The sequence below is a fragment of the Pseudomonas sp. FP1740 genome, from assembly GCF_030687165.1.
Lineage (GTDB): Bacteria > Pseudomonadota > Gammaproteobacteria > Pseudomonadales > Pseudomonadaceae > Aquipseudomonas.
Genome location: NZ_CP117461.1, coordinates 57672 through 113283, shown reverse-complemented (window position 1 = coordinate 113283; position 55612 = coordinate 57672). Strand labels below are relative to the sequence as shown.

60 protein-coding genes (2 of these 60 only partly in view) are annotated in these 55612 nt (G+C 59.0%); 38 read left to right on the top strand and 22 right to left on the bottom strand.

Features of this window, described 5'->3' with window-relative positions; genetic code table 11:
* The 8 genes from PSH69_RS00555 to PSH69_RS00520 all read left to right on the top strand — a co-directional run.
* Positions 1-252 carry the 3' portion of an NAD(P) transhydrogenase subunit alpha gene (locus PSH69_RS00555; RefSeq protein WP_003187010.1) on the top strand. Its footprint begins 72 nt before the window's first position, so 252 of the gene's 324 nt are visible here — the last part of the coding sequence; its start codon lies beyond the left edge, outside the window; it ends in the stop codon at positions 250-252.
* Positions 252-1700, top strand: coding sequence for an NAD(P)(+) transhydrogenase (Re/Si-specific) subunit beta (locus PSH69_RS00550; protein ID WP_018927229.1), 1449 nt, complete (start codon positions 252-254; stop codon positions 1698-1700). Before PSH69_RS00555 ends, PSH69_RS00550 begins: the two co-directional genes overlap by 1 nt.
* A 188-nt stretch (positions 1701-1888) precedes the next feature.
* Complete coding sequence (locus PSH69_RS00545; protein ID WP_019580272.1) at positions 1889-3382, top strand: acetyl-CoA hydrolase/transferase family protein; 1494 nt, start codon at positions 1889-1891, stop codon at positions 3380-3382.
* A gap of 325 nt (positions 3383-3707) precedes the next feature.
* Positions 3708-3923, top strand: a complete 216-nt coding sequence (locus tag PSH69_RS00540; RefSeq protein ID WP_018927231.1) for a DUF1127 domain-containing protein — start codon at positions 3708-3710, stop codon at positions 3921-3923.
* Positions 3924-4263: 340 nt separating this feature from the next.
* The gene (locus PSH69_RS00535) at positions 4264-4581 is read left to right on the top strand and encodes a DUF2388 domain-containing protein (protein WP_305410709.1); all 318 of its coding nucleotides are present in this window, start codon (positions 4264-4266) and stop codon (positions 4579-4581) included.
* A gap of 107 nt (positions 4582-4688) precedes the next feature.
* Positions 4689-5006, top strand: coding sequence for a DUF2388 domain-containing protein (locus PSH69_RS00530; RefSeq protein WP_018927233.1), 318 nt, complete (start codon positions 4689-4691; stop codon positions 5004-5006).
* 27 nt (positions 5007-5033) lie between these two features.
* On the top strand, positions 5034-5354 hold the full coding sequence (locus PSH69_RS00525) for a DUF2388 domain-containing protein (protein ID WP_018927234.1): 321 nt from the start codon (positions 5034-5036) through the stop codon (positions 5352-5354).
* Entirely contained in the window at positions 5351-7312 is a 1962-nt protein-coding gene (locus PSH69_RS00520) for a DUF4105 domain-containing protein (protein ID WP_305410708.1), read from the top strand. The genes PSH69_RS00525 and PSH69_RS00520 overlap by 4 nt, the downstream gene beginning before the upstream one ends.
* 84 nt (positions 7313-7396) lie before the next feature.
* Here PSH69_RS00520 and trpA read toward each other — a convergent pair whose 3' ends face one another.
* Both trpA and trpB read right to left on the bottom strand, forming a co-directional pair.
* A complete protein-coding gene (trpA, locus tag PSH69_RS00515) occupies positions 7397-8209 on the bottom strand; it encodes a tryptophan synthase subunit alpha (protein ID WP_305410707.1) in 813 nt (270 codons plus the stop codon).
* Complete coding sequence (gene trpB, locus PSH69_RS00510; RefSeq protein ID WP_018927237.1) at positions 8209-9444, bottom strand: tryptophan synthase subunit beta; 1236 nt, start codon at positions 9442-9444, stop codon at positions 8209-8211. The genes trpA and trpB overlap by 1 nt, the downstream gene beginning before the upstream one ends.
* 112 nt (positions 9445-9556) lie before the next feature.
* Here trpB and PSH69_RS00505 point away from each other — a divergent pair, with 112 nt between their 5' ends.
* Positions 9557-10450 (top strand): LysR family transcriptional regulator, encoded by an 894-nt coding sequence (locus PSH69_RS00505; protein ID WP_018927238.1) that lies wholly within the window; start codon positions 9557-9559, stop codon positions 10448-10450.
* Here the strand turns inward: PSH69_RS00505 and PSH69_RS00500 are convergent.
* Positions 10447-10773, bottom strand: a complete 327-nt coding sequence (locus tag PSH69_RS00500) for a YqjD family protein (protein WP_018927239.1) — start codon at positions 10771-10773, stop codon at positions 10447-10449. The two genes, PSH69_RS00505 and PSH69_RS00500, sit on opposite strands and share 4 nt — an antisense overlap.
* A 156-nt stretch (positions 10774-10929) precedes the next feature.
* Here PSH69_RS00500 and PSH69_RS00495 point away from each other — a divergent pair, with 156 nt between their 5' ends.
* Together PSH69_RS00495 and PSH69_RS00490 are read left to right on the top strand one after the other, a co-directional pair.
* Complete coding sequence (locus PSH69_RS00495) at positions 10930-11145, top strand: dodecin (protein ID WP_007940746.1); 216 nt, start codon at positions 10930-10932, stop codon at positions 11143-11145.
* 126 nt (positions 11146-11271) lie between these two features.
* Complete coding sequence (locus tag PSH69_RS00490) at positions 11272-11496, top strand: DUF1161 domain-containing protein (protein WP_018927241.1); 225 nt, start codon at positions 11272-11274, stop codon at positions 11494-11496.
* A gap of 64 nt (positions 11497-11560) precedes the next feature.
* On the opposite strand, the gene PSH69_RS00485 is transcribed toward PSH69_RS00490, so the two are convergent.
* Complete coding sequence (locus tag PSH69_RS00485; protein WP_064615703.1) at positions 11561-12562, bottom strand: LLM class flavin-dependent oxidoreductase; 1002 nt, start codon at positions 12560-12562, stop codon at positions 11561-11563.
* A gap of 236 nt (positions 12563-12798) precedes the next feature.
* Here PSH69_RS00485 and PSH69_RS00480 point away from each other — a divergent pair, with 236 nt between their 5' ends.
* Together PSH69_RS00480 and PSH69_RS00475 are read left to right on the top strand one after the other, a co-directional pair.
* Positions 12799-13230: an OsmC family protein gene (locus PSH69_RS00480; RefSeq protein WP_007940742.1), complete on the top strand. Its 432-nt coding sequence runs from the start codon at positions 12799-12801 to the stop codon at positions 13228-13230.
* Between the two features lie 177 nt (positions 13231-13407).
* Complete coding sequence (locus PSH69_RS00475; protein ID WP_305410706.1) at positions 13408-13641, top strand: DUF1161 domain-containing protein; 234 nt, start codon at positions 13408-13410, stop codon at positions 13639-13641.
* Between the two features lie 6 nt (positions 13642-13647).
* Here the strand turns inward: PSH69_RS00475 and PSH69_RS00470 are convergent, their stop codons facing one another.
* Positions 13648-14067 (bottom strand): hypothetical protein, encoded by a 420-nt coding sequence (locus tag PSH69_RS00470; RefSeq protein ID WP_018927244.1) that lies wholly within the window; start codon positions 14065-14067, stop codon positions 13648-13650.
* A gap of 40 nt (positions 14068-14107) precedes the next feature.
* On the bottom strand, positions 14108-14524 hold the full coding sequence (locus PSH69_RS00465) for a hypothetical protein (RefSeq protein WP_305410705.1): 417 nt from the start codon (positions 14522-14524) through the stop codon (positions 14108-14110).
* A 59-nt stretch (positions 14525-14583) separates the two neighbouring features.
* Between PSH69_RS00465 and PSH69_RS00460 the strand changes: the two genes are divergently transcribed.
* On the top strand, positions 14584-15675 hold the full coding sequence (locus PSH69_RS00460; RefSeq protein WP_305410704.1) for an aminopeptidase: 1092 nt from the start codon (positions 14584-14586) through the stop codon (positions 15673-15675).
* A 38-nt stretch (positions 15676-15713) separates the two neighbouring features.
* Here PSH69_RS00460 and PSH69_RS00455 read toward each other — a convergent pair whose 3' ends face one another.
* Both PSH69_RS00455 and PSH69_RS00450 read right to left on the bottom strand, forming a co-directional pair.
* Complete coding sequence (locus PSH69_RS00455) at positions 15714-16364, bottom strand: HAD family hydrolase (RefSeq protein ID WP_305410703.1); 651 nt, start codon at positions 16362-16364, stop codon at positions 15714-15716.
* Positions 16365-16409: 45 nt separating this feature from the next.
* Positions 16410-16955 carry a gamma carbonic anhydrase family protein gene (locus PSH69_RS00450; RefSeq protein ID WP_007940736.1) on the bottom strand — a complete coding sequence of 182 codons (546 nt, stop codon included), beginning with the start codon at positions 16953-16955 and terminating at the stop codon, positions 16410-16412.
* 62 nt (positions 16956-17017) lie between these two features.
* On the opposite strand from PSH69_RS00450, the gene prlC reads away from it, so the two are divergent.
* The 3 genes from prlC to PSH69_RS00435 all read left to right on the top strand — a co-directional run bounded on the left by prlC (position 17018) and on the right by PSH69_RS00435 (position 21554).
* Positions 17018-19108 (top strand): oligopeptidase A, encoded by a 2091-nt coding sequence (prlC, locus tag PSH69_RS00445; RefSeq protein ID WP_305410702.1) that lies wholly within the window; start codon positions 17018-17020, stop codon positions 19106-19108.
* On the top strand, positions 19105-19392 hold the full coding sequence (locus PSH69_RS00440; protein ID WP_018927249.1) for a YheV family putative zinc ribbon protein: 288 nt from the start codon (positions 19105-19107) through the stop codon (positions 19390-19392). Before prlC ends, PSH69_RS00440 begins: the two co-directional genes overlap by 4 nt.
* A 185-nt stretch (positions 19393-19577) precedes the next feature.
* Entirely contained in the window at positions 19578-21554 is a 1977-nt protein-coding gene (locus PSH69_RS00435) for a M3 family metallopeptidase (RefSeq protein ID WP_370695224.1), read from the top strand.
* Here the strand turns inward: PSH69_RS00435 and PSH69_RS00430 are convergent.
* Both PSH69_RS00430 and PSH69_RS00425 read right to left on the bottom strand, forming a co-directional pair.
* Positions 21532-22179 (bottom strand): dual specificity protein phosphatase family protein, encoded by a 648-nt coding sequence (locus PSH69_RS00430; RefSeq protein WP_305410700.1) that lies wholly within the window; start codon positions 22177-22179, stop codon positions 21532-21534. The genes PSH69_RS00435 and PSH69_RS00430 overlap by 23 nt on opposite strands.
* 255 nt (positions 22180-22434) lie before the next feature.
* A complete protein-coding gene (locus tag PSH69_RS00425) occupies positions 22435-22740 on the bottom strand; it encodes a hypothetical protein (RefSeq protein ID WP_305410699.1) in 306 nt (101 codons plus the stop codon).
* A gap of 242 nt (positions 22741-22982) precedes the next feature.
* Here PSH69_RS00425 and PSH69_RS00420 point away from each other — a divergent pair, with 242 nt between their 5' ends.
* The 3 genes from PSH69_RS00420 to PSH69_RS00410 all read left to right on the top strand — a co-directional run bounded on the left by PSH69_RS00420 (position 22983) and on the right by PSH69_RS00410 (position 26673).
* Entirely contained in the window at positions 22983-24041 is a 1059-nt protein-coding gene (locus PSH69_RS00420; protein WP_305410698.1) for a PA0069 family radical SAM protein, read from the top strand.
* Between the two features lie 243 nt (positions 24042-24284).
* Positions 24285-25016 (top strand): carbonic anhydrase, encoded by a 732-nt coding sequence (locus PSH69_RS00415; protein ID WP_018927254.1) that lies wholly within the window; start codon positions 24285-24287, stop codon positions 25014-25016.
* 130 nt (positions 25017-25146) lie between these two features.
* Positions 25147-26673 (top strand): SulP family inorganic anion transporter, encoded by a 1527-nt coding sequence (locus PSH69_RS00410; protein WP_138866583.1) that lies wholly within the window; start codon positions 25147-25149, stop codon positions 26671-26673.
* Between the two features lie 58 nt (positions 26674-26731).
* Here the strand turns inward: PSH69_RS00410 and PSH69_RS00405 are convergent, their stop codons facing one another.
* Positions 26732-27382, bottom strand: coding sequence for a hypothetical protein (locus tag PSH69_RS00405; protein WP_018927256.1), 651 nt, complete (start codon positions 27380-27382; stop codon positions 26732-26734).
* 372 nt (positions 27383-27754) lie between these two features.
* Between PSH69_RS00405 and coxB the strand changes: the two genes are divergently transcribed.
* The 4 genes from coxB (at position 27755) to PSH69_RS00385 (ending at position 32201) form a co-directional block, all read left to right on the top strand.
* Entirely contained in the window at positions 27755-28882 is a 1128-nt protein-coding gene (gene coxB, locus PSH69_RS00400; protein WP_305410697.1) for a cytochrome c oxidase subunit II, read from the top strand.
* Between the two features lie 82 nt (positions 28883-28964).
* Positions 28965-30557: a cytochrome c oxidase subunit I gene (ctaD, locus tag PSH69_RS00395; RefSeq protein ID WP_305410696.1), complete on the top strand. Its 1593-nt coding sequence runs from the start codon at positions 28965-28967 to the stop codon at positions 30555-30557.
* A 165-nt stretch (positions 30558-30722) separates the two neighbouring features.
* A complete protein-coding gene (locus PSH69_RS00390) occupies positions 30723-31280 on the top strand; it encodes a cytochrome c oxidase assembly protein (RefSeq protein WP_018927259.1) in 558 nt (185 codons plus the stop codon).
* 33 nt (positions 31281-31313) lie between these two features.
* Entirely contained in the window at positions 31314-32201 is an 888-nt protein-coding gene (locus tag PSH69_RS00385) for a cytochrome c oxidase subunit 3 (RefSeq protein WP_019580291.1), read from the top strand.
* 15 nt (positions 32202-32216) lie between these two features.
* Here the strand turns inward: PSH69_RS00385 and PSH69_RS00380 are convergent, their stop codons facing one another.
* Positions 32217-32420, bottom strand: a complete 204-nt coding sequence (locus PSH69_RS00380; protein WP_018927261.1) for a twin transmembrane helix small protein — start codon at positions 32418-32420, stop codon at positions 32217-32219.
* Positions 32421-32490: 70 nt separating this feature from the next.
* Between PSH69_RS00380 and PSH69_RS00375 the strand changes: the two genes are divergently transcribed.
* The 5 genes from PSH69_RS00375 to PSH69_RS00355 are packed head-to-tail and all read left to right on the top strand — an operon-like array spanning position 32491 to position 36399.
* On the top strand, positions 32491-33231 hold the full coding sequence (locus PSH69_RS00375) for an SURF1 family protein (RefSeq protein ID WP_305410695.1): 741 nt from the start codon (positions 32491-32493) through the stop codon (positions 33229-33231).
* Positions 33197-33790, top strand: coding sequence for a hypothetical protein (locus PSH69_RS00370; protein ID WP_305410694.1), 594 nt, complete (start codon positions 33197-33199; stop codon positions 33788-33790). Before PSH69_RS00375 ends, PSH69_RS00370 begins: the two co-directional genes overlap by 35 nt.
* Positions 33791-33800: 10 nt before the next feature.
* On the top strand, positions 33801-34880 hold the full coding sequence (locus PSH69_RS00365) for a heme A synthase (protein ID WP_305410692.1): 1080 nt from the start codon (positions 33801-33803) through the stop codon (positions 34878-34880).
* Complete coding sequence (gene cyoE / locus PSH69_RS00360) at positions 34868-35767, top strand: heme o synthase (RefSeq protein ID WP_018927265.1); 900 nt, start codon at positions 34868-34870, stop codon at positions 35765-35767. The genes PSH69_RS00365 and cyoE overlap by 13 nt, the downstream gene beginning before the upstream one ends.
* Positions 35764-36399, top strand: a complete 636-nt coding sequence (locus PSH69_RS00355) for an SCO family protein (RefSeq protein ID WP_019651205.1) — start codon at positions 35764-35766, stop codon at positions 36397-36399. Before cyoE ends, PSH69_RS00355 begins: the two co-directional genes overlap by 4 nt.
* 77 nt (positions 36400-36476) lie before the next feature.
* On the opposite strand, the gene PSH69_RS00350 is transcribed toward PSH69_RS00355, so the two are convergent.
* The 3 genes from PSH69_RS00350 to PSH69_RS00340 form a co-directional block, all read right to left on the bottom strand.
* Positions 36477-37250 carry a MetQ/NlpA family ABC transporter substrate-binding protein gene (locus tag PSH69_RS00350; protein ID WP_204125570.1) on the bottom strand — a complete coding sequence of 258 codons (774 nt, stop codon included), beginning with the start codon at positions 37248-37250 and terminating at the stop codon, positions 36477-36479.
* A gap of 79 nt (positions 37251-37329) precedes the next feature.
* Positions 37330-38004, bottom strand: coding sequence for a methionine ABC transporter permease (locus PSH69_RS00345; RefSeq protein ID WP_018927268.1), 675 nt, complete (start codon positions 38002-38004; stop codon positions 37330-37332).
* Positions 38004-39011, bottom strand: a complete 1008-nt coding sequence (locus PSH69_RS00340; RefSeq protein ID WP_305410691.1) for a methionine ABC transporter ATP-binding protein — start codon at positions 39009-39011, stop codon at positions 38004-38006. The genes PSH69_RS00345 and PSH69_RS00340 overlap by 1 nt, the downstream gene beginning before the upstream one ends.
* A gap of 251 nt (positions 39012-39262) precedes the next feature.
* Here PSH69_RS00340 and katE point away from each other — a divergent pair, with 251 nt between their 5' ends.
* Positions 39263-41398: a catalase HPII gene (gene katE, locus PSH69_RS00335; protein ID WP_305410690.1), complete on the top strand. Its 2136-nt coding sequence runs from the start codon at positions 39263-39265 to the stop codon at positions 41396-41398.
* Positions 41399-41517: 119 nt separating this feature from the next.
* On the opposite strand, the gene PSH69_RS00330 is transcribed toward katE, so the two are convergent.
* The 4 genes from PSH69_RS00330 to zur are packed head-to-tail and all read right to left on the bottom strand — an operon-like array spanning position 41518 to position 44320.
* The gene (locus tag PSH69_RS00330) at positions 41518-42234 is read right to left on the bottom strand and encodes a PA5502 family lipoprotein (RefSeq protein ID WP_018927269.1); all 717 of its coding nucleotides are present in this window, start codon (positions 42232-42234) and stop codon (positions 41518-41520) included.
* A gap of 37 nt (positions 42235-42271) precedes the next feature.
* Positions 42272-43060, bottom strand: coding sequence for a zinc ABC transporter permease subunit ZnuB (gene znuB, locus PSH69_RS00325; protein ID WP_019580298.1), 789 nt, complete (start codon positions 43058-43060; stop codon positions 42272-42274).
* Positions 43053-43838, bottom strand: a complete 786-nt coding sequence (znuC, locus tag PSH69_RS00320; protein WP_305410689.1) for a zinc ABC transporter ATP-binding protein ZnuC — start codon at positions 43836-43838, stop codon at positions 43053-43055. Before znuC ends, znuB begins: the two co-directional genes overlap by 8 nt.
* Positions 43838-44320 carry a zinc uptake transcriptional repressor Zur gene (gene zur, locus PSH69_RS00315; RefSeq protein WP_026286509.1) on the bottom strand — a complete coding sequence of 161 codons (483 nt, stop codon included), beginning with the start codon at positions 44318-44320 and terminating at the stop codon, positions 43838-43840. The genes znuC and zur overlap by 1 nt, the downstream gene beginning before the upstream one ends.
* Positions 44321-44386: 66 nt before the next feature.
* On the opposite strand from zur, the gene PSH69_RS00310 reads away from it, so the two are divergent.
* Entirely contained in the window at positions 44387-45307 is a 921-nt protein-coding gene (locus PSH69_RS00310; protein ID WP_305410687.1) for a zinc ABC transporter substrate-binding protein, read from the top strand.
* Between the two features lie 47 nt (positions 45308-45354).
* On the opposite strand, the gene PSH69_RS00305 is transcribed toward PSH69_RS00310, so the two are convergent.
* Together PSH69_RS00305 and PSH69_RS00300 are read right to left on the bottom strand one after the other, a co-directional pair.
* Complete coding sequence (locus PSH69_RS00305; RefSeq protein WP_305410686.1) at positions 45355-46305, bottom strand: homoserine kinase; 951 nt, start codon at positions 46303-46305, stop codon at positions 45355-45357.
* 61 nt (positions 46306-46366) lie between these two features.
* A complete protein-coding gene (locus PSH69_RS00300; protein ID WP_105342669.1) occupies positions 46367-46654 on the bottom strand; it encodes a DUF2782 domain-containing protein in 288 nt (95 codons plus the stop codon).
* A 74-nt stretch (positions 46655-46728) separates the two neighbouring features.
* Here PSH69_RS00300 and polA point away from each other — a divergent pair, with 74 nt between their 5' ends.
* Positions 46729-49497 carry a DNA polymerase I gene (gene polA, locus PSH69_RS00295; protein ID WP_305410685.1) on the top strand — a complete coding sequence of 923 codons (2769 nt, stop codon included), beginning with the start codon at positions 46729-46731 and terminating at the stop codon, positions 49495-49497.
* Between the two features lie 298 nt (positions 49498-49795).
* Here the strand turns inward: polA and yihA are convergent, their stop codons facing one another.
* A complete protein-coding gene (gene yihA / locus PSH69_RS00290; protein ID WP_007940707.1) occupies positions 49796-50437 on the bottom strand; it encodes a ribosome biogenesis GTP-binding protein YihA/YsxC in 642 nt (213 codons plus the stop codon).
* Positions 50438-50628: 191 nt separating this feature from the next.
* On the opposite strand from yihA, the gene PSH69_RS00285 reads away from it, so the two are divergent.
* From PSH69_RS00285 to PSH69_RS00260, 6 genes are all read left to right on the top strand, one after another.
* Entirely contained in the window at positions 50629-50919 is a 291-nt protein-coding gene (locus tag PSH69_RS00285) for a cytochrome c5 family protein (protein WP_019020904.1), read from the top strand.
* A gap of 46 nt (positions 50920-50965) precedes the next feature.
* A complete protein-coding gene (locus PSH69_RS00280) occupies positions 50966-51577 on the top strand; it encodes a cytochrome c4 (RefSeq protein WP_007940706.1) in 612 nt (203 codons plus the stop codon).
* A gap of 198 nt (positions 51578-51775) precedes the next feature.
* Positions 51776-52417: a thiol:disulfide interchange protein DsbA gene (gene dsbA, locus PSH69_RS00275; protein WP_305410684.1), complete on the top strand. Its 642-nt coding sequence runs from the start codon at positions 51776-51778 to the stop codon at positions 52415-52417.
* Positions 52418-52431: 14 nt separating this feature from the next.
* Positions 52432-53292, top strand: coding sequence for an endonuclease/exonuclease/phosphatase family protein (locus PSH69_RS00270; RefSeq protein ID WP_064615668.1), 861 nt, complete (start codon positions 52432-52434; stop codon positions 53290-53292).
* The gene (locus tag PSH69_RS00265; protein ID WP_305410683.1) at positions 53293-55332 is read left to right on the top strand and encodes a GGDEF domain-containing protein; all 2040 of its coding nucleotides are present in this window, start codon (positions 53293-53295) and stop codon (positions 55330-55332) included. It begins immediately after the preceding gene.
* A gap of 102 nt (positions 55333-55434) precedes the next feature.
* Positions 55435-55612: the 5' portion of an N-acetylmuramoyl-L-alanine amidase gene (locus PSH69_RS00260; protein ID WP_026346032.1), read on the top strand. 602 nt of this gene lie beyond the right edge of the window; 178 of the gene's 780 nt are visible here — the first part of the coding sequence; its start codon is at positions 55435-55437; its stop codon lies beyond the right edge, outside the window.

Here is a 55612-nt window from a genome sequence, read left to right as displayed (position 1 = left end):
GTGGTCTGGAACGTTACACCTGCACTGCACACGCCATTGATGGCGGTGACCAACGCCATTTCGGCGATTGTGATCGTCGGCGCGATGCTGGCGGCCGCTTTGACCGTAACACCATTGGGCAAAACCATGGGCACCCTGGCGGTGGCTCTGGCGGCCGTGAACGTGTTCGGTGGTTTCCTGGTCACCCGTCGCATGCTTGAGATGTTCAAGAAAAAAGCCCCGAAAGCCGTAAAAGAAGAGGCGCCCAAGTAATGAGCATGAACCTGGTAACGACGCTGTACCTGATCGCGTCGATCTGCTTCATCCAGGCCCTCAAAGGCCTGTCGCACCCGACCACGTCGCGGCGCGGCAACGTGTACGGCATGCTCGGCATGGCCTTGGCGATCCTCACCACCATCGGTCTCATCTATAAGTTGGCGGCGCTCTCCATTGAGCAAGGCGGTGCTACCGCCGGCATCGGCTACGTCATCGTCGGTCTGCTGGCCGGCGGTACCGCCGGTTCGATCATGGCCAAGCGCGTTGAAATGACCAAAATGCCGGAGCTGGTCGCCTTCATGCACAGCATGATCGGTCTGGCGGCGGTGTTCATCGCCATTGCAGCCGTCGTCGAGCCGCAATCGTTGGGCATTGTTAAACATCTGGGCGATTCGATTCCGGCGGGTAACCGTCTGGAGCTGTTCCTCGGCGCGGCCATCGGTGCAATCACCTTCTCCGGTTCGGTGATCGCGTTTGGCAAGCTGTCGGGCAAGTACAAGTTCCGCCTGTTCCAGGGCGCACCAGTACAGTTCAGCGGTCAGCACAAACTGAACCTGCTGCTGGGTCTGGCGACGCTGGCACTGGGCGTCACGTTCATGCTGACCGGCAACTTCAGCGCCTTTGCCCTGATGCTGATCCTGGCCTTCGTGATGGGCGTGCTGATCATCATCCCGATCGGCGGCGCCGACATGCCCGTCGTGGTGTCGATGCTCAACAGCTACTCCGGCTGGGCTGCAGCGGGTATCGGCTTCTCGCTGAACAACTCGATGCTGATCATTGCCGGCTCGCTGGTGGGCTCAAGCGGTGCGATCCTCTCGTACATCATGTGCAAGGCGATGAACCGTTCGTTCTTCAACGTACTGCTCGGCGGCTTCGGCAACACCGCGGATGCTGGCCCGGCGGGCTCCAAGGAAGCCCGTCCGGTGAAATCCGGTTCGGCTGATGACGCCACCTTCCTGCTGACCAACGCCGACACCGTGATCATCGTTCCAGGCTATGGCCTGGCGGTAGCACGGGCGCAGCACGCCTTGAAAGAGCTGACCGAGAAACTGAGCCACCGTGGCGTGACCGTGAAGTATGCGATTCACCCGGTTGCCGGCCGGATGCCTGGCCACATGAACGTATTGCTGGCCGAGGCCGAAGTGCCTTACGACCAGGTGTTCGAGATGGAAGACATCAACTCCGAGTTCGGCCAGGCCGACGTGGTGCTGGTGCTCGGCGCCAACGACGTGGTGAACCCGGCAGCCAAGAACGACCCGAAATCCCCGATTGCCGGCATGCCGATTCTCGAAGCGTTCAAGGCCAAGACCATCATCGTCAACAAGCGCTCGATGGCCAGCGGCTATGCCGGTCTGGACAACGAGTTGTTCTATCTGGACAAGACCATGATGGTTTTCGGCGACGCCAAGAAAGTCATCGAAGACATGGTTAAAGCCGTCGAGTAAACCCCTTCGGCAACCTGAACGCCCCGACTCGTCGGGGCGTTTTTGTTTGCGTCTGTTACCGATCCTGTAAAGGTGTTTTGCCTGAAAGCACCGGAATAGACGCCCCGAATGCGACCTTGGTAGCGGGACGGGCACCGCTCGAATTCACTAGACTGCGCACCTTGCTTCCGTTGCCCGAGATAACAATCATGTACCGTGACCGTATTCGCTTGCCTTCATTGTTGGACAAGGTAATGAGCGCCGCCGACGCTGCCGCTCTGATTCAGGACGGCATGACCGTCGGCATGAGCGGCTTTACCCGAGCCGGCGAAGCCAAGGCCGTGCCTCATGCACTGGCCGAGCGCGCCAAGGTCACGCCGCTGAAAATAAGCTTGATGACCGGCGCCAGTCTGGGCAACGACCTCGACAAACAGCTGACTGAAGCCGGCGTACTGTCGCGACGCATGCCGTTCCAGGTGGACAGCACTCTGCGCAAGGCGATCAATGCCGGCGAAGTCATGTTCATCGACCAGCACCTGTCGGAAACCGTAGAGCAGCTGCGTAACCAGCAACTCAAGCTGCCGGACATCGCGGTTATCGAAGCCGTGGCGATCACCGAGCAGGGCCATATCGTGCCGACCACCTCGGTGGGCAACTCGGCCAGCTTCGCGATTTTCGCCAAACACGTGATCGTCGAGATCAATCTGGCGCACAACCCGAATCTCGAAGGCTTGCACGACATCTATATCCCTACCTACCGGCCTACCCGCACGCCTATTCCACTGGTGAAGGTCGATGACCGTATCGGCAGCACTGCCATCCCGATACCGCCGGAAAAAATCGTCGCGATCGTGATCACTAATCAATCCGACTCGCCCTCTACTGTGCTGCCGCCGGATGTGGACACCCAGGCCATCGCCGACCACCTGATCGACTTCTTCAAGCAAGAAGTGGCTGCCGGTCGCATGACCAACAAACTCGGCCCGCTGCAAGCCGGTATTGGCAGTATCGCCAACGCGGTGATGTGCGGCTTGATCGACTCGCCATTCGAAGACCTGACCATGTACTCCGAAGTGCTGCAGGATTCGACTTTCGATTTGATCGACGCTGGCAAGTTGAGCTTCGCTTCGGGCAGTTCGATCACCCTGTCGAGCCGGCGCAATGCCGATGTATTCGGGAATCTGGAGCACTATAAGGACAAGCTGGTGCTGCGCCCCCAGGAAATCTCCAATCACCCCGAAGTGGTGCGGCGCCTGGGCATCATCGGCATCAACACCGCGCTGGAGTTCGACCTGTACGGCAACGTCAACTCCACTCACGTCTGCGGCACGCGGATGATGAATGGCATCGGCGGCTCGGGCGACTTCGCGCGCAATGCGCACCTGGCGATTTTTGTCACCAAGTCGATCGCCAAGGGCGGGGCGATTTCCAGCGTGGTTCCCATGGTCAGCCACGTCGATCACACAGAACATGACGTCGACATTCTCGTGACCGAGATCGGCTTGGCCGACCTCCGAGGCCTGGCGCCGCGTGAGCGTGCCCGCGTCATCATCGACAACTGTGTTCACCCGGACTATCGCCCAGCCCTGAATGACTACTTCACTGCTGCTTGCGCGGTCGGCGGGCATACCCCGCATATCCTGCGTGACGCACTGAGCTGGCACATGAACCTGGAAGAAACCGGGCGCATGCTGGCGGTGTAATTGATACAGATAGCAGCTGACGCAAACACAGTTTCGTCAGCTCGCTGTTGCAGCATTCTTTTCAATCAAAAACTGTACTGCTGTACCGGTCTTTTCCTACCGTAATTGCCTACCTTTTGCAGCCTAAGCCCTATAAATGCACCATAATGGTGCTGATAGGTACAGTTGCCTCAATTTAGACCAGTACACCCCCGTTTAACAGTTAACTGGTCTCTCACAATACAGGTGAACTGTATCTACAGAGACTGGCCAAACGAGAGGATCATTGGCATCAGTCAAAGTTAAACCACTACCTAATCCCGCCATAAGCGGAAGGATGTCAACCATGGAACGTACACTCAGTTCCGAGCTGTTCTTCGAAGACACTGCTGCAAAAACCCAGGCTTCCCTGCCTTTGCGCGTTATCGCCAACCTGATGCTGTGGCAGCGCCGCATCTCCAGCCGCCATCAACTGGCTCGTCTGGATTCGCGTCTGCTGGCTGACGCCGGGATTAGCGAAGCACAACGCTACGAAGAGCTGAGCAAGCCGTTCTGGCGCTAAGTTAGCGTCGCTGGCTCTGACCCACCGGGTCCACCGCCAGCAACCCGAATTGAACAAACAGAACCCGTCGTGGGAAACCACGACGGGTTTTGTCGTTCTAGGGCTTCATATTGGGGGCGTACAGAAGAGAAAATCACCGACAGTTACAGTTTTTAAATATATAAAAACAACCAGTACAGTTTATTCTAAGTGTGTCTGCGCTCGCCTGCATGAACAAGCGGGACTGTTCTAACCGATGTACGCAGGCCTAATATCTGTCTAAACCGTGGCGAACGCTTTAAGACGACAGGCGTCTGATCCTGTGCCACCTCTCTATAGGTCTATCCAAAGGAGCTACCTCATGTCCCCCCTTCGCCTGCTCAGCGCTGCAGCCCTGCTTGCCATGGCTGCCAATGCCCACGCCTCCAGTTTTATCGTGACCACCGACTCCATCGTTAATGGCCTGAAAGCTTCCTCCGACGCGACTTCGGATGTCTCGTCCTCCTTCCGCGACAACAAAATCGTCCGTGCTGCCCGTGACGATGCCGCCAGCTTCGTTGCCAGTGACGGTGCCATCCGTGGCGCGAAACTGGAAAGCGCGCTCAACCATATCCGCCAACAGGCTCCACAACTGAATGCGACCGACGCACAGCTGGCCCAGGCCATCCTGACGATCTAGGCAACTGCGCTGAACCGGGACACGCCCGTCGTGTCCCAATGTTTCGGCGCTGGCTCTAGCCCGGGCATTGCGCTAGCCTTGGGGCTCGCTTTCAGCTATCGAGCCTCATGCGTTTTCTTTCAAGCCTGTTGATCACTCCGGTTTTTCTCGCGGCCTGCTGGTCGGGCTCGGCCCATGCCTTCGACGCTTTCAACCTGTCTACACAAGGCACCGTAGCCAGTGGTTATGCCACCAGCATGGTGACCTCCGCCCCCTTCGACCATAAAATGCTGATCGCCGCCCGGGATGACGCTGCAGCGTTCATCGCCAGTGACGGCCAACTGCGAGGAGCACAACTGGAATCGGCCTTGATCTACCTGCGCCGGACCCAGCCAAAACTTCATGCCAGCGACCTTGAACTGGCGCAGGCAATTCTCGTCCAATAGTTATCCTTGTTTCTCCGGAGTCACTCCATGCGTAGCCCGCTGATTGCTGCCACCCTTGGCCTGCTGTTGTTGGCCGACGTGGCCCAGGCCCACACCCTGGTAGCCACCAGTAACATGATCATTCGTGCCTCCCAGCGCACGCTTGATTTCACTTCCGATACCACCACGTCCATCCGCGATTCGAAGATCGTCCGTGAAGCCCACGACGATGCGGCCAGTTTCGTCGCCAGCGAGGGTGAAATCCGTGGTGCACACCTGGAGGCGGCCTTCGACACCTTGCGCACCCGCGTACCGGAAGCCCGCGACGCCAGTGATCAGGTCCTCGCCGAAGCCATCCTCGCACTGTGAAATCACTAAGCACCTGGCTGCTGGCCGGGGTTGTGTTGCTGCTTGGCAACACGGCCCAGGCCGGCCTGCAATTACGGCTCAAGACCGACGGCCTGAGCCCCGCGCAACAGCAGGCCAGTCAGGCGCTGCTCGATGAAGCCATGCAGGCGTTACCGCCACGCTTCATCGAGCAGCTGGACCGGCACATCGATGTCGGCTGGACCGACAACATGCCGAGCAATGCCTATGGCCAGGCATCGCTGGTGTCCGAGCTCGACCTGAATCGCAACCTGCTCGCCAGCCTCACCGACGGCAGCGCCGCGACCAAAAAAACCTATCGTCCCCACGGCACCGTGCGCCAGGAAATGCTCGCCACGGTGTTGCACGAACTCACCCACATCTACGACCGCGCACGCCTCTGGCCGGACGCCGAGCGCACACTGATCCAGCGCTGCACACAACGTAACAGCAGCTCCGGACTGATCGGCATCCCGGATCAGTGCCGCGGACAGACCGACCGACGCTGGACCCTCAGCGACGACCCTCGCCTGCTCGATCTGGCCGGCTGGCCGCAATACGTTGGTCGGCGCGGTGAGCGCGAACAGCACAACCGGCAGATTGCCCGCAGCCCGGACATCTACGAGACGAGCAGCCCGAAGGAGTTCGTCGCGGTCAACATGGAGTACTTCCTCCTCGACCCAAGCTATGCCTGCCGTCGCCCTGCGCTGTATCGCTACTACAAAGAACACTTCGGCTGGGCGCCCGCCGCCAAAGACACCTGCGCCCGATCATTCGCCTTCCTCAATGCGGGTAACGATTTCGCCAAACAGCCCTTGGGCCAGGTCGATCCGGAACGGGTGTATGCCGTCGATTATCTACTGGCAGAAGCCAACCAGAACTGGGTCAGCCGCTGGGGCCACAGCATGCTGCGACTGGTGATCTGCGCGCCCGGTCGGCCTCGCGGGCCGGATTGCCGCCTCGATCTGGATCAACATCTGGTGCTGTCCTACCGCGCCTTCGTCGGCGACGTACAGTTGTCGAGTTGGGATGGGCTGGTGGGCAAATACCCATCGCGCCTGTTTGTGTTGCCGCTGGCCCAGGTGATCGACGAATACACCAAAACCGAACTGCGCAGCCTGGCCTCGGTGCCGCTGAACCTGTCGCGCAGCGAGATCGAAGACGTGGTGGAGCACGCCGCCGAGATGCACTGGAGTTACGACGGCAATTACTTCTTCCTGTCCAACAACTGCGCCGTGGAAAGCCTGAAACTGCTGCGCAGCGGCAGCAATAATGCCCAGCTGACAGGGCTCGACAGCATCATGCCCAACGGCTTGCTGGAAGTACTCAAGAGCCGCGGACTGGCGGATACCAGCGTGCTCGACGACCCTCGCGAAGCGCTACGCCTGGGCTATCGCTTCGACTCCTTCCGCGAGCGTTATCAAGCGATGTTCGAGGTGTTGAAAAAGCATTTGCCGATCAAGCAGGAAAAGGTCGAAGACTGGCTGGCATTGAAAGCTGACGAGCGCCGCAAATGGATTGACCAGGCGGACCTGCGCACCAGCGCGGCATTGCTGTTACTGGAGCAGGCGAGCTTCCGCCAACAATTAGTGTTGGCTCAGGACGAAGTCAAACAGCGCTACCTGGGCGCTCGGGAATTGAACAACGGCGGCATGGATAAAGCCAACGCGACCTTGCAGCAGATTCTCGCCAATAGCGGCTTCCTCAGCCGTCCGGCCGAACTGCTCGGCACCGGTGGCTATGGTTTGCCACAGCCGAACGAGTGGACACGCCTGGAGTCGGAAAGCAATCTGCGTCAGAAGCAGCTTCAAGTGCTGACCGGGGACCTCGACAAGGAAGTGCGAGCGCTGCTCGAGCCAAGCCGCGCTGCTGAAATGGCCGCCAACGAAGAGAACCTGAAACAGGTTGGCGAACATTTGAGGAAGTTGCACAAGGCTGCGGGTGGGTTGGAGTTGCCCTGAAAGCAAAAAGGGCTTCAGAACGTCCTGAAGCCCTCGGTCTTGCTGTATGTGCTGTGCCGCGAGGCACTAGTTCCTCTCTTACTTTCAGCTGACCCGCGCTTTACGCACGCCGTCAGACAAGGCCGCGCACAGGCTGAGTACGCCCTCCACAGCCTGATCCGGGGTCGAGGCGTTGGCGATGTGATCGATCAGCGCCGACCCCACCACCACACCATCAGCCCGACGCGCGATGGCCGCTGCCTGCTCCGGTGTGCGAATACCGAAGCCGATGCTGATCGGCAGATCGGTATGGCGACGCAGACGGGTGACGGCTTCTTCGACATGTTCCAGAGTCGCCGCGCCCGCACCGGTCACACCCGCCACCGACACGTAGTAAACAAATCCGGAACTGCCATTCAGTACGGTCGGCAGACGCCCATCGTCAGTCGTCGGAGTGGTCAGACGGATGAAGTCCAGGCCTGCCGCCTGTGCCGGGTCGCACAATTCAGCGTTATGTTCTGGTGGCATGTCGACCACGATCAGGCCATCGACACCGGCTTCTTTGGCTTCAGCGATGAAACGCGGCACGCCGTACATGTGAATCGGGTTGAAGTAACCCATCAACACCAGCGGAGTCTCGCTGTTGCCTTCGCGGAACTCGCGAACCATTTGCAGGGTTTTCGCCAGGTTCTGTTTGGCGCCCAGAGCACGGATGTTGGCCAGCTGGATCGCCGGGCCGTCGGCCATCGGATCAGTGAAGGGCATGCCCAACTCGATCACGTCGGCGCCGGCACCGGGCAAGCCTTTGAGGATCGCCAGGGACGTGTCATAGCTCGGATCGCCGGCGGTCACGAAGGTCACCAGGGCGGCGCGGTTCTGTTCCTTGAGTTCGGCAAAACGCGTTTGCAGGCGGCTCATCAGTGTTTCTCCTGCTTGGACTGCACTTGTTGAGAGTTTTCCATGTGGTGCATCACGGTTTGCATGTCTTTGTCGCCACGGCCGGACAGGTTGACCACCATCAGGTGATCTTTCGGCAGGGTCGGTGCGCGCTTGAACACTTCGGCCAGGGCATGGGCGCTTTCCAGTGCAGGAATAATCCCTTCCAGGCGGCAGCACTTATGGAATGCGTCGAGGGCTTCGTCGTCGGTCACCGAGGTGTACTGGACGCGGCCGATGTCATGCAACCAGGCGTGTTCAGGGCCGATGCCTGGATAGTCGAGACCGGCTGAAATCGAGTGCGCGTCAATGATCTGGCCATCATCGTCCTGCAACAGGAACGTACGGTTACCGTGCAGCACGCCTGGTACGCCACCGTTCAGGCTGGCCGCGTGCTTGCCGGTTTCGATGCCGTAACCGGCCGCTTCGACGCCGATGATCTCGACGCTCTTGTCATCGAGGAACGGGTGGAACAGGCCCATGGCATTGGAACCACCGCCGATGCACGCCACCAGGCTGTCTGGCAGGCGACCTTCCTGGGCTTGCAACTGCTCGCGGGTTTCCTTGCCGATGACGGCCTGGAAGTCGCGAACCATGGCCGGGTATGGGTGCGGACCGGCCACGGTGCCGATCAGGTAGAAAGTGCTGTCGACGTTGGTCACCCAGTCACGCAGGGCTTCGTTCATTGCGTCTTTGAGGGTGCCGGTGCCCGCGACTACCGGGATCACTTCGGCGCCCAGCAGCTTCATGCGAAACACGTTGGCTTGCTGACGTTCGATGTCAGTGGTACCCATGTAGATCACGCATTCGAGGCCGAAACGCGCGGCCACGGTGGCGGTCGCCACGCCGTGCATGCCGGCGCCGGTCTCGGCGATGATACGTTTTTTGCCCATGCGCCGCGCCAGCAGGATCTGGCCGATGCAGTTGTTGATCTTGTGCGCGCCGGTGTGGTTCAGCTCTTCGCGCTTGAGGTAAATTTTCGCGCCACCGCAGAACTCAGTCAGGCGTTCGGCGAAATACAGTGGGCTTGGACGTCCGACATAATCACGCTGAAAGTAGGCCAATTCTTCTTTGAATGCCGGATCTTCCTTGGCTGCTTCGTATTCACGGGCCAGATCGAGGATCAACGGCATCAGGGTTTCGGCGACGTAACGGCCACCGAACGCGCCAAACAGGCCGTTGGCGTCGGGGCCGTTGCGCAGATTAGTCTGGGTCATGGGTCGCTCCAGTTGTATTCGAGAGGTGACGATGGGGTTCACTCTACCCCTGACATCCCACGCTGAAAACCGATAAGATCGCCGCAACCTGTCAGGAAAACTCACAGATCCCATGAGCCATGACCTCCCCCCGCTGAACGCGCTTCGCGCCTTCGAAGCCACTGCCCGCCTGAACAGCGTCAGTCAGGCTGCCGAACAGCTGCACGTCACCCATGGCGCGGTCAGCCGGCAACTCAAGGTACTGGAGGAACACCTCGGCGTGAGCCTGTTCATCAAGGATGGACGCGGCCTTAAACTCACAGATGCCGGCGTTCGATTGCGCGATGCCAGCGGCGAAGCCTTCGAGCGTTTACGCAGCGTTTGCGCCGAGCTGACCCAAAGCACCGCCGATGCGCCGTTCGTACTCGGCTGCTCGGGCAGTCTTTTGGCGCGCTGGTTCATTCCGCGTTTGGGGCGCCTGAATGCGGACCTGCCGGATCTGCGCTTGCACCTGTCGGCTGGCGAAGGCGATCTCGATCCACGACGGCCTGGTCTGGATGCCTTGTTGGTATTTGCGGAGCCGCCGTGGCCGGCGGATATGCAGGTCTACGAGTTGGTGAGCGAACGAATCGGCCCGGTCATGAGCCCGCGATTTGCCGGCTACGAAAGACTACGAAACGCACCGGCAAGCACACTGTTGAGCGAACCCTTGTTGCACACCACCTCACGTCCGCAAGCCTGGCCGATATGGGCACAGCAAAGCGGCCTCGACGACAAGGCGCTGAAGTACGGCCAGGGCTTCGAGCATTTGTATTACTTACTGGAAGCGGCAGTGGCCGGGCTGGGCGTGGCCATCGCGCCCGAGCCGCTGGTGGCCGAAGACGTGAAGGCCGGTCGCCTGGTTGCGCCATGGGGCTTCCGTGAAACCCCGGCGCAACTGGCGTTGTGGCTCCCCAAGCGCGCCGCGGACGGGCGCGCTCGGCAGTTGGCGCAGTGGCTTAAAAACGAACTGCGCCAGACACCTTAATGGCCGCGCTTGAACAGTAAGTAGGCCGCGAGCAATCCCAGCGCACCCACGGCAACACCGGCTGTAGTCCAAGGGTGCTCCTGGGCGTAGTCACGAGTCGCGATCCCGGTTTCACGGGTTTTGACCTTAACCTCTTCATAAGCATCGGCGAGCAGATGGCGTGAGTGTTTCAGCGCGTTCTCGGCGTTGCTTTTCAACGTCTTGATAGTTTTACGCGACTCGTCCGAGGCGTCATCCTTCAAGCTTTCCAACGATTTCAACAGACTCTCGATCTCGGCTTCCATGCTTTGCAATGAGGCGTTGCGTAACGACGTGTTGGCCATGATGGCTCTCCTGCATTGTTGATGAGTGACGTGTGTTGGTTGGGACTTCAGGGGTTCGAGAAAGTGCAGTAAATCTGAACATCACTGCGGATTGGTCGACAGAAGAAATAAGAAAAATCACTGCTAGGCTGTATTTCACACCTCAAGGAGAACGCCATGACTGACCATCACACCTACAAGAAAGTCGAACTGGTTGGCTCGTCCACCAGCAGCATTGAAGACGCCATCAACAATGCCTTGGCCGAAGCCAACAAAAGCCTCAAGTACATGGAATGGTTTGAAGTGACCGAAACTCGCGGGCATATCAAAGACGGCAAAGCTGCACACTTCCAGGTGACACTCAAAGTCGGGTTCCGGATTGCCAGCAGCTGAGTTTGAGCCAGCCGGCTGAACTTGCGCGACGACTGAATGCCATAGGAAACAGCAAAGTGCTACAGAGTGAGCGCATCCGGTAGCTGGATGCCCTCCCTCTATTGATCCGACCAAGGAGTGCAACCCATGAAGAAGTTTATTCTGGCGGTAGGTTTGTTGAGCCTTGCGGGAACAGCCTTTGCCCAGGTCAAGTCGTGTGAAGAGCTGAAAGCCGAAATCGCTGCAAAACTGGACGCCAAGGGTGTTTCCAATTACACGCTGGAGATCGTCGACAAAGGTACTGCTGCCGGTGGAAAAGTCGTCGGAAAATGTGAGAAGGGCTCCAAGGTAATCGTTTACAAGCAAGGCTGACCTCCCTCAAAAATGAAAAAGCCGACGCAATGGCGTCGGCTTTTTTGTGGGTGCTGTGCAAGCGTCAGCCCTTCATGACCTGTGCCAACAGTTCATAGGAGTGCACGCGATCGGCATGTTCGTACAGGTCACAGGTGAAAATCAGTTCATCCGCCTGGGTCTGTTCGATCAGCACCTCAAGCTTGGCGCGGATTTTCTGCGGACTGCCGACCATCGCCAGCCCCAGAAAATCACCGACCGCTTCTTTCTCATGGGGCAGCCACAGGCCGTCCATGGTCTTCACGGGTGGGCGTTGCACCAGGCTCTGGCCACGCATCAACGCAAGAATCCGCTGGTACACCGAAGTGGCCAGGTAATCGGCCTGCTCGTCAGTGTCTGCCGCCACCAGCGGCACACCGAGCATCACGTAAGGCTTATCCAACACCGCTGAAGGCTTGAAGTGGTTGCGGTAGACGCGAATCGCTTCATGCATGAAGCGCGGTGCGAAATGTGAAGCAAAGGCGTAGGGCAAACCGCGCTCACCAGCCAACTGCGCACTGAACAGGCTCGAACCCAACAACCAGACCGGGACATTGGTGCCGGTACCTGGCATGGCAATGATCCGCTGATCCGGCGTGCGCGGGCCGAGGTAGCGCATCAACTCGGCCACGTCTTCCGGGAAGTCGTCGGCGCTGCCGGAGCGTTCACGACGCAAGGCGCGGGCGGTCATTTGATCGGAGCCGGGCGCGCGACCCAGGCCCAGGTCGATCCGGCCTGGGTACAGGCTTTCAAGGGTGCCGAACTGCTCGGCGATCACCAGCGGCGCATGGTTGGGCAGCATCACGCCTCCCGAACCGACGCGAATGGTCGAAGTGCCGCCGGCCAGATAGCCCAGCAGGACCGAGGTCGCCGAACTGGCGATCCCGTCCATATTGTGGTGTTCGGCGACCCAGAAGCGGTTGTAGCCGAATTTTTCGACGTGCTGGGCCAGGTCCAGGGAATTGCGTAGAGACTGGGCCGCACTGCCGTTCTCGCGCACGGGCACCAGGTCGAGAGTCGAAAACTTGATCTCAGACAGTCGTTTCATAAACCTGCTTCTCCAATGGGTAAGCAGGTTTTTCCCAACGAAAACCTGCCGAGTCTGTAAGCGTGTTCTCTGCAATGAGGGCATATACCCGAGTTTCAATAGGAGAGACAAAATTCCTGTGCAATTAGAGGACTGATCAGATGAGGTGAACTTTGCCCGACGGTCTATCCTCAGAACCCTGGTAACCGAAAACCACGAAGGCGCGACGTTTCGCGCCGGATCTTGAGGAGGCAGACATGGCTATCACAAAGAAAGCATCGGCTCATTGGGAAGGTGACCTGAAAACCGGCATCGGCTCAATCTCCACGGAAACCGGCGTACTCAGAGAAGCCCCCTACGGCTTCAAGGCCCGTTTCGAAGGCGGTAAAGGCACCAATCCGGAGGAGTTGATCGGCGCGGCCCACGCTGGCTGTTTCTCCATGGCGTTTTCAATGATTCTCGGTGAGGCCGGCCTCAAGGCCGACAGCATCGACACCAACGCCGAAGTTACCCTGGACCAGGTGGACGGTGGCTTTGCAATCACCGCGGTGAAACTGATCCTCAAGGCGAAAATCCCCGGGGCGACCCAAGCGCAATTCGAGGAACTGAGCAACAAGGCCAAAGAGGGCTGCCCGGTGTCCAAGGTGCTGAATGCGAAAATCAGCCTGGATGCGACGTTGGTCAGCTAAACCGATAAAAAATCGCAGCCGTCGGCAGCGCCTGGATTATTGATTGATCGGTAGGCGCTGTCGAAAGCTGCGATCTTTTTTGCGTTGAAACAAAACCTGGCTGGCGTAATTGTGGTCGAATAAATGACAGCAGCTTTAGCGCATCACCGTGCGCGCTGCCTCAAGGGAGCTTCAACCATGAAACGTTTTGCCTTGGCGGTTATCTGTTGCACGCTGGCCACATCGGCTCTCGCGGTAACCAAATCGTGTGAGGAACTCAAGGCTGAGATCGAAGCCAAGATCCAGGCCAATAACGTCTCGTCCTATACTCTGGAAATCGTCACCAAAGACGAAGTACACGATCAGAATATGGTGGTCGGCACGTGCGACGGCGGCACGAAGAACATCATCTACCAAAAAAATGACCGTTGATTCGCCTCACATGAGGCAGTAGCTCTCGCGATCTTCGGCGACAATCTCCCGCTTGGCGTTATACAGCCGGGCGCTGGGGGTGAACGCTATGGAGCGAGCTTCCAGCAGATAACGCTGGCCGGCCTCGAAATGGTCGTAATTGATGGTCAGGTAGCATATTCGCTCCAGAGGAGTGTTCAGCAAACCCGGCCCTCCGCCAAACACTTCAAAGTCAAAACGTACCCTTAGCTCATGACTACCCGGGGTGACCTGAAAGTAACGGCCATCGCTCAACCGCTGGTTGTCCAGACGATCGGCCATCAGCAGTTTCCCGCCGGGAACTGGCGTAGCGAAGTCGACCCAGGCCATCTGCGGATTGACCGCCGGCAACGGACTCGTGCAGCCGACAAAGGCACCTGCAGCGAGCAACAGCAACAACCTGCGCATGATGAATATCCCAAGGACTGATCATTCAGCATAGCGCCGATCAGGTGCGTTGGCAGCCCGCTGGCTTACCCTGCCCAATCACTTTTCGCTGCTGATCATAAAGCTTTGCCCACGGCCGAAAACCGATGTTCCCCGCTTGCAACTGATACCGCTGCCCGGCGTTGAAGTCCTTGAACTTCACATTCAGCTGGCAATCGCGCCACAGCGGCTCGGCGTCGGGGCCAATGTTGGTCGGCTGGACCGCGAACAAATAGCGAACCTTCAGCTCATGGCTGCCGGGCTGTACCTCGAAGTAACGCTTGTCGACGGAAGCCTTGTCATCGACTTTCAGCGCTTGCAGCGCGGCGTCTTGCTGTAATGGATCAAGATCGATCCAGGCCTGCGAAGGATCAGGGGTGGGCAATCCGGCACAGCCGGCCAGCATCAGCAGGCCTCCCGTCAGCATAAATTTGCGCATAGCGGAGCTCCAATAGGCGGGATAGTCTTGCGGGCAGACTTTCCAGGAATGTTTTTATTTTGATCAGGCCGCGTCCTAGCCTTGGGTTACTTGATCGCGTTTTACGCATTTTGTTTCCGGGTGTTTTTCTTTTGTCGCTCAATGGCTGCGCGAGCGTCAGCTATTACGGCCAATTGGCCAGTGGTCAGCTGCACTTGCTGCGGGCCCGGGAGCCGATTGCCAATGTGATTGCCGACCCCGACCGCGACCGGCAATTGCGTGCACACCTGGCCCAGTCACAAAAGGCTCGAACGTTCGCCAGCCAACACCTGCATCTGCCGGACAACCAGAGCTACCGTTTGTACGCCGACATCGGCCGACCGTATGTAGTCTGGAATGTCTTCGCCACGCCGGAGTTTTCGCTCAAGCCGCAGAACCATTGCTTCCCCGTCGCCGGCTGCGTCGCTTATCGCGGTTTTTACAGTCAGAGCGCTGCTCGCGGTGAGGCCGCCTTGCAACGCCTGCAAGGTATGGACGTGTCGATCGGCGGCGTCGAGGCCTATTCGACGCTCGGTTGGTTCAACGATCCGATTATTAGCTCGATGATGGCGTGGGGCGACGAACGGTTGGCCACGCTGATATTCCACGAACTCGCCCACCAACGTTTTTATGTAAAAGACGACACCGAGTTCAACGAGTCCTTCGCCACGTTCGTCGAACAGGAAGGCACTCGCCAATGGCGCGCATTCCGAGACATGCCGCCGGATAATGGAGCGTTGATACGCCAACGCGACCAGTTCATCCAGTTGATTCTGGACACTCGCACCCGGCTTGAACGGCTTTACGCCCTGCCGCTGCCGGCCGACCAAATGCGTGAGCGAAAAGCGGCCGAGTTCGAACAATTGCGCCGTGAGTACAGGACCCTGCGTGACAGCCAATGGGCTGGCAACAATCGCTACGATGCATGGATCAACGCCCCGATGAACAACGCCCGATTATTACCGTTTGGTTTGTATGACCAGTGGGTGCCAGCGTTTACCACACTGTTCAGGCAGGTCGATGGTGATTGGGTGAGGTTTTATGCGGCAGTGGAGAAGGTGGGCGCGTTGCCGGTTGGGGAGCGCAAGGCGGCGTTGAGGGCGTTGGCAGGATCAGCGAATTCCGATGACTGAACGGACCCCTTCGCGGGCTTGCCCGCGAAGGGATTTGCTCAGCGCTGCAAAAACGCCTGATGCAACTCATCCAGCGTCTCGAAGTGATACGCCGGTGCTTCGGCGCTCAATTCTTCCTGGCTGCCAAACCCATAACCCACCGCTGCCGCGTCCAGCCCATTGCTGCGGGCACCGATCAGGTCGTGCTTACGGTCGCCGATCATCAGCGTATTGGCCGGGTCGAGACCTTCTTCGGCCATCAAGTGTGCAATCAGCTCGACCTTGTTGGTCCGCGTGCCATCCAGCTCACTGCCATAAATCATCTTGAAATGCTTGGCGAAGTCGAAGTGCCGGGCAATTTCCCGGGCGAAAACCCATGGCTTGGAGGTCGCGATGTACAGCTGCCGCCCTTGGCCACCGAGGGTTTCCAGTAGAGGCGTGACGCCGTCGAACACACGGTTTTCATACAGGCCGGTGACCTTGAAGCGTTCACGATAGAAGTTCACTGCCTCCCAGGCCTTGGGCTCGTCGAAGTCATAGAACTGCATGAACGCCTGCAACAATGGCGGGCCAATGAAATGTTCGAGCCTGGTCAGGTCCGGTTCATCGATACCCAGTTTGCTCAGGGCGAACTGGATGGAGCGGGTGATGCCTTCACGCGGGTCGGTCAGCGTGCCATCGAGGTCGAACAGTACGGTTTGGTAATGCATGGAAATTCCTGAGCAATAGCGAGACGCTTTCCGTTATCAAGCGGCTTAGAGCTGGTCGTAGCCTTCGGCCAGATGCAGGTCCTTGAGCTTCACGTAATTCGCTGCACTATAGGTGAAAAAGGCTTTTTCCTTGTCCGTCAGCGGCCGGATCTGTTTCACCGGGCTCCCGACATAAAGGAAACCGCTTTCCAGGCGCTTACCCGGTGGCACCAGGCTACCGGCGCCGATGATCACATCGTCCTCGACCACCGCACCGTCCATGACAATGCTGCCCATGCCGATCAGAATCCGGTTGCCCACGGCGCAACCATGAAGCATGACTTTATGCGCGATGGTCACATCGTCGCCGATCAGTAACGGAAAGCCATCGGGGTTGAATGGCCCTGCATGGGTGATGTGCAACACGCAGCCGTCCTGCACGCTGGTGCGCGCACCGATCCGGATGCGATGCATGTCGCCGCGGATCACCGTCAGCGGCCAGACGGAGCTGTCTTCGCCGATTTCGACGTCGCCGATCACCACTGCCGAGCCGTCGACAAAAGCGCCTTTGCCCAGCAGCGGCGTGTAGTTCTGATACTTGCGAAGGGTCACGATAGGGTTTCTCTCTGTTGCCGATAGCTGCGGTGAGCGTCGATTGTAATTAAGATGGGCGCATGTTTCTTCCCGCATGTTTTCCAGCCAAGGTGCCAACCGTGAGCGTGAACAACCCTCTTCTGCAGTCCTACGACCTGCCGCCGTTCTCGGCGATCCGTGCCGAACACGTGCAACCCGCCATTGAAAAGATCCTGGCTGACAACCGCGCCGCCATTGTCGAAATCCTCAAGACCCAGGGCAAACAACCGACCTGGGCCGGCCTGGTGCTGGCGATGGACGAACTCAACGATCGTCTGGGCGCCGCCTGGAGCCCGGTCAGCCACCTCAATGCCGTGTGCAACAGCGCTGAGTTGCGCGAGGCTTACGAGTCCTGCCTGCCGGCCCTGAGCGCCTACGCCACCGAGCTGGGCCAGAACCGTGAACTGTTTCAGGCCTATGAAGCGCTGGCGAACAGTCCTGAGGCCGCCGGTTTCGACGTGGCGCAGAAAACCATCCTGGAGCACGCCCTGCGTGACTTCCGCCTGTCGGGTATCGACCTGCCTGAAGCCGAACAGAAGCGTTATGCCGACGTGCAGAGCAAACTGTCGGAGCTGGGCAGTCGCTTCTCCAACCAGTTGCTCGACGCCACTCAGGCCTGGACCAAGCACATCACTGACGAAACCGCCCTCGCCGGCCTGACCGATTCGGCCAAGGCGCAGATGGCCGCCGCCGCGCAAGCCAAAGACCTCGACGGCTGGCTGATCACCCTGGAATTCCCGAGTTACTACGCGGTGATGACCTACGCCCAGGACCGTGCCCTGCGCGAAGAAGTCTACGCCGCCTACTGCACCCGTGCGTCGGACCAAGGCCCGAATGCCGGTCAGAACGATAACGGCCCGGTCATGGAAGAAATCCTCGACCTGCGTCAGGAACTGGCAAAACTGTTGGGCTTCACCAGCTTCTCGGAGCTGAGCCTGGCCACCAAAATGGCCGAATCCAGCGATCAGGTACTCAGTTTCCTGCGCGACCTGGCCAAGCGCAGCAAGCCGTTCGCCGTCCGGGATCTGGAGCAGCTCAAGGCCTACGCCGCCGAACAGGGTTGCCCGGACCTGCAAAGCTGGGACAGCGGTTTCTACGGTGAAAAACTTCGCGAGCAACGTTACAGCGTCGCCCAGGAAACCCTTCGTGCCTACTTCCCGATCGACAAGGTTCTGGGTGGGCTGTTCGCCATCGTCCAGCGCCTGTACGGCATCGAGATCGCCGAGCTGAAAGGCTTCGATACCTGGCACCCGGATGTTCGCCTGTTCGAAATCAAGGAAAACGGCCAGCACGTCGGCCGCTTCTTCTTCGACCTCTATGCCCGCGCCAACAAGCGTGGCGGTGCCTGGATGGACGGCGCCCGCGATCACCGCCGCACAATCAATGGCGTGCTGCAAAGCCCGGTGGCGAACCTGGTGTGCAACTTCACCCCGGCCGACAGTGGTAAACCAGCCCTGCTGACCCACGACGAAGTGACCACCCTGTTCCATGAATTCGGTCACGGCCTGCATCACCTGCTGACCCGCGTCGAGCACGCTGGCGTGTCCGGCATCAACGGCGTGGCCTGGGATGCGGTCGAGCTGCCAAGCCAGTTCATGGAAAACTGGTGCTGGGAGCCGGAAGGTCTGGCACTGATTTCCGGTCACTACGAAACCGGCGAACCGTTGCCTCAGGATCTGCTGGAGAAAATGCTCGCGGCGAAGAACTTCCAGTCCGGCCTGATGATGGTCCGCCAACTGGAGTTCTCGCTGTTCGACTTCGAGCTGCACGCCACCCACGGCGACGGCCGCAGCGTGCTGCAAGTGCTCGAAGGCGTGCGTGATGAGGTTTCGGTCATGCGTCCGCCGGCCTACAACCGTTTCCCCAACAGCTTCGCTCACATCTTCGCCGGTGGTTACGCGGCGGGTTACTACAGCTACAAGTGGGCTGAAGTGTTGTCGGCCGATGCCTTCTCGAAATTCGAAGAAGACGGCGTGCTCAATGCCGAGACCGGTCGCGCGTTCCGTGAAGCAATCCTGGCGCGGGGTGGTTCCCAAGAGCCAATGGTGCTGTTCGTCGACTTCCGTGGCCGTGCGCCATCGATTGACGCACTCTTGCGCCACAGCGGCCTGACCGAGGACGCGGCAGCATGAGTGAGGGACCTGTGATTACCAAAAAACGCTTTATCGCCGGGGCGGTCTGCCCGGCCTGCAGCGAGCCCGACAAGTTGATGATGTGGAACGAAGATACCGTTCCACATCGCGAGTGTGTGGCCTGCGGTTATTCCGACACGCTGAATGAACAAGGTCTGTCGGTGCCCAAGGAATTGGGCACCCGGGTTAACACCTCGGCACTCAAGGTGCCGGACGCCAAGGTTCAGGCCGTGCAGTTTTTCCCGAACCCGAAGCTGAAGAAAAAACCTGACGAACAGCACTGACTGAACACCACCTTCCACTTCCAATGGGGTGGAGGGTGGTATCTATCTACCACCTTTGCCCTGCGCTTCCTTTTTAGGCTGACCACATCCAGCCTCCATCCAAGGAAGACGCCATGACCGATATCAATCCACTTCTGCAGCACTGGGATCTGCCGCCCTATTCGACTGTTCGCGCCGAGCATCTGGTGCCGGCCATCGAAAAAATCATCAACGACAACCGTCAGGCCATTTCCGACATCATCGCCACCCAATCAGCATTCCCGACCTGGGACGACCTTGTGCTGGCGGTCGATGACACCGATGCACGCCTGGATGAAGCCATGGGTATCATCGAGACCCTCGCCATGGTGAAGCACGACGGTGACACCTGGGAGTTGGCAATCGCTGCTTGTCGTGATGCCGTGGCGCAGTACAAAACCGAAAAAATGAGCAATCAGGCACTGTTCCGAGCCTATCAAAAGCTTGCGCAAAGCCCGATCGCCGCAAGTTTCGATGAGTCTCGCAAAACCGTGCTGAACAAGATTCTGCGCAGGTTTCGTTTCTCCGGGATCGAATTGCCCCTCGATCAACAGCAGCAGCTTGCTCGCCTGAATCGCGAAATCAGCGCGCTCGAGAGCCTATTCCTGAAACACCTGGGGAATGCTGGCTCAGCCTGGGGCAAGCGCATCGACACAGTCGCTCAACTCAACGGTTTACCCGTGGCGACCCAAGATCGTCTGGCACTCAACGCACGGCAGGCTGGGCATGCGGGTTGGCTGATAACCCTTGATCAGGACACCTACAATCAAGTCATGGTCTATGCCGAAGATCGCTCCCTGCGTGAAGAGTATTTCATTGCCTTCAACACTCGAGCCTCCGATCAGGGGCCGCATGCCGGGCAATTCGATAATGGCCCGGTATTGGAGTCGCTGTTGGCCAAGCGTCATCTCAAAGCCCAACTGCTGGGGTATGAAAACTTTTCCCAACTGAGCCTGACGAACCGGATGGCGGACTCAACCGCACAGGTCAGCGGATTCCTGCGTCGACAAGTGGCACTGAAAACACCGAGCTTCGAGGAAGATGCGCAAGCGCTCAAGGACTTCGCGACCGGACAGGGCATTGCTGAGGTACAGCCCTGGGACCACGAGTTTCTCGCCGAAAAGCTGCGCCGGCAATACCTCGATACGCCCCTGAAAAACCTGCGCGATTATTTTCCCCTGGACGCAACCCTGCGCCGAATCTGCCTGTTCAGCGAGCGCATGTTCGGGGTCCGGATCGTTGAGCAATCAGCGTTCAGTCGCTGGCATGACAACGTCCGTCTATTTGAAGTCAGCGAGCATGGGCAGGTGATCGGACACATTTACCTCGACCCGTTCCATCGCAAGGAGGCCCCTGACTTCCCATGGACCGCAACACCACGCAACCGGCGAGTGGACGCCGAAGGCCGATTGACCCTGCCGATTGCCGTTATTCACGCCAACTTCACTGAGGTTCTGGCTGATCAGCCTTGTCTACTGACTCATCTGGATCTGCGGGTGCTTTTCCATGAATTTGGCCACTGCCTGCACCACACTCTGACTCGTTCACCGCATTACACTCTTTCAGGCATCTCCCAGCTGGGACGCGACACGGCGGAATTTGCCGGGCAACTATTCGAACGCTGGTGCTTTTCAGCAGAGTTTCTACGGTGGCTGGCGGCCCATTATCGGACCGGTGAACGCTTGACCGAGACTCAAATCGACAAAGTACTGACATCAATTCAAACCCAGAGCAGCTGGCAGACAGCCAGATTACTGATGGCTGGCTTGTTTGATTTCCAATTGCACCGATTCCAAGGCGATGGTCGTAGCGTTCGGCAAGTGTTCGAAGACGTACAGCGGGTAATTCCTCACCTGAAACTGTCTTCCTACAGCCGACTCGCCAACAGTTTCGATTATATGGTGACGGGTTACGGCGCGTCGGTTTACGCCTACAGCTGGTCGGATGTGCTGGCCACCGAAGCCTTCAAACGCTTTGAGCGGGATTGGGTTTTCAATGCCAAAACAGGTAAAGCTTTCCGAGAAACCATTTTTTCATCCGGGGATTCGCGCGCTCTATTGTCATCTCTAGAGGCATTTCTGGGACGGTCTCTTGCCGAGGATCTTTTCCCCGTGACAGTGGTTACTCGACATGGGCCGAGTTGAACCAACTCTTCATCGAACACATGGCAAACGGACTGGTGCTGCAATCACCATTGGCCAGCGCCGTACGAAGTTTGTCGACATCGGCCTGCATCATGTAGCGAATGCCGTCCTTGAAGTGGGTGCTATCGCCAAAACCGCCCTGAGTCATTTCACTCAGCGCATCTTCCTTACTCCAGCCCTGCACCACCACCCGGTACATCGCCGCCATCAAGCCGGTGCGATCCGAGCCGTGTTTGCAGTGCATGAGCACAGGCCCTTTGGCCTCGGCGGTCTGAATCGTGCGAAGGGCCTTGAGCACATCACTGTCATCCACATGATTGGTGCGGTAGGGCAGCTGTATCTGGGTGATTCCGGGTTTGGACAACCAGCTTGAGTCCGGTTCAGGCAGGAAGTTGATGACGGTGGCGACCTTGAGTTTTTCCAGCAACGGCACCGCCCCCTTGTCCGGCAACGCACTGCGATAGAGGGTCGGGGACATCTGATAGAGGTTGTACTGAACCTCCACCGATTGAGCCCAGTCCGCAGGCCGGGATAGAGCAGCATCGTCAGCGTGGGCCAGCGTCAGGTTGAAAAGTGCGGCCAGCGACAAAAAAAACGTCGCAGGTAGAAGGCGCAGTAGGGACATGCTCAGGCGACCGTGAAGTGGTGGATAAGTGATCGATAGCCTGAACTCGGGACAGTCAAAGACCTGTGAGGGCACTGTCAAAGAATCGTGAATAGAACAGCAAATGCCCGAGGCTGGTTGTCATTCAGATCAGTCAGACTGTCCGACATCGCTAGTTGACTGAGAGACACTATCCGGCAAGACCTTGAGTTAATAGACGCCGATAAAACCAGGCCCGCATGGAGTCTCATGCAGACCTGGCAACTACTATCAACTTCAGGGACTTACGATACTGGAATAAGCCTTGGCCAAGGCCAGCAGTTTTACCTTGTCGTCACCATCGATATCGCCATCACCGTCCACATCACTGTTAATGGTTTTGATCGTGAAGGACTGACCACCATCGCTGGAAACCGCTGTCACATAGACGGAATCGACCAGTGCCTCTGTCTGCACTTCATTTACCGCATCCCATCCCTGCTCTTTACGGGCAAGCTGCATCGATACTTGTGCTTCACGAGGATTGGTTATGCTCGGCGCCAACAGTTGTAAAAAAATACCACGCTGATTAAAAAACGACATGATTAAATCCTTTTAATTAATAATTCACGACAACTTCGTGTGACGAGGATAGTACTAACAGCCTTTGTAATTGCGCTACTTGATATATATTTCCGGTGATGACAGTTGCGCGATGCGCTTGATCCATAAACTTGTTTTGTTAGTTTCTTTATATAATCTCCGACATTCACTCGCCGAACGGCACTGGCTTGTCGCTTGCCCCCTTGATACTGTATGCACATACAGTCCATGGGCTTTTATCGATGAACACGCCTCTGCCACCCCGCGGTCGCGGCACCGCCACCAACCCGCACAACCGTTTCGCACCGAACCGTTCGGTGGCCGAGGATGACGGCTGGTATCAGGAAGCGCCGATCACCCAAGGCACCGAGGTGCGCATCGAGACGGCGAAGACCATCATTACCCGCAACAACTCGCCGGACTTGCCCTTCGACCGCTCGATCAATCCCTATCGTGGCTGCGAGCATGGCTGTATCTATTGCTACGCTCGGCCCAGCCACGCCTACTGGGACATGTCGCCAGGGCTGGATTTCGAAACCAGACTGATCGCCAAGACCAACGCCGCCGATGTGCTGGAAGAGCAACTGTCCAAACGCGGCTATCAATGCGCGCCGATCAACCTGGGCTCCAACACCGATCCTTATCAGCCGATCGAGCGTGAACACAGAATCACCCGCAGGACCCTCGAGGTGCTGCTGCGCTATCGCCATCCGGTGACCATCATCACCAAGGGCTCGCTGATTCTGCGCGATCTGGACCTGCTGGCCGAACTCGCCGAACAACGACTGGTGGCGGTAATGATCAGCCTCACCACTCTGGACGATGAGCTCAAACGCATCCTCGAACCCCGTACGGCTGCGCCCAAGGCACGACTGCGGGCGATCCGGGTTATGCGTGAAGCGGGGATTCCGGTGGGTGTCTTGTGTTCACCGATGATTCCGATGATCAACGACAGCGAACTCGAAAGCCTGCTGACTGAAGCCCATGCGGCCGGAGCGCAAACTGCGGCTTATATGATGTTGCGCCTGCCGCTGGAAGTGGCGCCGCTGTTCGAAGAGTGGCTGGCCGCCCATTATCCTCAGCGTGCAACTCATGTGTTGAGCCTGATCCGCCAGAGCCGTGGTGGGGAGCTTTACGACAGTCGGTTTGGCGCCCGTATGCGCGGTGAAGGACCGTTTGCCGATCTGCTGGCGCAGCGTTTTGCCAAAACCATCAAGCGCCTGGGGCTCAACCGTCGGGAAGGTTTCGATCTGGACTGCAAAGCCTTTTGTCCGCCGGGTCGCCAGATGTCATTGATTTAAGGACAATTGGACCTATGGTGGAGTAGTGAAAAAAGCACGTCGCGTTCAAGCTGGTCATATTTATTATGACCTGGAACGCACGTTCTAGAGCGCTTGATTCAGTTTGAGTTAAGCTTCGGCCGCTACCTTGTTCATCGAGTGACTGACGGGTCTGCTTTTCGACCTGGATGTTTTTTATACAGCCACTGGCTTCACATCGGACAAAACGGGAAAATTCCCTGACTCCGCCAAAGAGGATGAATCATGAGTGACAAGGATAAACAGCCTTTGGCTGCGTCGGCTTCAGCCCAACCAGAGGCGGAAACCGCCGATGCAGCGTTGCAGCATATCGTTGACGGCTTTTTGCATTTTCATCACGAGATCTTTCCGCAGCAGGAAGAGCTCTTCAAAAAACTCGCCACGGCCCAGCGGCCTAGGGCGATGTTCATCGCGTGCGCCGATTCGCGCATTGTTCCCGAGCTGATCACCCAAAGCGCCCCCGGCGACCTGTTCGTCACCCGTAACGTCGGCAACGTCGTGCCGCCTTATGGGCAAATGAACGGTGGTGTTTCCACAGCCATCGAATACGCAGTGCTGGCGCTCGGCGTACAGCACATCATCATTTGCGGCCACTCTGACTGTGGCGCCATGCGCGCGGTACTCAACCCGCAGAGCCTGGAAAAGATGCCGACGGTCAAAGCCTGGCTGCGCCATGCGGAAGTGGCGAAAACCATGGTTCAGGACAACTGCCATTGCTCGAATGAAAGCGAGAGCATGCACATCCTTACCGAAGAGAATGTGATCGCTCAGTTGCAGCATTTGCGCACGCACCCGTCGGTAGCCTCGCGCATGGCCAACGGTCAGCTGTTTATCCATGGTTGGGTGTACAACATCGAAACCAGCGAAATCCAGGCTTACGACGCGGATCAGGGTTGTTTCCTGCCGCTCGATGGCAGCCATCCGATTCCGGTGGCGACGCCCAAAGCGCGCTTCTAAATCCTCTTCGTAGCCTGTCTCACAACAACGTTTGCGAGACAGGTCACCAGATCCCTGTGTGGTTTAGCCGAGGCTGCTGATCAGGCAGCCCGGCTTTGCCATGCCTGAAGAAAACTTCGGGAGAGTCACCATGCGTGCCGCTCAATTAAAAGCTGTTCTGCCACGGGAGTTGCTGGCTTCGGTGGTTGTGTTTCTGGTTGCCCTGCCCTTGTGCATGGGCATCGCCATCGCCTCGGGGCTGCCACCGGCCAAAGGCCTGATTACCGGCATCATCGGTGGGCTGGTGGTCGGCTGGCTCGCCGGTTCACCGCTGCAAGTCAGCGGTCCGGCGGCAGGCCTGGCGGTATTGGTGTTCGAACTGGTGCGCCAGCATGGTATCGCCATGCTCGGGCCGATCCTGCTACTGGCGGGTTTTCTGCAACTGGTGGCCGGGCGTTTGAAACTGGGTTGCTGGTTTCGGGTCACGGCGCCAGCCGTGGTATACGGCATGCTCGCCGGTATCGGGGTGTTGATCGTGCTGTCACAGGTGCATGTAATGCTCGATGCCGTGCCCAAGCCCTCGGGGCTGGATAACCTGGCGGCCTTCCCTGCTGCAGTGATTCAGGCTTTGCCTTCGTTTGGCTGGCAAGCGGGTTTGCTCGGGCTGTCGACCATTGCCGTGATGTGGCTGTGGGAAAAATTCCGCCCGCATTCCCTGCGTTTCGTTCCCGGTGCATTGCTCGGGGTCGGTCTGGCAACGATCGCCAGCCTGGCGCTCGCCTTGCAAGTCAAACGTGTGGAGGTCCCGGCCAACCTCGCGGAGGCCATCGATTGGCTACGCCCGGCGGATCTGCTCAACCTGGCTGACCCAACCCTGCTGATCGCCGCCTTCGCCGTGGCCTTTATCGCCAGCGCCGAAACCCTGCTCTCGGCCGCCGCCGTGGATCGCATGCACAGCGGTCAACGTTCGGACTTCGACCGCGAACTGTCGGCACAAGGTGTGGGCAACATGTTGTGTGGCCTGCTTGGCGCGCTGCCGATGACCGGAGTGATCGTGCGCAGCTCGGCCAACGTTCAGGCCGGCGCCACCACCCGCCTGTCGACGGTGTTCCATGGCCTGTGGTTGCTGGCTTTCGTGCTGCTGCTGTCGAGTGTGCTGCAAAGCATTCCGGTGGCGAGCCTGGCGGGCGTGCTGGTTTACACCGGCTTCAAACTGGTGGACCTCAAGGCCTTTCGCGGCCTGGGCCGTTATGGCCGGATGCCGATGTTCACCTATGCGGCGACTGCACTGGCAATCATCTTCACCGACCTGCTGACGGGCGTGCTGATCGGCTTTGGCCTGACGCTGGCCAAACTGGCCTGGAAGGCTTCGCGTCTGAAAATCAGCCTGATCGATCTACCGGCGGACGGCGAGATGGAACTGCGACTGGTGGGGGCGGCGACTTTCCTCAAGGTGCCGGCGTTGACCCAGGTGCTGGGGAGCATTCCCGCTGGCGCGACTGTACATGTGCCGCTCAATAACCTGAGCTACATCGATCACTCATGCCTTGAGTTGCTGGAGGAATGGGGCCGGGCCAATGCGGCCAAGGGTTCGAAGTTGGTGATTGAAGCGCGGGGGTTGAAGCGCAGACTTGAAGGGCGGTTGCGGACCACGACGGGCGTAGGTTCCGCCGGATAGATAACCGTGTGGGAGCGGGCTTGTTCGCTCCCACAGGTGTTCGGTTCTTACCGTTGGATCAAGCCGCTGGCTGATCCAGCTCCAGCTCGACACCCAATTGGCGCGACAGGCACGGCCAGCGCTTCCACGCGGCGCCGGTGTCCGGGCTGTTGAGTTTCTCGCGGTAGGCCTCCACCGACTCCAGCGCGAAACTTTCATCGTCAAGCATCTCGTCCACGGCGTGATGCACCGCCTCATCCAGTTGGTTGGCAAATTCCTCGCCAATCAATTGGTGGGCAATCAGGTTGGCGACAGTCATGTCCAAGGGGATCAATGGCTGGCCAAAATGCTTGATGTACAGGTCGTTGACCTCTTCGACCAGGCGGTGCGCCAGATAAGCTTCGTCCAGCAGGCTGTCCAGGCCAACGTGACCGGCCATGATCGCCGGCGGTTGGAGGAAGAACTGCTCGGCGATTGTCAGCACCGGCTTGATCTGCGATTCGATGCCCGCTTCCCTGGCGACTTCATTGGCTGCATCCAGCAAGTCTGGCACTTGTTCTATATACGCGGCCACAAAACGCGTCATCACGCCATTAGCGTCGACATCCGGCAACTGGATGGCGGAGTGAAGGTGTGGCAGTTGGGTTTCCAGCTGACGAGTCAGCAGGCCGGTCTCGGCCTCGTGTTGTTGGGCTTGTTGGATCTGCTCGCGCAATGCGGCGGTGTTCATGAAAACTCCAGGAAACAAAGGCAATGAAATAGGGAAGACATAACTTAGCTGGCTTAAGAAAAATGCTAAGACGCATTTGTCATAATTATTTCATTCTTGAGACGCCTGCGTTATATCGATTTGCCACCACTCGTCTGCATCCTTCTCCATTCGTGACCTGGAACGCAAGTCCAACCTGTTTCAGCTGATTTACCCCATCGCGTTGCGAGGTGGCAGTCGCTGTCTATACTCGGTTCTGAATGGAGTTAGCTGATGACACCCGACTGCATAGGCAGCAAGGCTCGGCGATTCAAGTTCGTGGTCTGAAAAAGCCGCTCCCTTGCCGCAGGCGTTACGCCTACGGGATAACAAGAACGATAAGGGGAACCCGCAATGATGCGACATCCACATGTCTGGATGGGCCTCCTGTTGTGGTCGATTTTCAGTCAGGCGCAAGCGGCCTGGACTGTCAATATGGCGCCTGGAGCGACTGAGATCAGTCACGCAGTATTCGATCTGCACATGACCATTTTCTGGATCTGTGTGGTGATCGGCATCATCGTCTTCGGCGCCATGTTCTGGTCGATGATGCTCCACCGCCGCTCGACCGGGCAGGTGGCCGCAAAATTTCATGAAAGCACCACCGTTGAAATCCTCTGGACCATCGTGCCCCTGCTTATCCTGGTGGCCATGGCGGTTCCCGCAACCGCCACACTGATCAAGATGTACGACAACACTGAGCCGGATATCGATATCCAGGTCACCGGCTATCAGTGGAAGTGGCATTACAAATACCTGGGTCAGGACGTCGAATTTTTCAGCAACCTGACTACCCCCGCCGATCAGATCCACAACAAGGAAGCCAAGGGCGAACATTACCTGCTGGAGGTCGACAAGCCACTGGTGCTGCCGATCGGTGCCAAGGTGCGCTTTCTGGTGACCTCCGCCGACGTCATCCACTCCTGGTGGGTGCCGGCCTTCGCAGTCAAGCGCGATGCGATTCCGGGCTTCGTCAATGAATCCTGGACCCGTGTCGACAAGCCCGGCATCTACCGCGGCCAGTGCGCCGAGCTGTGCGGCAAGGACCACGGCTTCATGCCGATCGTGGTCGAGGTCAAGGAAAAGGCCGACTACGAAAAATGGCTGGGCGAGCGCAAGGCGGAAGCCGCGCAACTCAAAGAGCTGACCAGCAAGGAATGGACCCTCGACGAGCTCAAGGAGCGCGGCGACAAGATTTATCACACCACTTGCGTGGCCTGTCACCAGGCCGAAGGCCAGGGCCTGCCGCCGATGTTCCCGGCACTCAAGGGCTCGAAAATCGCCACCGGCCCGATCAAGGATCACCTGAGCCTGGTCTTCCACGGCAAGCCCGGCACCGCCATGGCGGCGTTCGGCAAGCAGCTCTCGGAAGTCGATATCGCGGCGGTCGTGACCTACGAACGTAACGCCTGGGGCAACAACAAAGGCGACATGGTCACCCCTAAAGAAGTGCTGGAGCTGAAACAGGCGGAAAGCAAATGACCCGGTCTATTGCGTACTCAAGGAATCGGTCGGGGCATGACGCCCCGGTTCGCCCAGCCCAGCCGTTTGCAGGAGACAGGACATGACTGCTGTAGTCGATGACCATGTTCATACCGATACCGCCCACGCCCACGGCCCCGCCAAAGGCCTGATGCGCTGGGTGTTGACCACCAACCACAAGGATATCGGCACGCTGTACCTGTGGTTTGCATTCACCATGTTCCTGCTCGGCGGCTCGTTCGCGATGGTGATTCGCGCCGAACTGTTCCAGCCGGGGCTGCAAATCGTCCAGCCGGAATTCTTCAACCAGATGACCACCATGCACGGCCTGGTGATGGTGTTCGGTGCGGTGATGCCGGCCTTCGTCGGCCTCGCCAACTGGATGATCCCATTGATGATCGGCGCGCCGGACATGGCCCTGCCGCGGATGAACAACTTCAGTTTCTGGCTGTTGCCGGCCGCGTTTCTGCTGTTGGTATCGACCCTGTTCACCCCCGGTGGTGGGCCGAATTTCGGCTGGACCTTCTACGCACCGCTGTCGACCACCTACGCGCCGGAAAGCGTGACGTTCTTCATCTTCGCCATCCACTTGATGGGGATCAGTTCGATCATGGGGGCGATCAATGTGATCGCGACCATCCTCAACCTGCGTGCCCCCGGCATGACGCTGATGAAAATGCCGCTGTTCGTCTGGACCTGGCTGATCACCGCGTTCCTGCTGATCGCGGTGATGCCGGTGCTGGCCGGCTGCGTGACCATGATGCTGATGGACATCCATTTTGGCACCAGTTTCTTCAGTGCCGCCGGTGGCGGTGATCCGGTGCTGTTCCAGCACGTGTTCTGGTTCTTCGGTCATCCCGAGGTGTACATCATGATCCTGCCGGCCTTCGGTGCCGTCAGCTCGATCATTCCGGCGTTCTCGCGCAAGCCGCTGTTTGGCTACACCTCGATGGTCTACGCCACGGCCAGTATTGCGTTCCTGTCATTCATCGTCTGGGCGCACCACATGTTCGTGGTCGGCATTCCGCTGGTGGGCGAGTTGTTCTTCATGTACGCCACGCTGCTGATCGCAGTGCCGACCGGCGTGAAGGTGTTCAACTGGGCCAGCACCATGTGGCAAGGCTCGCTGACCTTCGAGACACCGATGCTGTTCGCCGTAGCGTTCGTGATCCTGTTCTCCATTGGCGGCTTCTCCGGGTTGATGCTGGCCATCGCCCCGGCGGACTTCCAGTACCAGGACACCTACTTCGTGGTCGCGCACTTCCATTACGTGCTGGTGCCGGGGGCGATCTTCGGGATCTTCGCCTCGGCTTACTTCTGGCTGCCGAAGTGGACCGGCCACATGTACGACGAAACCCTCGGCAAGCTGCACTTCTGGCTGTCTTTCATCGGCATGAACATGGCGTTCTTCCCGATGCACTTCGTGGGCCTGGCGGGCATGCCGCGGCGAATTCCGGACTACAACCTGCAGTTCGCCGATTTCAACATGGTGTCGTCGATCGGCGCGTTCATGTTTGGTGCCACGCAGATCTTCTTCCTGTTCATCGTGATCAAGACCATTCGTGGCGGCGAGCCGGCACCGGCCAAGCCGTGGGATGGTGCCGAAGGCCTGGAATGGAGCATTCCGTCGCCCGCGCCGTATCACACCTTCACCACACCGCCGGAAGTGAAATGAACGCACTAGCCTTTGTGGAAGCGAGCTTTTGTGGCGAGGGAGCTTGCTCCCGCTCGGCTGCGAAGCAGACGCAAAACTTTTGGGGCCGCTTCGCGACCCAGCGGGAGCAAGCTCCCTCGCCACAAGGGCCTGCTCCTAGCGGGTTATGCGTAAAGGTTCGAAGCCATGGCTGACTCGATCTCGATGAAGAAACTGGTCACCCGCCTGTTGCTGGTGGTGGCGGCGATGTTTGTCTTCGGCTTTGCCCTGGTGCCGATCTATGACGTGATGTGCAAGGCATTCGGCATCAATGGCAAAACCGCCGGGCAGTATGAAGGCGAGCAAACGGTCGACGCCTCGCGGCAGGTTCGCGTGCAGTTTCTGTCGACCAACGCTGCGGACATGCCCTGGGATTTCTATCCCAAGACGGATGAGCTGACCGCGCACCCCGGGGCGGTGAACGAGATGATTTTTATCGCCCACAACCCCACCGACCGGCCGATGAGCGCCCAGGCGGTGCCGAGTATCGCGCCGAGTGCAGCCGCGGCGTACTTCCACAAGACCGAATGTTTCTGCTTTACCCAGCAAGTGCTGCAGCCCGGTCAACGCATCGAGATGCCAGTACGGTTCATCGTTGACCGCGACATGCCCAAGGATGTGAAGCACCTGACGCTGTCCTACACGCTGTTCGATATCACCGCACGTCATCCGCCCGTGGCTGTTGCAGCAAGCACAGGTGGCTAGGCGTTAAAGCGTGCCCGATAAGGAGAACAATAAATGGCAACTCATGAACATTATTACGTTCCAGCCCAGAGCAAATGGCCGATCATCGCCACGGTCGGCATGCTGGTCACGGTGTTCGGCCTGGGCACCTGGTTCAATGACCTGAAGGCTGCGCGGCCGGAATCCCATGGCCCGCTGATCTTTTTCGTCGGCGGACTGCTGCTGGCCTACATGCTGTTCGGCTGGTTCGGGACGGTGGTCAAGGAGAGTCGCGCGGGGTTGTACAGCCCGCAACTCGACCGCTCGTTCCGCTGGGGCATGAGCTGGTTCATTTTCTCGGAGGTGATGTTCTTCCTCGCCTTTTTCGGTGCGCTATTTTATGTGCGCAACATCGCGGGCCCGGCACTGGGTGGTGAAGGCACCAAAGGCATCGCCCATATGCTGTGGCCGACGTTCGAGTTCACCTGGCCGCTGCTGAACAACCCGGACTCGAAACTCTTTCCTCCCCCCAAGGAAGTCATCAGCCCCTGGGGTCTGCCGCTGCTCAACACCGTACTGCTGGTGAGTTCCAGCGTCACCGTGACCATCGCTCACCACGCCTTGAAGAAAGGCCATCGCGGGGCGCTGAAAATCTGGCTGGCGCTGACCGTGTTGCTCGGTTGCGGCTTCCTGGGCTTTCAAGCCAAAGAATACCTGCACGCCTACCACGAGCTGGGCCTGACCCTCGGTTCCGGCATCTACGGCGCAACGTTCTTCATGCTCACCGGTTTCCACGGTGCCCACGTGACCATCGGCACCATCATTTTGTTCGTGATGCTGATGCGCATCATGCGCGGGCACTTCAATGCAGACCACCATTTCGGCTTCGAGGCGGCGACCTGGTACTGGCACTTCGTGGATGTGGTGTGGATCGGGCTGTTCGTTTTCGTCTACGTACTTTGAGCCTGGCACTCATGGCTACCAAGGCACGTGAGACACCAGTTGGCCGCTGAAAAAACCCCAGGCGATCAAGCCGACAGTAATGGCGGCCAGCGCAACACGAATACTCAAGGCGATGACCAGGCGATTCGAGCTGCTGTCGTCCTTGACCAGAAAAAACAGGCCGCTGAACAGGCTGACAACCGTGGCAATCAGCATCAGGACGATGGCTGCTTTGAGCATGGTGACACTCCGGGGGACAGGCGATGCATGTGAGTATAGCTATCGCGATGACCGACTTTCTGGCGACGCCATGAAGCGCTTCCGGCCGGGCCTCGTGCCGACTCTGGTGGTCGCGGTGCTGCTGCCCTTGCTGGTGTCACTCGGCTTCTGGCAGTTGAGCCGGGGCGCGGAGAAAAGCGCGCTGCTGCAAAATTACGCCGAGCGCCGGGCGGCCGAACCGATGGCCAGCACCGAACTGCAACACACCGAAGATCCGGCCTTCCGCCGGGTTCGCCTGCACGGCCAGTTCGATGCCGAACACAGCCTGCTGCTGGATAACCGTCAGCGTGACGGCAAGGTCGGGGTCGAGCTGCTGCAACCGTTTCAGGATCAGGCAAGCGGGCTCTGGTTACTGGTCAATCGTGGCTGGCTGCCGTGGCCGGATCGGCGCACACCACCGTCATTCACCACACCGACTCAGGTGTTGAGCCTCGACGCCTGGGTCTACGTCTCCCCCGGCGCAACGTTCCAGTTGCACGCCGACCCCAACACCACGACCTGGCCACAATTGATCACCGCCGTTGAACCGGCCAGGTTGTGGACAGCGCTTGAACGTGACGGTTTCGCCTACGAATTACGCGCGCAAAGTGGCCCTGCGACCTACCAGGCCGATTGGCCGGTGGTGGCCATGGGGCCGGAAAAGCACCTGGCTTACGCCGTGCAGTGGTTCGCCCTGGCGATCGCCCTGCTCGGCCTTTACCTCTATCTCGGCTGGCACAACGCAAAGGAGAACAATAATGGGAGTGGCCATGAATCCACCCGGCATGTCTGAGGCGAAAGCACCGGTGAATCGGCGGCGCGGACGCTTGCAGTTGTTGCTGATTTTATTGGGGGTGATCGGTCCGATGATCCTCGCCACCGGTATGTACAAATTGCAGTTCTGGGTGCCAGACGGCCGCAGTTATCACGGTGAACTGATCGGCAACGGCCAGACCCGCGCCGACATCGGCGTACAGGCGCAGGAAGACCGCTGGCAGTTGCTGGTGACAGCGCCCAAGGACTGTTCGGTGGATTGCCAGCAGCTGGTTTATCTGGCGCGGCAGATCCAGATCGGCCTCGGTCGCGATGCTGCCCGCGCCAGCCATGCGCTGGCCATCGCGCAGCCGCTGAACAGCGATTACGCGACTAAACTTCAACGCGAGTACCCACAGTTGCAACGCTACTCACTGGACCTGCCGGCCTACACCAAAGGCGCCCAGGGCAATGGCACGCCGCACCTGTGGATCATCGACCCTCACGGCAATCTGGTGCTGCGTTACGACCCGACGGTGAAGGGCAAGGACCTGCTCAACGACCTGCGCCACCTGCTGAAACTGTCGAACATCGGATAAGGGCATCGTCATGGCCAAACCTGGATTTCGCCTCGCGCTGTTTGCCACCTTGCTGGCACTGATTGTGGTGTTGCTCGGCGCTTACACACGCCTGACCCACGCCGGCCTCGGTTGTCCGGACTGGCCCGGTTGCTACGGTTTTATCAGCGTGCCGCAAAGCGAAGCCCAGCTGGCTCATGCCGAACTGCACTTTCCAGACACCCCGGTGGAAGCCCACAAGGGCTGGAACGAAATGGTCCATCGCTACTTCGCCGGCACGCTGGGGCTGCTGATCGCGGTGCTGGCGGGCCGCGCCTGGGTCCATCGTCATCATCCGGGGCAGCCGGTGAAGTTGCCGCTGTTCTTGCTGGCGTTGGTCATTGGCCAAGCGGCTTTCGGCATGTGGACGGTGACGCTCAAGCTTTGGCCGCAAGTGGTCACCGGACATTTACTCGGTGGTTTTGCGACCTTGAGCCTGTTGTTTCTGCTGACTTTGCGCCTGTCCGGCGTATTGCCGGCGCTGACCGTGCCTCGACGTTTGCAATACTGGGCAACCGCCGGCTTGCTGTTGGTGATCCTGCAAATTGCTCTCGGTGGCTGGGTCAGCTCCAATTACGCGGCGGTAGCCTGCATCGACTTTCCGACCTGCCACGGCCAATGGCTGCCACCGACTGATTTCGCCAACGGTTTTCACCTGACCCAACACATCGGCCCGAATTATCTGGGCGGGCAGCTGGACAGCGATGCCCGCACCGCGATTCACCTGACTCACCGCATCGGCGCATTACTGGTCACCTTTGTTCTGCTCGGTCTGGCCTGGCAACTGAAGGTCGTCGGCATGACGCGTCTGGCCGTCATGGTGCTGATCGCCCTTGCCGCACAAATCACCCTGGGCATCAGCAACGTGGTCTTCCACTTGCCGCTGCCGGTGGCCGTCGCCCACAACGCCGGCGGTGCGGCGCTGTTGCTGACGATGGTGCTGGTCAATTATCACGCGCGAACCAGCCTGGTTCGGGTCAAGCATCAGCCCCCTCGGCGCTGGCGTCTACGCCTGCGTAAACACTCGGCCGGGCCCATAACAATAAAAGGAGAGATGCCATGGCGACTCTGATCGGCGAACGTCACAGTCAGGCCATCTGGCGAGACTATCTGGAACTGACCAAGCCGAAAGTGGTGGTGCTGATGCTCATCACCTCGCTGGTCGGCATGTTCCTCGCGACCCGCGCCGGGGTGCCATGGACGGTGCTGGTGTTCGGCAATCTGGGGATCGCCCTGTGTGCCGGCGGTGCCGCGGCGGTAAATCATGTGGTGGACCGGCGCATCGACGCGGTCATGGCCCGGACCCACAAACGGCCCCTGGCCGAAGGCCGGGTGTCTCCAGCCGCTGCGCTGACCTTCGCCCTGATACTGGCAATGCTCGGTCAGGCCTTGTTGCTGACTTTCACCAACCCGCTGACAGCATGGCTGACCCTCGCCTCCTTGCTCGGTTATGCTGTGGTCTATACCGGTTTCCTGAAACGCGCGACGCCGCAGAACATCGTCATCGGCGGCCTCGCCGGAGCTGCCCCGCCACTGCTCGGCTGGACCGCCGCCACCGGTCATGTCGGCGCCGAACCATTGTTGCTGGTGCTGATCATCTTCGCCTGGACCCCGCCGCACTTCTGGGCGCTGGCGATTCACCGCAAGGAGGAATACGCCAAGGCTGACATTCCGATGCTGCCGGTGACCCATGGCGAGCACTACACCAAAGTCCACATCCTGCTTTATACCTTTGCGTTGCTGGCCGTCAGCCTGATGCCCTACGTGATCCACATGAGCGGCGTGCTCTACCTGATGTGTGCCCTTTTACTGGGTGCAAGGTTTCTGCAATGGGCCGTGGTGCTGTACCGTGGCACTCGACCGCACGCGGCGATCAACACGTTCAAGTACTCTATCTACTACTTATTCCTGCTGTTTATCGCGCTGCTCGTAGACCACTACTTACTGTTGATCCTATGACTCGAACCCAGAAAACCGTCTTCATCCTCGTTGCCCTGATTGCGCTGATCCTGGGCCTGACCGTCAATAAAGTACTGACCGGGAAAAACCAGGGCGACCCGACGGCGCTGATCGATGCAGGGATCATCTTGCTGCCCCAAAGCCGTAATCTGCCGGACGTGAAGATGACCGATCAGGACGGCAAGCCAGTGGCGATCAACGAACTGAAAGGCAAGTGGAGTTTGCTGTTCTTCGGCTACACCTTCTGCCCGGACATCTGCCCGACCACCCTCGCCCAGCTGCGGCAGATCAAGAGTGAACTGCCGGCGGATGCGGTGAACAAGTTGCAGGTCATCCTGGTCAGCGTCGACCCGAACCGCGACACGCCCAAGCAACTCAAGCAGTACCTGGGCTACTTCGATCCGCAATTCATCGGGCTGACCGCAGCCTCGGTCGAAGACCTTCAGAAAATGGCCAACGCGGTGAGCATTCCGTTCATTCCGGCGGACACCAGCAAGCCGAACTACACCGTCGACCACAGCGGCAACCTGGCGGTGATCGGACCGGACGGGACTCAACGCGGGTTCATTCGTGCACCGCTGAATAACCAGAAACTGGTGGCGCAGCTGCCGGTGATGCTCAACCGTCAATAAGCACCACAGGTACGGTGTTTCAGGCAAAAAAATGGGGCGCATTCAATGCGCCCCATTTTTTTCGTTAAAGCTTCAGATCAGAACGCCGGCAATACCGCGCCTTTGTACTTCTCGAGAATGAAGGCTTTCACTTCCGGGCTGTGCAGGGCAGCAACCAGTTTCTGCATTGCCGCGCTGTCCTTGTCGTCCGGACGGGCAACGAGGATGTTCACGTACGGCGAGTCGCTGCCTTCGATGACCAGCGCGTCCTTGGACGGATCGAGCTTGGCTTCCAGCGCGTAGTTGGTGTTGATCAGCGCCAGATCGACCTGAGTCAGCACGCGCGGGATGGTCGCGGCTTCCAGTTCACGGAATTTCAGGTCCTTGGTGTTCTCGGTGATGTCCTTGACGGTCGACAGGATGTTGTTCGAATCCTTCAACTTGATCAGGCCAGCCTTCGCCAGCAGCAACAGCGCACGGCCGCCGTTGGTGGCGTCGTTCGGGATCACCACGTTGGCGCCGCCCGGCAGCTCTTCCAGTTTCTTGTACTTGCTGGAGTAAGCGCCCAGCGGCTCCAGGTGCACACCGGCAACGCTGACGAGGTTAGTGCCCTTGGCCTTGTTGAATTCATCCAGGTACGGTTGGTGCTGGAAGAAGTTGGCGTCCAGACGCTTCTCGGCCACCTGTACGTTCGGCTGGATATAGTCGGTGAAGACTTTGACTTTCAGGTCCACGCCTTCTTTGGCCAGGGCCGGTTTAACGAACTCGAGGATTTCCGCGTGAGGCACCGGGGTGGCCGCAACGGTCAGGGTGTCGGCGGCGTGTGCGGAAAAGGCTGCAACGGCAGCGAACGCGACGAGTAGTTTTTTCATTCAGCTAACTCCTTGTGAGGCGCCAGTCTTCGGCGCCTGCCAGCGAATGGCCGGCTCATGTCTTGGTGACGAGAACTGTTTATTTGCGGGAAAAATGAACCACCAGCTTGTCGCCGACGGTTTGCAGCACTTGAACCAGCACCAGCAGCAACACCACGGTGACCACCATCACGTCGGTCTGGAAACGCTGGTATCCGAAACGGATCGCCAGGTCGCCCAAGCCGCCAGCGCCGACCACACCGGCCATCGCTGTGTAGGACACCAGTGTAATCGCTGTCACCGTAATCGCCGCGAAGATGCCCGGACGGGCCTCCGGCAGCAAGGCGTTGGTGATGATCTGACGGGTCGTCGCGCCCATGGCCTGGGTCGCTTCGATGATGCCGCGATCCACCTCACGCAGGGCGGTTTCCACCAGTCGCGCGAAGAACGGCGTGGCGCCCACCACCAGCGGTGGGATCGCACCGGCGACACCAAGGGAGGTGCCGGTAATCAATACGGTGAACGGAATCATCACGATCAGCAGAATGATGAACGGCAGCGAACGCAGAATGTTCACCACCAGCGACAGCATCGCGTAGACACCTTTGGCTTCCAGCAACTGGCGCGGGCTGCACAGGAACAACAACACGCCCAGCGGCAGGCCCAACAGTACGGTGAACAACAGCGAACCGCCGAGCATCAGCAGGGTGTCGCCCGTGGCCAGCCAGATTTCGTACCAGTCGATATTGGAAAAGAAACTCATCAGGACTTCCATCAGCGCAGCACCTCCATATGGACATCAGCTGCGGTGAAGTGAGCAAACGCCGCTTCCATGTCGCCACCGGTGACGGCCAGGGTCAATTGGCCGTAGGGAACCTCTTTGATGCGATCGATACGACCGGCCAGGATGCTGTAGTCCACGCCCGTTTCCCGGGCGACGGTACCCAGCAATGGTGCGTAGGTCGCTTCGCCCTGGAAGGTTAGACGTACGATGCGGCCCGGTACGTGAGCGAAGTCGTCGCGCTGTTCGTTCTCGTCGATCTGCTCGTCTTCCTGGACGAAGCGCTTGGTGGTCGGGTGCTTGGGATGCAGGAACACCTCGGCCACCGAACCTTGCTCGACGATCACACCGGCATCCATCACCGCCACCTGATCGCAGACTCGACGGATCACATCCATCTCGTGGGTGATCAGGACGATGGTCAGCTTCAGCTCGCGATTGATCTCGGCCAGCAATTGCAAAACCGACGCCGTGGTCTGCGGGTCGAGGGCACTGGTGGCTTCGTCGCACAGCAGAATTTTCGGCTTGGTTGCCAGGGCGCGGGCGATGCCGACACGCTGCTTCTGACCACCGGACAGTTGCGCCGGGTATTTTTTCGCATGGTCGGCCAGGCCAACCCGTGCCAGCAATTGCGCCACACGCTGGTCGATTTCGCTACGCGACAGCTCACCGGCGAGGGTCAGCGGCAGCGCGACGTTGTCGGCCACGGTCTTGGACGCCAGCAAGTTGAAGTGCTGGAAAATCATCCCGACCTGCTGACGGAAACGCCGCAGGCCATTGGCATCCAGCGCCGTGACTTCTTCGCCATCGACGATGATCTTGCCGCCACTGGAGTTCTCCAGGCGGTTGATCAGGCGCAGCAGGGTACTTTTTCCCGCACCGGAATGGCCGATCAGGCCAAAGACCTGACCGTTCCCAATCGTCAGACTGGTCGGATGCAGGGCGGGAATATCCTTACCGGCGACGCGGTAAGTTTTGTGGACGTTTTGAAACTCGATCACGTAGCGAACCTTGTGGGGCGCGTTAGAAAAGGATCAGCGGTTAGCCGGGCGCGCATTTTAGCCTGTCCGTATAGAGGTTCTTAGCATTTATTTCGCTTTCAACCAGCGATTTGGCAATAACGCGATCAAAGGTCAGAAAAAAGGAACGGCGCCAGCGCCTCATCAGTCACTCATTAAGCAACTCGAAAAAGCCCGGGCAATGCCAATGAGCCCTGACCACGACGGGAATCGCAACGAGGAGTCTACGTCTGATGAGTACTAAAAAGCCTGCCGCCACCAGCGCACTGGCCGGGACCGATACCCTGGACCGCAGCAACACCAATCCCAAGCTCGACAGCCTGGAACAATTTCGCTCCGATGCCACCGAGCAGGCCCTGCGCACCAACCAGGGCGTGAAGGTCGCGGACAATCAGAACACGTTGAAGGCCGGCGCCCGTGGGCCGTCATTGCTGGAAGACTTCATCATGCGTGAAAAGATCACGCATTTTGACCATGAACGTATTCCTGAGCGCATCGTTCATGCCCGCGGCACTGGCGCCCACGGTTACTTCCAGGCCTACGAGCCCCATTCCGTACTGACCAAGGCCGCATTCCTACAAGATCCACATCAAAAAACTCCGGTTTTTGTGCGCTTCTCCACGGTGCAAGGCCCGCGCGGGTCGGGCGATACCGTGCGCGACGTACGCGGTTTCGCGGTGAAGTTTTTCACCGACGAAGGCAACTTCGACCTCGTGGGTAACAACATGCCGGTGTTCTTCATTCAGGATGCGATCAAGTTTCCTGACTTCGTGCACGCGGTAAAACCCGAGCCCCACAATGAGATTCCTACCGGCGGTTCGGCCCACGACACCTTTTGGGACTTTGTTTCTCTGGTGCCGGAGTCCGCGCACATGGTGATCTGGACCATGTCCGACCGGGCAATCCCCAAAAGCCTGCGCAGCATGCAAGGCTTCGGCGTGCACACCTTTCGCATGATCAACGCCGAGGGCAAATCGCGTTTCGTCAAATTCCACTGGCGCCCCGTCGCCGGCACCTGTTCGCTGGTGTGGGATGAAGCGCAGAAGCTCGCCGGGAAAGACACCGACTTCCATCGCCGTGATCTCTGGGAGTCCATCGAGACGGGGGACTATCCGGAGTGGGAATTGGGCGTACAGGTCATCGAGGAGGAAAGCGAACATGCCTTCGACTTCGACATCCTTGATCCGACCAAGCTCATCCCCGAGGAAATCGTACCGATCACTCCCCTGGGCAAGATGGTGCTCAACCGCAACCCGGACAACTTCTTCGCCGAGACTGAACAGGTTGCCTTCTGCCCAGGGCATATCGTGCCCGGAATCGATTTTTCGAATGATCCGCTGCTACAAGGCCGGCTGTTTTCCTACACCGATACGCAGATCAGCCGACTTGGCGGACCGAACTTTCACGAGATCCCGATCAACCGCCCACTGGCACCGTTCCATAACGGTCAACGGGATGCGCAGCACCGCACCACCATCGACAAGGGGCGTGCTTCCTACGAGCCGAACTCCATCGACAGTGGCTGGCCGAAGGAGACCCTGCCCGCAGCGCAGGACGGCGGCTTCGAGAGTTACCCGGAGCGCGTCGACGCCGCCAAGATCCGCCAGCGCAGCGAGTCGTTCAGCGACCACTTCTCCCAGGCTCGGCTGTTTTTCCACAGCATGAGCAAGCACGAACAGGAGCACATCATTGCCGCCTACAGCTTTGAGCTGGGCAAGGTCGAACGCGAGTTTATTCGTGTGCGTCAGGTCAATGAGATCCTGGCCAATATCGATCTGGAACTGGCCAAGCGCGTGGCGCAGAACCTGGGCTTGCCGGTTCCGAAGGCTGGAACGGTCAAGGTGCGTAACACCTCACTGGATCACTCCCCTGCCCTGAGCCAGGCTAACTTGTTGCCCGAAGACATTAAAACCCGAAAAGTCGCGATCCTGGCGGCCAACGGTGTCGATGGCGCGGCGATTGACGCCATGAAGAAAGCGCTGAAGGTCGAAGGCGCTCACGCCAAACTGCTCGGCCCGACCTCGGCCCCCGTGACCACCGCCAATGGCAAAACACTGCCGGTGGATGCGTCGATGGAAGGTTTGCCGTCCGTGGCCTTCGACGCGGTGTTCGTGCCGGGTGGCGCGGCGTCGATCAAGGCACTAAGCAGTGATGGTGTGGCGCTGCATTACCTGTTGGAGGCATACAAACACCTGAAGGCGATCGCCTTGCATGGCGAAGCGAAGCAGTTGCTGGAGGTATTGAAACTGGAAGCGGACGCGGGGTTGATCGTGGGTACGGATACCAAGTTGTTCAAGGCGTTTTTTGCCGCGATCGGTCAGCATAGAGTATGGGACAGGGAGCCTAAGGCCAAGGCGATTCCGGCTTAGGGATTTCTATCGACAGGAAGGGCGCCTTCGCGGGCAAGCCTCGCTCCTACGGTTTTGGGTCGTACACATAATGTGTGATCAATCCGGGCCTGTAGGACCTAGGCTTGCCCGCGATGCTTTTAGGGCTTGCGAGGGCTCAAAACCATCTGCGCCGGAATATTACGCAGAATTTGTTTTTCCAGCTTCAGATCAAACCCCGAATCCAGCTTCTTCACCCGTTTGGTCAGCAAGGTAGCCAACCATGGGTAATCCTGGGTACGGGGAACCTGAATGCTCACATCGCACTGATAATTCACCACATCGGCGGCGATAGCATCCAGTTGACGACGAAGTTTGCTCATATCGTTGAGGTTCAATGCCACCGTCGTGCTTTCAGCCGTCGGGTCAATCACTTTGGCCTGCGGTCTGGCTTCGGCAGCCTTGAGGGCCGCTTCGGCTTTATCCAGTTCAGCCTTGCGTGCATGAACAATTGCATTGTTAACGCCACCGGTCAGCGCCGGGGCCTTGGGCATCAATACCCGGGCACGGCTGAGGGCAGTGGCCGCGGCATTCACATCACCTTTTTGCAACACAATCTGGCTGCGCAGCAAATAGGCTTCGGCCAATTGCCGCTGGTATTGCTCAAGGGATTGATCGTTGGGCGACTCGGCCTGCAAGGCCGCCAATTGATCCTCGGCGGTGGCCAGCTCGCTGCTGGCCAGGCTTTGTTCCAGTTGTGCAATAGCCGTGGCCCGCGCATCGGGGACCTCGGTGGCCGCCGGTGGCGTGCTTTGGCAAGCACCCAGTAGCAGCGAAAATGCGACAAGGAGCAGATAACGGGAGGCGAACGGCTTCATTCCTGCGACTCTCTATTTGCGCAAAAAACGAGCAAGTCTACACCCCTCGACGGGGCAGGACAAAACTCAGCAGAAACAACGCGGCGGCCGCCACCACAATCGACGGGCCAGCCGGGGTGTCCTTGAACCAGGACAACGCCAGTCCGCCACACACCGCGAGCATGCCCAGCAGGCTCGCGCCCAGTGCCATCTGCTCCGGCGAGCGGGCGTGACGCTGTGCCGCAGCCGCCGGAATAATCAGTAACGAAGTAATCAGCAACACGCCGACGATTTTCATCGCCACCGCGATCACCACGGCGATCAGCAACATCAGGACCAGACGCAACGCCGCCACCGGCAAACCTTCCACCCTGGCCAGTTCTTCATGCACGGTGATCGCCAGCAAGGGTCGCCACAGCGTGACAAGCAATACCAGCACCGCCGCGCTGCCGCCGAGGATCCAGGCCAGATCAGTCGGGCTGATCGCCAGCAGGTCGCCAAACAGATAGGCCATCAGGTCGATCCGCACTTCATGCATGAAGCTTAGTACCACCAAGCCCAGGGAGAGCGTGCTCGGTGCGAGAATTCCCAACAGCGTGTCAGACGCCAATGGCTGCCGCTGTTGCAGCGTCACCAGCAACACTGCCAGCAACAGGCAGCCTACGGTGACAGCCACGGTCGGGCTGACATCCAGCAGAAAGCCCAGCGCCACACCCAGCAGCGCGGCGTGGGACAGGGTGTCGCCAAAATAAGCCATGCGCCGCCAGACCACGAACGAACCCAGCGGGCCCGCGACCAACGCCAGAGCCAGACCTGCAAGCAGGGCGAAGAGCAGAAAATCAGCCATGCTTGCAGCTATCTCCATGAACGTGGGTATGGGCCGACGGGGTCGCAATGACCACCGAGCCATGCAGGTCGTGAGCGTGGTCGTGATGGTGGTGATAAATCGCCAGACTTTGTGCGTTCTTTCCGAACAGTTCGACGAACGCGGGATCGCCGCTGACCTGCTCGGGATGCCCGGAGCAGCAGACATGGCGATTCAGGCACACCACCTGGTCGGTGGTGCTCATCACCAGATGCAAATCGTGAGAGACCATCAATACGCCGCAGCCATGACGGTCGCGCAGGCGTGTGATCAGGCTATAGAGCTCGGCTTGACCGGCCACGTCGACGCCTTGTACCGGCTCATCGAGCACCAGCAACTCCGGCTCGCGCAACAATGCCCGGGCCAGCAGTACTCGCTGCATTTCGCCACCGGAAACACTTTGCACCGGGCTGTCGATCACCTGCTCGGCGCCGACCTCCTTGAGGGCGGCCAAGGCCCGAGTGCGGTCCACGCCAGGGACCAGACGCAAGAAACGCAGCACCGACAGCGGGAGGGTCGGATCGACATGGAGTTTTTGCGGCATGTAACCGACGCGCAACTTTGGCTTGCGCCAGACGCTGCCGCTATCCGGCTTCAACAGACCGAGCACCGCGCGAACCAGCGTGGTTTTGCCGGCGCCATTAGGGCCGATCAGGGTAACGATCTGCCCCGGCTCGACGCTCAGCTCAATGTTATCCAGCACGTTTTGCCCGGCAAAAGTGACGACCACCTGCTCAAGACGGATCAGCGCATTGCTCATTAAGCCCCCTGGCAACCCGAGCAGAGACCGATGACTTCAACGGTCTGGGCCTCGACGATAAATCCGACGTCCCTGGCGCTGCCGACGATCGCGTCGCTGATGGACTTCTGTTCAAGCTCGATGGCGGCGTGGCATTGGCGGCAAATCAGGAACTGGCCCTGGTGAGCGTGTTCCGGGTGATTGCAGCCGACGAAGGCGTTCAGCGAGGAGATGCGGTGTACCAGGCCGTTTTCCAGCAGAAAATCCAGCGCGCGGTACACGGTCGGCGGCGCAGCTCGGCGGCCGTCCTGCTCGCTAAGCACCGCCAGAATGTCGTAGGCACCCAGCGGTTTATGGCTTTGCCAGACCAGTTCCAGCACCCGCCGGCGCAAGGCGGTCAGGCGTAATCCCTGACGTGCGCACAAGGCATCGGCCTCAGACAATGCGCTATGAACGCAATGAGAGTGGTCGTGGGGACGACTGGCAATCGGTGTTTTAGGCATGGGCGGCGACGAGTGTTGTGAGAGACGTTATTATGTTACCCGTTCTCGCCTCTTCGAGTGGTCATCGTGTCCCGACTTTTTTCTATCTTTGTCGCATTTATCGCAAGTTTTCTGCTGATCGGTTCAGCCCAGGCCGAAGTCAAAGTCCTTACCAGTATCAAGCCGCTGCAGCTGATTGCTGCTGCGGTGCAGGAAGGTGTGGCGATTCCGGAAGTGTTACTGCCACCCGGGGCTTCGCCGCATAACTATGCCTTGCGCCCATCCGACGTACGGAAGGTGCAGTCGGTGGACCTGGTTTACTGGATCGGTCCGGACATGGAAGGTTTCCTGCCTCGCGTACTGAAAGGTCGTACGCTGCCCAGCGTCGCGGTGCAGGAGTTGCCTGGCCTGAAACTGCGACGTTTCGCCGAAGATAGCCACTCTCATGCCGAAGAAGCCGACGAGCATGACCACGATCACCGTCCCGGCAGCCTGGATGCGCATTTGTGGTTGTCACCGGTCAACGCCCGCGTGATCGCCAGCAAAATGGCCACCGATCTGAGTGCAGTCGATCCGGCCAACGCGGCGCGCTATCAGAGCAACCTCAAAGCCTTCGATGAGCGCCTGGATGCCCTGGACGTGCGGCTGAAGGCTCGCCTGGCAGGTATCGCTGGCAAGCCTTACTTCGTGTTCCACGAAGCCTTCGACTACTTTGAAGACGCCTACGGCCTCAAACACGCCGGCGTGTTCAGTGTCGCCGCCGAAGTGCAACCCGGTGCCCAGCATGTCTCGGCGATGCGCACGCGGTTGCAGGAAGTGGGCAAGACTTGCGTGTTCAGCGAACCGCCCCTGCGCCCGCGCCTGGCAGAAACCCTGGTGGCCGGGCTGCCGGTAAAACTGGCGGAGCTGGATGCATTGGGCGGATACACACCAGCGACCGCCCAGGGGTATGAGCAGGTGCTGGAAAAGTTGGGGAATGATTTGGCCGGATGCCTGGAGTCGTTGTAAGCATCCCGTAGACCCTGTGGCGAGGGGGCTTGCCCCCTCGTCACATTTTAAAGGGCAAAAGGCAGCGGCGTGTCGACCTTCTGCCGCTGCGCCAAGCGCAGCTGAAACTCCATCGGATCGTGAATCAACACGTCCTGCCCGGCGAAAGATTCCGCCGCAATCAAGCGCGATAGCCAGAACCGTACGCACGCTACGCGCAACATGGTCGGCCATAGCTCGGCTTCGGCAGCGGTGAACGGTCGCAGCGCGGCATAAGCGCCCAATAGCGCCCGCGCCCGAGCCCCATCGATCTGCCCTTGCTCATCCGAGCACCAATCATTCAAGGCAATCGCCACGTCATAGAGCATCGGCCCTGAACAGGCGTTGTAGAAGTCGATCAACCCGGTCAGGTGCGTGCCTTCGAACATCGCGTTGTCGCGGAACAGATCCGCGTGAATGTTGGCCCGCGGCAGCGCGAGGATTTTCGTCTTCTGCTGGGTGATTTCGTCCAGGGCCCGTTGCAGCAAATCGCTTTGCTCGGCATTCAGGTGCGAGAGCAACTGCGTGCCCTCCTCCAGCATCCAGTCCAGGCCACGATCGGTTTTGCGCTTGATCATGTTGGCCTGGGTTGCCAGGTGCAGATGAGCCAGCAGCTCGCCGACCTGGGCGCAATGCTGTGCATTGGCTTCCTTGATGTGCTTGCCCGCCAGACGTGGCTGCAACAGCGCAGGTTTACCGGCCAATTCGCGCAAGGCAATGCCGTCGGTGGTACGCAGCGCATAAGGCACCGGCAGGTTGGCGTCGTGCAGCACATCGAGCAGTTCGATGAAGAACGGCATCTCCTGCACCGGCCCGCGCTCGACCAGGGTCAGGACGAACTCGCCCTGTTCCAGGCTGATAAAGAAATTGGTGTTTTCGCTACCGGCGGCAATCCCCTGGAAATCAAGCAGGCGGCCGAGCCCGTAAGGGGCGAGAAAGGTTTCCAGCTCGGGCCGAGCCAGGGGGGTGAACACAGACATGGTTAAAACTGCCAGTACGGGCGCCGCGGTTGAGCCAGCGCCGATTAAAGTTAAGAACGGTTTACCACTTAAAGATTTCCCACGCAGGAATCAGCATATCCGGCTGATCCGAGCGAATGTAGTTTCCGTCCGAGCCATCAGCGCGTATCAGAAAGTACGGTTTTCCGACCTTCGGGGTGACCTTGATCGCGTACACAAAGCCGTTCTGGCGATACTCCTGAATGGTTTTATCGCCTTCCGTGCGGATCGTTACTTCCGGGTCCGCCGAGGGCTTGTCATCCGCCGCCATGACAGCCAATGGAGTGATTGCAAACAAGCCAGCCAGCAACAAGCGATTTAGTGTGCGCATGATAACCTTGTCCCTTTGTCGTCAACGGTCCCGCTATTCTAGCGCCGGACCCGCCGAAAAGGTTGATCCTGCTCATGAGCCAAGCCCCCCTCGTCCTGGTGGACGGTTCTTCTTATCTGTACCGCGCCTTTCACGCGCTGCCTCCGCTGACCACGTCCAAAGGCCTGCCGACCGGAGCGGTCAAAGGCGTGTTGAACATGCTCAAGAGTCTGCGCAAGCAGTACCCGGACAGCCCGTTCGCCGTGGTGTTCGACGCCAAGGGCGGGACATTCCGCGACGCGATGTTCGCCGAGTACAAGGCCAACCGCCCAAGCATGCCTGACGATATGCGGGTCCAGATCGAGCCGCTGCACGCCAGCGTCAAGGCCTTGGGCTTTCCATTGCTGTGCGTGGACAACGTCGAAGCGGACGATGTGATCGGCACCCTGGCCCGCAGCAGCGCGGCCGCCGACCGCCCGGTGGTGATTTCCACCGGCGACAAGGATATGGCACAACTGGTCGACGGGCACATTACCTTGGTCAATACGATGACCGGTAGCGCGCTGGACGTGGAAGGCGTGAAGGAGAAATTCGGCGTCGCTCCCGAGCAGATCATCGATTATCTGGCGTTAATGGGCGATTCGTCCGACAACATCCCGGGCGTTCCGGGTATCGGTCCGAAGACCGCTTCCGGCCTGCTGGTTGGCGTGAATGGCGGCCTGACCGAGCTCTATGCGCAGCTCGATATCGTCCCGACCCTGCCGATTCGCGGCGCCAAGACCCTGCCGGCCAAGCTCGAAGAGCATAAGGAAATGGCCTTTCTTTCTTATCGTTTGGCAACCATCAAGATCGACGTGCCGCTGGACATCGGCCTCGACGATCTGCAGATGGGCCCACCGGATCATGACAAGCTTGCCGAGCTCTATTCCCTGCTGGAGTTTAAGAGCTGGTTCGAAGAGAACCAGCGCGACGCCAAGCGCTCGGGTCAGGACATTGTCGAGGTCGCCCTGGAGCAGCCGGGTGCCGCCGAAGCGAAATACGAAACCATCCTCGATCAGAAGCGCTTCGAGGCCTGGCTGGACAAACTCGACAAGGCGCCGCTGATCGCCTTCGTCACCGAAACCAATGGCAGCGATGCCCAACACGCGCAACTGGTAGGCCTGTCGTTCTCTGTCGCGGCCAACGAAGCAGCCTACATTCCGCTGACCCATTCCTACATGGGCGTACCGGAACAACTGGATCGTGACACCGTGCTGCTGGCGTTGAAACCGCTGCTGGAAAACCCGAATAAACTGAAAGTCGGCCAACATGCGAAGTTCGACACCAATATCCTCGCCAATTGCGCCATCGGTGGCGATCAGAACAACGGGATTACTGTTCGGGGTATTGCCTACGACACCATGCTCGAGTCCTACGTACTGGACTCAACGGCCACCCGCCACGACATGGACAGCCTGGCGCTCAAATACTTGGGCCAAAGCAAGACCGACATTCAGGAGATTGCGGGCAAAGGCGTCAAACAGCTGACCTTCGACCAGATTTCCCTTGAGCTGGCAGGCCCCTATGCCGCCGAAGACGCCGATGTCACCTTCCGCCTGCATCTGGTATTGCAGGAAAAACTGGCCGCGACGCCAAGCCTGATCAACGTGCTCAACGAGATTGAAATGCCGCTGATGCCGGTCCTGGCCCGTATCGAGCGCCAGGGCGCGCTTGTAGACGCCAACCTGCTGGGCATCCAGAGTGTCGAGCTGGGCGAGAAACTGGTCGCCCTTGAGCGTGAGGCCTTTGCCATTGCCGGTGAAGAATTCAACCTCGGCTCGCCGAAGCAACTAGGTGTGATCCTCTACGAAAAGCTCGGTTTGCCTGTACTCAGCAAAACCGCCAAGGGTCAGGCTTCGACTGCCGAAGCCGTACTGGCCGAGTTGGCCGAACAGGACTACCCGCTGCCCAAGGTGCTGATGCAATACCGCTCGCTGAGCAAGCTCAAAAGCACCTACACCGACCGTTTGCCAGAGCAGATCAACGCACGCACCGGGCGCATTCATACGTCTTACCAGCAAGCTGTCGCGGCCACCGGGCGTTTGTCGTCCATCGACCCGAACCTGCAGAACATTCCGATTCGCACCGCCGAAGGCCGCCGGATTCGGCAGGCGTTCGTCGCGCCGAAAGGCTACAAACTGCTGGCCGCGGATTACTCGCAAATCGAACTGCGGATCATGGCACACCTGGCCAAGGACGAAGGTTTGCTGCATGCCTTCCGCAACAACCTCGATGTCCACCGGGCCACGGCCGCAGAAGTGTTCGGCGTCGAGCTCGATGCGGTTACCAACAATCAGCGTCGAAGTGCGAAAGCCATCAACTTCGGCTTGATCTACGGCATGAGCGCGTTTGGCCTGGCCAAGCAGATCGGCGTTGACCGCAAACAGTCCCAGGCCTACATCGACCGTTATTTCGCTCGTTATCCCGGCGTGCTGCAGTACATGGAACGCACGCGCGCCCAGGCCGCCGAGCAAGGCTTCGTCGAAACCATCTTTGGTCGTCGCCTGTACTTGCCGGAAATCAACGCGAAAAACCAGGCCCTGCGCAAAGCTGCCGAGCGCACGGCGATCAACGCCCCGATGCAAGGCACCGCGGCGGACATCATTAAGAAAGCCATGGTGGCGGTGGACAACTGGCTGGCATCGTCAGGCCTGGACGCCAAAGTCATCCTGCAGGTACACGATGAATTGGTGCTTGAGGTGCGTGAGGACCTGGTCGACCAGGTACGCGAGGAAATTCGCGTGCACATGAGCAACGCCGCACAACTGGACGTACCGCTTCTGGTCGAGGTGGGCGTAGGCAACAACTGGGATGAGGCGCACTGAGCCGCCTGAAAAGACGTTTGTGCTGCGGCCTGGCGCCGCAGCACATGACGAAGGGCTATAGAGCGAAAAACGACAGTGATTATTTCCAAAGGATTTTGAAAATAGTCTGAACTAAATCCGTGAACCGCCACTCAGAGATACTGAATGGCTGGTGAAGCCCTTCGATGCTCCTATGTTGTGTTAAGTGTTGGCAGATATCTGGACCCCGCCCTAGCGGTCCGGAACTTGAACCCCGGAACTTCTCCCTCCCCATACGAAGTCCGGGGTTTTTTTTGCCTGCCGATTGGTCTCGAGAGACTTACTCGGCAGCCTCGGCACCCTTGTCCGCCAACTCCATCCAGTCCGCCAGTACGGTGTAGGCTTCTTCCAGCCCCATGCGCTTGGGGGCCGAAAACAGCTGGATAGTGATCGTATCGCCCCAGCCCTTGCGGATTTCCGATTGAACCTTGAGCAGCGTATTTTTCGCCGCGCCGTAGGTCAGTTTGTCGGCTTTGGTCAGGAGAATATGCATCGGCATGCCGCTGGCGACGGCCCAATCGAGCATCAACAGGTCGAAGTCGGTCATTGGATGACGGATGTCCATCATCAGAATCAAACCTTTCAAACTCTCACGGCCACCCAGATAGGCTTCCAGGTGACGCTGCCAGTGCATCTTCAACGGGATCGGCACTTTCGCATAACCGTAACCTGGCAGGTCGACCAGACGGCGTTCATCGTCTAGCTTGAAGAAGTTCAATAGCTGTGTGCGACCCGGTGTTTTCGAGGTCCGCGCCAGGCTGGCGTGGGTCAGAGTATTCAACGCGCTGGACTTGCCGGCGTTGGAACGCCCGGCGAAGGCCACTTCAAAGCCTTCGTCGTCGGGACATTGGTCGACTTTGGCGGCGCTGAGCATAAAGGTGGACTGTTGGCACAGGCCGAGGATGGGATTCTTGAGTTGCATGGGATTTCCGATGTGGGCGGCGCCGGGAATGGACGCGGCAAGCAGTGTCGTTTCCGTTTCAGTGACGCCAGTATATAATGCCGCAGATTTTGTGTGCGCTTTGTCCCAGCGTAGGATGAAGTTCACGAGAGCGATTGACCTTGATTGCGCATTAGAACGCAGCACGCTCTCAACCCTGAAAAGGTCGTTTTATGACGAAATGGCTGCTAGCTGCCGGTGTCTTGATGCCGCTTTACAGCGCTCAGGCTACACAGGATCCGGAAGCTGTGTACAACCGTGTTTGTGGTGCCTGTCATTCCGGCCAACTACCCATGGCGCCCCGCAGGGGCGATCAGGAAGCTTGGACGCCGAGGTTGGCGAAAGGTATGGAGACGCTGGTGCAACACGTGACCCAGGGTTTCAAGGCGATGCCGCCGCGTGGTTTGTGCATGGACTGCAGTGCCGAGGATTACCGAGCCATCATCCAGTGGATGAGCGAGTAAACCCGGTCCATAACTCTTTAACCCTTAGCCGTAGTTGGATTAGCTGATGAACAAATTGATCGTGAGTCTGCTGTTGACCGTGGGGATCTCCGGTATTGCCCATGCTGCAGGTGATGCGACTGCTGGTCAGGCGAAAGCCGCAGTATGTGGCGCCTGTCATGGCCCGGATGGCAATAGCATGGCGCCTAACTTTCCGAAACTGGCAGGCCAGGGCGAGCGTTATCTGAACAAGCAGCTGCACGACATCAAGTCCGGCAAACGCACGGTACTGGAAATGACCGGCCTGCTGACCAACCTCAGCGATCAGGACCTGGCCGATATCTCCGCCTACTTCGCCAGCCAGAAAGGCAGCGTCGGTGCCGCCGACCCGAAAATCGTGGCTCGCGGTGAAGCACTGTTCCGTGGCGGCGACCTGGCCAAAGGGCTGCCAGCCTGCACCGGCTGCCACTCGCCCAATGGCGCAGGCAACGCAGCTGCCGGCTTCCCACACCTGGGTGGCCAGCATGCTCAGTACGTCGGCAAGCAACTGACCGAATTCAGAAAAGAAGAAGGTGGCCGGACCAACGACGGCGACACCAAACCAATGCAAAGCATCGCTAAAAAGCTGAGCGACGAAGATATCGCCGCCGTCTCCAGCTATATTCAAGGCTTGCACTAAGGCCTGTGATCGAGCGTTGTGAGTGATGTACATCTCTTGCAACGTTAACTCTCGATTAATCCGTCGATGCAAACATAAAAAGGGTAGCTTTGGCTGCCCTTTTTTGTGGCCGCTGCCGTTACACTACAGAACTCAAGCCCGCCGGAATCTGTCTGAAAACAGGTCGCGCGAGGCGCCCAAATTGTCCAGGAGTAAAGCATGCGTAATCTGATCATCAGCGCCGCACTCGTCGCTGCCAGCCTGTTCGGCATGACTGCCCAAGCCGCCGAAAAACCTGAAGCGCCCTATGTCGAACTGAGCAATCCGGTCCCGGTGGCCGTGCCTGGCAAGATCGAAGTCGTGGAGCTGTTCTGGTACGGCTGCCCGCACTGCTATGCCTTTGAACCCGTCATCAACCCTTGGGTTGAAAAACTGCCTTCCGACGTGAATTTCGTGCGTATTCCAGCCATGTTCGGCGGCCCTTGGGATGCCCACGGCCAGATGTTCCTGACGCTTGAAGCCATGGGTGTCGAGAGCAAGGTTCACGCAGCTGTGTTCAACGCGATCCAGAAAGAACACAAGAAACTGACTGACAAAGAAGACATGGCGGACTTCCTGGCGACCCAAGGTGTAGACAAGGACAAGTTCCTGGCCACCTTCGACTCCTTTGCCATCAAGGGCCAGATCAACAAAGCCAAAGAGCTTGCCAAGAAATACGAAATCACCGGCGTGCCTACTATGATCGTCAATGGCAAATATCGCTTTGACATCGGCTCTGCCGGCGGCGCCGAACAAGCGTTGAAACTGGCCGACCAACTGGTCGCCAAAGAGCGAGCGGCAACCAAGGCCGTTGCCAACTAAGCGCGGCACCTGCCATGCGCCGCTGGGGAACTGAACGCATCGTTGGCCTGCACGACCCGCGGGTCAACGAGCATCACCTGGAATCGACGGGGTTGCCCGTGGACAGCCGTCTGCGTTTGCTCAGTTTCAATATCCAGGTCGGCATCAGTACCGAGCGTTATCGGCACTATCTGACCCGCGGCTGGCAGCATCTGTTGCCGCACACCGGGCGTGCCGACAACCTGCAAAAAATCGGCAATCTGCTGGGCGACTTCGATCTGGTCGCCTTGCAGGAAGCCGATGGCGGCAGCCTGCGATCGGGCTACGTCAATCAGGTCGAACACCTGGCGCAGCTCGGCGCCTTCCCTTATTGGTATCAACAACTCAATCGCAATCTCGGTCATCTCGGCCAGCACAGCAATGGCGTGCTCAGCCGCCTGCGCCCGTGGGCGATCGAGGATCATCCGCTGCCGGGGCCCAAGGGTCGCGGGGCCATTCTGGTGCGCTTCGGCGAAGGTCCGGAGGCGCTCGTGGTGGTGATGATGCACCTGGCGCTGGGCGCTCGCGCCCGTAGTATGCAACTGGCTTACATCCGCGAGTTGATCGGCGGTTATAAGCACCAGGTGCTGATGGGCGATATGAATACCCACGCCGGTGACTTGCTGCAACATTCCCCGCTGCGTGATTTAGGCCTGCTCGCGCCGCAGATGGAAGCGACATTTCCCAGCTGGCGCCCACAGCGCTGCCTGGACCACATTCTGCTCAGCCCCACCCTGACGCTTGAAAAGGTCGAGGTGCTGGCACAACCCATTTCCGATCACCTGCCGGTCGCGGTAGAAATTCGTCTGCCGGGCTCGCTCACGGCCGATGCATTCCCCGCGTTGAGTCCTGTCTGAATGAGCGACGAAGCACAGCGCTGGAAAGAGAAATACCTCAAAAGCATCGAACAACAGGAAAAGCTCGAACGTCGATGGGACGCCCGGCTCGACCTGCTGCGTCGCGGGCTGGTGCGCAGCACCCTGGCTGCCGAAGGTACCGATCGCGCCGTTGACCAATGCATGAAGGAAATGCGCGAAGTCGTACGCACAGACGACATGGACGCCGGCCTGGCAGCCTTGCTGCCGCGCCTGGAAAAAGCCGTGCTCGACTCCGAGCAGCGCCGGGAAACCCGGGTTGATCAAGTCAGCGCCGCACTGACGGCGCTGGTCTCTCAGTTGCAAGCATTGCCGCTGCCACGGGAAGTGAGCCGGCCACTGAAGAGTTTCGCCAAGCAGCTGGACGGCCGTGTTGGCCAGGCTCGTGAAATCCCGTTGCTGCTCAGCGAACTGAGCGGCTTGCAAGGCAAAGCCTTGAGCCTGCTGGAAAACCCTGTGGAACCGGGTCGTCCGGGTTTTCTCCAGCGCCTGTTTGGTAGCCGGGATGCAGACGAGGCTGCGCCACAGATCGCCGCCCCCGAATTGCACATGCCTGCCCCGCAACCTGTCGAATCGGTTGCCGCTCCACTGGCCGAGCTCTCACTCGCGACGGTCAATCTCGCGCCAGCCGCCAACAAACCGCAAGCGGTAATGCCAACCGTTGAAGCTGCCCTGCCCGCCGCTGCGCCCGCTGAACCCGTGGACACTCCGGCGCCCACAGCAACAACGGCACCCATAGCCGAAGTCGTGGCGTTCGTCCCGCCCGTCCTGGAGCCAGAGGCCACAAGCAGCCGGGCCCCAGAGCCACAAACCCAGCCGAACCTCGAACAGCCGCAAGAGCCGGTTCCATCGATCGCCGTACCGGCCACCCAGGCTCCGTCGGCAATCAACCCGGATGAACTGATCCCGGAGGCCAACGATCCGCAAACGCCAGAACACGACATTCTGTATGCCCTGCCGGACTCGCCGGAACCGTCCTACAGCTCTGTGGCCAAGCACATCGAAGACACTCTGCTGGGCCTGCTCGACGACCTGACGCTGCCCGAGCGCCATCGACCGCAAGCCGAAGCGATGCGCAATCGTCTTCAAAACGGCTTGAATTGGTACGAGCTGCTACCGATCCTCGATGATCTGGCAACATTAATGCTGGCCATTACCGACAGCGGCCAACACGAATTCGAAGCCTATCTGCAGCGACTCAACGAACGCCTCGAATCATTTCAGAGCAACCTGCAAGCCGCCAGTGAAGGCCATGCCGACAACCGCTCTGCCGCGCGGGTGATGGACACGCAGATTCGCGAGCAAGTCGACGGCCTGCAAAGCAGCATGCAGGACGCGGCGGACCTCGATGACCTCAAGCACATGCTGGAAGACCATCTCGAAGGCCTGCTCGGCACCATGGACCAGCACCAGAAGCAACGCGACGAGCGCGAGCAGGAAGTCGCGGCCCGCCTGCAAAGCCTGGCTGAAAGGGTGGCCCACATGGAGCAGGAAGCGTTGGGCTACCGCGAGCACCTCGAAGAACAGCGCCAGAAGGCTTTGATCGATCCGTTGACCGGCCTGCCGAATCGAGCGGCCTGGAGCGAACGGCTGGACCACGAAATCAGTCAATGGCAACAACACGGCAATACCCTGTTGCTGGCGATGCTCGACCTCGACCATTTCAAACGCATCAACGACAACTACGGCCATCTGGCGGGCGACAAGGTGCTGAAAATCATCGCCAGCGTGCTGCGCAAGCGTCTGCGCGGGACGGACTTCATAGCCAGGTTTGGCGGTGAGGAGTTTGTGCTGTTGATGCCTGCCACGGCGCCGATGGTGGGCGCGAAACTGCTGGAAACCTTGCGTGCATCGATCGAAGCTTGCCCGTTCCACTTCAAGGGCGAGCGAGTCACCATCACCATTTCCATGGGACTGACCGCCTTCAGACCGGGCGAACATAGCGACCTGGTGCTTAAAAGATCCGATCAGGCGCTATATCGCGCGAAAAATACCGGCCGTAACCGGATAGAGCTGGGCTGACAGTTAATTGTTCCATTTTGTTTAAAGGCGCGCTTTTGCGGTCGGCGCGCAAGGCAATACGTTACACTGTTGCATTATTGTCTCGTGTATATTGCCTCCACCATGAAACTTCTTGCTCTTATTGCTTCGCTGCTCGTATTAGCCGGTTGCGCCAGCGGTCCCCGGATTGACACCAGCCACCCTTCAGTCAATCACGACAGCCGTATTCAGTTCGTGGTGATGCATTACACCTCCGCATCCCTGGAGGACTCGCTGCAATTGCTGACCCATGGCGAAGTCA

Coding starts and splice junctions, on each gene's coding strand:
- trpA (WP_305410707.1), bottom strand. CDS start 8,209: ATGAGCCGCCTGCAAACGCGTTTTGCCGAACTCAAGGAACAGAACCGC.
- PSH69_RS00380 (WP_018927261.1), bottom strand. CDS start 32,420: ATGCTCAAAGCAGCCATCGTCCTGATGCTGATTGCCACGGTTGTCAGC.
- trpB (WP_018927237.1), bottom strand. CDS start 9,444: ATGACCCAGACTAATCTGCGCAACGGCCCCGACGCCAACGGCCTGTTT.
- PSH69_RS00470 (WP_018927244.1), bottom strand. CDS start 14,067: ATGCGCAGGTTGTTGCTGTTGCTCGCTGCAGGTGCCTTTGTCGGCTGC.
- PSH69_RS00370 (WP_305410694.1), top strand. CDS start 33,197: ATGGGAGTGGCCATGAATCCACCCGGCATGTCTGAGGCGAAAGCACCG.
- cyoE (WP_018927265.1), top strand. CDS start 34,868: ATGGCGACTCTGATCGGCGAACGTCACAGTCAGGCCATCTGGCGAGAC.
- PSH69_RS00545 (WP_019580272.1), top strand. CDS start 1,889: ATGTACCGTGACCGTATTCGCTTGCCTTCATTGTTGGACAAGGTAATG.
- PSH69_RS00525 (WP_018927234.1), top strand. CDS start 5,034: ATGCGTAGCCCGCTGATTGCTGCCACCCTTGGCCTGCTGTTGTTGGCC.
- polA (WP_305410685.1), top strand. CDS start 46,729: ATGAGCCAAGCCCCCCTCGTCCTGGTGGACGGTTCTTCTTATCTGTAC.
- PSH69_RS00505 (WP_018927238.1), top strand. CDS start 9,557: ATGAGCCATGACCTCCCCCCGCTGAACGCGCTTCGCGCCTTCGAAGCC.
- PSH69_RS00330 (WP_018927269.1), bottom strand. CDS start 42,234: ATGAAGCCGTTCGCCTCCCGTTATCTGCTCCTTGTCGCATTTTCGCTG.
- znuB (WP_019580298.1), bottom strand. CDS start 43,060: ATGGCTGATTTTCTGCTCTTCGCCCTGCTTGCAGGTCTGGCTCTGGCG.
- katE (WP_305410690.1), top strand. CDS start 39,263: ATGAGTACTAAAAAGCCTGCCGCCACCAGCGCACTGGCCGGGACCGAT.
- PSH69_RS00345 (WP_018927268.1), bottom strand. CDS start 38,004: ATGGAAGTCCTGATGAGTTTCTTTTCCAATATCGACTGGTACGAAATC.
- PSH69_RS00425 (WP_305410699.1), bottom strand. CDS start 22,740: ATGTCGTTTTTTAATCAGCGTGGTATTTTTTTACAACTGTTGGCGCCG.
- PSH69_RS00410 (WP_138866583.1), top strand. CDS start 25,147: ATGCGTGCCGCTCAATTAAAAGCTGTTCTGCCACGGGAGTTGCTGGCT.
- PSH69_RS00550 (WP_018927229.1), top strand. CDS start 252: ATGAGCATGAACCTGGTAACGACGCTGTACCTGATCGCGTCGATCTGC.
- zur (WP_026286509.1), bottom strand. CDS start 44,320: ATGCCTAAAACACCGATTGCCAGTCGTCCCCACGACCACTCTCATTGC.
- PSH69_RS00270 (WP_064615668.1), top strand. CDS start 52,432: ATGCGCCGCTGGGGAACTGAACGCATCGTTGGCCTGCACGACCCGCGG.
- PSH69_RS00280 (WP_007940706.1), top strand. CDS start 50,966: ATGAACAAATTGATCGTGAGTCTGCTGTTGACCGTGGGGATCTCCGGT.
- PSH69_RS00535 (WP_305410709.1), top strand. CDS start 4,264: ATGTCCCCCCTTCGCCTGCTCAGCGCTGCAGCCCTGCTTGCCATGGCT.
- PSH69_RS00305 (WP_305410686.1), bottom strand. CDS start 46,305: ATGTCTGTGTTCACCCCCCTGGCTCGGCCCGAGCTGGAAACCTTTCTC.
- PSH69_RS00455 (WP_305410703.1), bottom strand. CDS start 16,364: ATGCATTACCAAACCGTACTGTTCGACCTCGATGGCACGCTGACCGAC.
- PSH69_RS00365 (WP_305410692.1), top strand. CDS start 33,801: ATGGCCAAACCTGGATTTCGCCTCGCGCTGTTTGCCACCTTGCTGGCA.
- PSH69_RS00440 (WP_018927249.1), top strand. CDS start 19,105: ATGAGTGAGGGACCTGTGATTACCAAAAAACGCTTTATCGCCGGGGCG.
- PSH69_RS00375 (WP_305410695.1), top strand. CDS start 32,491: ATGAAGCGCTTCCGGCCGGGCCTCGTGCCGACTCTGGTGGTCGCGGTG.
- PSH69_RS00390 (WP_018927259.1), top strand. CDS start 30,723: ATGGCTGACTCGATCTCGATGAAGAAACTGGTCACCCGCCTGTTGCTG.
- PSH69_RS00350 (WP_204125570.1), bottom strand. CDS start 37,250: ATGAAAAAACTACTCGTCGCGTTCGCTGCCGTTGCAGCCTTTTCCGCA.
- PSH69_RS00405 (WP_018927256.1), bottom strand. CDS start 27,382: ATGAACACCGCCGCATTGCGCGAGCAGATCCAACAAGCCCAACAACAC.
- PSH69_RS00430 (WP_305410700.1), bottom strand. CDS start 22,179: ATGTCCCTACTGCGCCTTCTACCTGCGACGTTTTTTTTGTCGCTGGCC.
- PSH69_RS00530 (WP_018927233.1), top strand. CDS start 4,689: ATGCGTTTTCTTTCAAGCCTGTTGATCACTCCGGTTTTTCTCGCGGCC.
- PSH69_RS00490 (WP_018927241.1), top strand. CDS start 11,272: ATGAAGAAGTTTATTCTGGCGGTAGGTTTGTTGAGCCTTGCGGGAACA.
- PSH69_RS00265 (WP_305410683.1), top strand. CDS start 53,293: ATGAGCGACGAAGCACAGCGCTGGAAAGAGAAATACCTCAAAAGCATC.
- PSH69_RS00500 (WP_018927239.1), bottom strand. CDS start 10,773: ATGGCCAACACGTCGTTACGCAACGCCTCATTGCAAAGCATGGAAGCC.
- PSH69_RS00355 (WP_019651205.1), top strand. CDS start 35,764: ATGACTCGAACCCAGAAAACCGTCTTCATCCTCGTTGCCCTGATTGCG.
- PSH69_RS00495 (WP_007940746.1), top strand. CDS start 10,930: ATGACTGACCATCACACCTACAAGAAAGTCGAACTGGTTGGCTCGTCC.
- PSH69_RS00300 (WP_105342669.1), bottom strand. CDS start 46,654: ATGCGCACACTAAATCGCTTGTTGCTGGCTGGCTTGTTTGCAATCACT.
- znuC (WP_305410689.1), bottom strand. CDS start 43,838: ATGAGCAATGCGCTGATCCGTCTTGAGCAGGTGGTCGTCACTTTTGCC.
- dsbA (WP_305410684.1), top strand. CDS start 51,776: ATGCGTAATCTGATCATCAGCGCCGCACTCGTCGCTGCCAGCCTGTTC.
- PSH69_RS00285 (WP_019020904.1), top strand. CDS start 50,629: ATGACGAAATGGCTGCTAGCTGCCGGTGTCTTGATGCCGCTTTACAGC.
- PSH69_RS00415 (WP_018927254.1), top strand. CDS start 24,285: ATGAGTGACAAGGATAAACAGCCTTTGGCTGCGTCGGCTTCAGCCCAA.
- yihA (WP_007940707.1), bottom strand. CDS start 50,437: ATGCAACTCAAGAATCCCATCCTCGGCCTGTGCCAACAGTCCACCTTT.
- coxB (WP_305410697.1), top strand. CDS start 27,755: ATGATGCGACATCCACATGTCTGGATGGGCCTCCTGTTGTGGTCGATT.
- PSH69_RS00420 (WP_305410698.1), top strand. CDS start 22,983: ATGAACACGCCTCTGCCACCCCGCGGTCGCGGCACCGCCACCAACCCG.
- PSH69_RS00540 (WP_018927231.1), top strand. CDS start 3,708: ATGGAACGTACACTCAGTTCCGAGCTGTTCTTCGAAGACACTGCTGCA.
- PSH69_RS00385 (WP_019580291.1), top strand. CDS start 31,314: ATGGCAACTCATGAACATTATTACGTTCCAGCCCAGAGCAAATGGCCG.
- PSH69_RS00475 (WP_305410706.1), top strand. CDS start 13,408: ATGAAACGTTTTGCCTTGGCGGTTATCTGTTGCACGCTGGCCACATCG.
- prlC (WP_305410702.1), top strand. CDS start 17,018: ATGTTTCTTCCCGCATGTTTTCCAGCCAAGGTGCCAACCGTGAGCGTG.
- ctaD (WP_305410696.1), top strand. CDS start 28,965: ATGACTGCTGTAGTCGATGACCATGTTCATACCGATACCGCCCACGCC.
- PSH69_RS00465 (WP_305410705.1), bottom strand. CDS start 14,524: ATGCGCAAATTTATGCTGACGGGAGGCCTGCTGATGCTGGCCGGCTGT.
- PSH69_RS00480 (WP_007940742.1), top strand. CDS start 12,799: ATGGCTATCACAAAGAAAGCATCGGCTCATTGGGAAGGTGACCTGAAA.
- PSH69_RS00485 (WP_064615703.1), bottom strand. CDS start 12,562: ATGAAACGACTGTCTGAGATCAAGTTTTCGACTCTCGACCTGGTGCCC.